This window comes from Azotobacter chroococcum (assembly GCF_004339665.1).
GTDB lineage: Bacteria > Pseudomonadota > Gammaproteobacteria > Pseudomonadales > Pseudomonadaceae > Azotobacter > Azotobacter chroococcum.
This window is the reverse complement of the sequence record NZ_SMMU01000023.1, coordinates 1-55359: the sequence shown is the minus strand read 5'-3', so window position 1 is coordinate 55359 and position 55359 is coordinate 1. Positions and strand designations below refer to the sequence as shown.

Sequence of the window (55359 nt, the reverse complement as noted above, 5' to 3'; positions counted from 1 at the left end):
CTCTTCCTGCGCATCGATGATAAGCAGGGTGGCATTCTTCAAGTGGGCCGGTGCAAAGCTGCGACCGGTGATCTGCATCAGGGTTTGTGGTTGGGGCATGGTGGCTCCTCCATGGAAAAACGGCGCAGATTGTCTCTTTCCTGCCGGCAGAAGTGAATCAATATCACCTTAAGTCTACGAGATGGGGATGAGGGCTGGGCTCCGGGTACCGATTGAGCCGGCATGGCATAGATGCTTCAGGCTCGTCGCAGCAAGCCTGGCTGAACCCCTGGAGTTTCGGTCTGCCGCAGCGGAGTCAATCAGCCAACCGCCACGGATCTCTATGCGAGCATGGCCTGATCCTGCCGTGGCAAGTCCTGCCGCCTGCTAACATGCCCGCTTTTGGGCTTGGAGATTCCCCATGTCAGCTATTCCGACCCGCCTGCGCACCCTGCGCGATTATATTCGCTGGGCGGTCAGCCGTTTTCATGCCGAAGAGCTGTATTTTGGCCATGGCACCGACAATGCCTGGGACGAGGCGCGCCAACTGGTGCTCGGTGCCCTGCATCTGCCGTGGGAAATGGCCGATGGCTATCTGGACTGTCGCCTCGAGGAGGATGAGTGCATGCATCTCGGCGCTCTGCTCCAGCGTCGCATCGAGGAACGTATCCCGGCTGCTTATCTGCTCGGCGAGGCCTGGTTCTGCGGTCTGCCGTTCCTGGTCGACGAGCGGGTGCTGGTACCGCGCTCGCCCATCGCCGAACTGATCGGCCAGCGCTTCGCGCCCTGGCTGCCGCACGAGCCGGCACGGATTCTCGACCTCTGTACAGGCTCAGGCTGCATCGGCATCGCCTGTGCCTACGAATTTCCCGAGGCCGAAGTGGTGCTGGCCGACCTGTCCTTCGATGCGCTCGAGGTGGCCAATCGGAACATTGAGCGCCATGGCCTCGACGAGCGTGTCTATACCGTGCAAGGCGATGGTTTCGCCGGTCTGCCGGGGCAGCGCTTCGACCTGATCGTCTCCAACCCCCCCTATGTGGATGCCGAGGACTTTGCCGACATGCCGAAGGAATACCATCACGAGCCGGCCATGGGGCTGGCCTGTGGCGAGGATGGCCTGGACCTGGTGCGGCGCATGCTGGCCGAGGCGGCCGACCACCTGACCGAGCGGGGTGTGCTGATCGTCGAGGTGGGCAACAGCCAGGTGCATGTGGAGGCGCTCTATCCGGAGGTGGATTTCACCTGGCTGGAGTTCAGCCAGGGTGGGCATGGCGTTTTCCTGCTGGCTGCCGCCCAGTGCCGCGAATATCAGGAGCTGTTCCGCGCACGGCTTCAGGCCTAGTTGTTTGATCCCTGGTGTCCGGGTGCACTCGGCTGAGGTTTACCTGGGCTGCTCGTCCCGCAGGATGAAGTCGCCGATTGCCTGGCCCAGGGCGCTGGCCAGCGGCAGTTCCGGCTTGTCGTAGGAGGGCAGCTGGCGTTGCGCATCCGCCGGGACGATGCGCAATACATGGTTCATGCCGTCGATCGCCAGCAACTCGGCGTCGGGCTTGGCGGTCTTGAGAGCCTCGGCATCCTTCATGCCGACCTGGATATCGTGGCGTCCCTGGACGATCAGCGCCGGGATGCGCAGCCGGGCGAAGGCCGCCGCCGGGTCCTGGCGAAACAGCGAGATCAGGTAGGGTTGCACGCTGGGGCGAAACAGCACTACGAGCGGCTCGGGAATCCGCTCATGGGTGCGTCCCGCCTTGAGCTCCTCGATCAGCGCCGCACTGAAGGCCAGCAGGGGCGGCGGCAGGCGTGTGCTCAGCTGTTCCATCAGCACCTGGTCGATCGGCCGGCCGCTGCCGGCGATGGAAACCAGCGCGGCGGCGCCGGCCTGTTCGGCAGCCAGGCTGGCGATCAGCGCGCCTTCGCTGTGACCGATCACTACCAGCCGGGAAAAGCGCGGGTCGGCGCCCAGCTTGCGCCCCCAGGCGGCAGCATCGGCAACATAGCCTTCCACGCTCAGCATCCGCTCGTCCGGTGCGGCGGGCAGGCTGGCGGCGACGCCGCGCTTGTCGTAGCGCACGCTGGCGATGCCGCGCTGGGCCAGGGCCTCGGCCAGGCGCTTGAGGCTGTCGTTGCGTCCGGCCGGATTGTTGCCGTTGCGGTCGGTGGGGCCGGAGCCGGCGATCAGCAGGGCCACCGGGACGGGCTTGTCGCTCTGCGGCAGTAGCAGCGAGCCGTACAATACGCCGCTCGGAGTCGCCAGCTCGATGGGCCGGTGCAGGATGGTCCGGGCGTGGGCGGAGCCCGTCGCAAGGAGCAGAAACAGCAGGAATACTCGCAGCATGCTGGACCGCTATGGCGGCGCGCCGGCTGGCGCGGGGTGCGGAGGATGAACTGGCAGGGCCCCCTAGGTATACTCGCACACCTTCGATCTGGCTGATTGTTCGCGGAGCCCTGCATGTCCGGCAATACCTACGGCAAGCTGTTCACTGTCACCACTGCCGGCGAGAGCCATGGCCCGGCCCTGGTCGCCATCGTCGACGGCTGCCCGCCCGGGTTCGAGCTTTCGGCTGCCGACCTGCAGCGCGACCTCGACCGGCGCAAGCCCGGCACCAGCCGCCACACCACCCAGCGCCAGGAAGACGACGCGGTGGAAATCCTCTCCGGCGTGTTCGAGGGCAAGACCACCGGCTGTCCGATCGGCCTGTTGATCCGTAACACCGACCAGAAGTCCAAGGACTACTCGGCGATCAAGGACCTGTTCCGTCCGGCCCACGCCGACTACACCTATCATCACAAGTACGGCATCCGCGACTATCGCGGCGGCGGACGCAGCTCGGCGCGCGAGACCGCCATGCGCGTGGCGGCCGGCGCCATCGCCAAGAAGTACCTGGCGACCCAGGGGATCGTGGTGCGCGGCTACATGAGCCAGCTCGGCCCGATCGAGATTCCCTTCAAGAGCTGGGAGTCGGTGGAGGAGAACGCCTTCTTCAGTCCCGATCCGGACAAGGTGCCGGGGCTAGAAGCCTACATGGATCAACTGCGCCGTGACGAGGATTCGGTCGGCGCCAAGATCACCGTGGTTGCTGAAGGCGTGCCGCCGGGTCTGGGCGAGCCGATTTTCGACCGTCTGGATGCCGAGCTGGCCCATGCGTTGATGAGCATCAACGCGGTCAAGGGTGTGGAGATCGGCGCCGGCTTCGCTTGTATCGCCCAGCGTGGCACCGAGCACCGCGACGAGCTGACCCCGGACGGCTTCCTGTCCAACAATGCCGGCGGCATCCTCGGCGGCATTTCCTCGGGCCAGCCGATCGTCGCCCACCTGGCGCTCAAGCCGACCTCCAGCATCACCACCCCTGGCCGTTCCATCGACATCCACGGCAATCCCGTGGAAGTGATCACCAAGGGCCGCCACGACCCCTGCGTCGGCATCCGCGCCACGCCGATCGCCGAGGCGATGATGGCCATGGTGCTGATGGACCACCTGCTGCGCCACCGTGCGCAGAATGCCGGGGTCAGCGTCAACACGCCGGTGCTGCCACAACTGTGAAGCGAACGGTCGGTTGGAGTGAGTACAGCGATAGCCAACGCTCGAGGCCCTGGGTATCGCTGCGCTCAACCCGGGCTACTGTCAGACCATGACCCCCGCATTGCCCTACTGGCGCCTCTCCGGCTTCTATTTCTTCTACTTCGCCCTGCTCGGCGCGACGGCGCCGTTCTTCTCGCTGTATTTCGACCACCTGGGCTTTTCTGCCGCGCGTATCGGCGAGTTGCTGGCGATTCCCATGCTGATGCGCTGCCTGGCGCCGAACCTGTGGGGCTGGCTGGGCGATGCGAGCGGCCGGCGGCTGGCCATCGTGCGCTTGGGCGCGGTCTGCACGCTGGGCTCCTTCGCGCTGATCTTCGTCGGCCAGAGCTACGCCTGGCTGGCGCTGGTGATGGCCCTGCACGCCTTCTTCTGGCATGCCGTGCTGCCGCAGTTCGAGGTGATCACCCTGGCCCATCTGCGCGAGCAGTCGGCGCGCTACAGCCAGCTGCGCCTGTGGGGCAGCATCGGCTTCATCGTCGCCGTGGTCGGACTTGGCCAGCTGTTCGAATGGATCGGCTTGGCCATCTTCCCCTGGGTGATCGTGCTGATCATGGGTGGCATCGTCCTCGGCAGCTTCTGGGTCCCCAATGCCCAGCCGGAACTACGGACCGAACTGCAGGAGCAGGGCGGCTTTCTCGCCCAGCTGCGCCGCCCGGGGTTGCTGGCCTTCTATGCCGGCGTGGCGCTGATGCAGCTGAGCCACGGTCCCTACTACACCTTTCTCAGCATCCATCTGGAGAACCTGGGCTACGGCCGCGGGCTGATCGGCCTGCTCTGGGCTCTCGGCGTGCTGGCCGAGATCCTGCTGTTCCTGGCGATGGCCGCGTTGCTGCAGCGCTTCTCCCTGCGCCAGCTGCTGCTGGCCAGCTTCCTGCTGGCCGCGCTGCGCTGGTTGCTGCTGGGCAATCTGGCCGAGCATCTGCCCATTCTGCTGCTCGCCCAGCTGATGCACGCGGCGACCTTCGGCTGTTTCCATGCCTCGGCCATCCACTTCGTGCAGCGCAGCTTCGGCGCCCGTCAGCAGGGACAGGGCCAGGCCCTGTATGCGACCCTGTCCGGGGTCGGCGGCGCCCTCGGAGCGCTGTATTCCGGCTACAGCTGGACGAGCCTCGGCCCGGCCTGGACCTTCGCCCTGGCCAGCCTGGCGGCGCTGGCCGCCGCCATCATCGTCGCCACCCGTTTGAGAGAGGAGGGGCCATGAGCCTGACCCGCGCACAACTTGCCCAGCAGATCATCGAGGCCGGGCGCTTCCTGTACGGCCGCGGCTGGTCGCCGGCCACCAGCAGCAACTATTCGGCGCGGCTGTCGCCCGGCGAGGCGCTGCTCACCGTTTCCGGCAAGCACAAGGGCCAGCTCGGCGAGGACGACGTGCTGGTCACCGACATGGCCGGCAACAGCCTGGAGCCGGGCAAGAAGCCTTCGGCCGAGACCCTGTTGCACACCCAGCTGTACACCTGGAAGGCAGAGATCGGCGCGGTGCTGCACACCCATTCGGCGAGCGCCACCGTGCTGTCGCGGCTGACCCTGAGCGACTCCCTGGTGTTCGCCGACTACGAGCTGCAGAAGGCCTTCGCCGGCATCACCACCCACGAGTGCCAGGTCTGCGTGCCGATCTTCGACAACGACCAAGACATCGCCCGCCTGGCCCGCCGGGTGCAGCCCTGGCTGGACGAGCATCCCGACTGCGTCGGCTACCTGATCCGCGGCCACGGTCTCTACACCTGGGGGGCCAGCATGAGTGACGCGCTTCGCCAGGTGGAGGCCTTCGAGTTCCTCTTCGACTGCGAACTGAAAATGCGCGCCCTGCAGCGCGTCTGAGCCGACTGGCCAGCGCCGCGATCCGCCCGGCCGGCCGCCACGAACAAGGAGATCTGCCCCATGAGTTCCCTGAGCGTCTACCGCGACGACCATCCCGCCCAGCCCTACAAGACCCTCAATCATGGCGAGGACATCGCCGCCACCCTGGCCAAGGTCGGCGTGCGTTTCGAGCGCTGGCAGGCCGAGGCGCCGATCGCCCCCGGCGCCAGCCAGGAGGAGGTGCTCGCCGCCTACCGCACGCAGATCGAGCGGCTGAAGGCCGAGGGCGGCTACGTCGCCGTCGACGTGGTCAGCCTGACCGACCGGCACCCAGAGAAGGACCAGTTGCGCGCCAAGTTCCTCGATGAGCACATCCACGGCGAAGACGAGGTGCGCTTCTTCGTCGCCGGGCGCGGGCTGTTCTCGCTGCATGTCGGCGACGAGGTGTATGCCATGCTCTGCGAGCGCAACGACCTGATTTCGGTGCCGGCCGGCACCCGTCATTGGTTCGACATGGGCGAGCATCCGCACTTCGTCTGCATCCGTCTGTTCAACAACCCGGAAGGCTGGGTTGCCCAGTTCACCGGCGACCCCATCGCCCACCGTTTTCCCGAGCTGGAAGACTGACATGCCGATCCGAGCCATCCTCACCGACATCGAAGGCACCACCAGTGCGGTCAGCTTCGTCTTCGACGTGCTGTTCCCCTATGCCCGGGAGCACCTGCCGGCGTTCGTCCGCGCGCATGCCGGCGAGGCGGAAGTCGCCGCCCAGCTCGAGGCCGTGCGTGCCGAGAGCGGCGAGACGGAGGCCGATGTCGAGCGGGTCATCGGGATCCTCCTCGGTTGGATCGCCGAGGACCGCAAGGCCACGCCGCTCAAGGCGCTGCAGGGCATGGTCTGGGAGCAGGGCTATCGCGCCGGCCAGCTCAAGGGGCATGTCTATCCTGATGCCGTGGCCGCGCTGCGTCGCTGGAAGAGCGGGGGGTACGACCTCTACGTGTACTCCTCCGGCTCGATCCAGGCGCAGCGTCTGATCTTCGGCTGTTCGGAGGCCGGCGACCTGTCGCCGCTGTTCTCCGGCTACTTCGACACCACTAGCGGGCCCAAGCGCGAGGCGGCGTCCTATGCGCGCATCGCCGAGGCCATCGGCCGCCCGGCGGGGGAGATCCTGTTTCTCTCCGACGTGGTGCAGGAGCTCGACGCCGCCCGTGCGGCCGGTATGTGCACCTGCGGCCTGGCGCGCGAGGGGGGCGAGCTGGCCGGGCACCCGGCCGTGGTCAGCTTTGCAGCGATCGAGCCGACGGCTTTTTGAAGCGGTGCTGAACCATCGCCAAGCCGCGCCATCCTAACTAGGTAACTGATCCTGGAAAGGAGTGCATCCGATGGATGTCCTTCGCGGCCTTTTGAGTCTGATTATCCTGGCGCTGGATATCTGGGCCATCGTCCACGTCGTGCGCAGCCGGACTGACACGACCAAGAAAGTGCTCTGGGTGCTGCTGATTGCCGTTCTGCCGGTCCTCGGTCTGATCATCTGGGTCTTTATGGGGCCGCGCAGCGCCAACTCCAGTGCAGGGTTGCGCTGAGGCAGCGGCAGGCCGCCGGTGCTTCCGTCCGAAGACTGCTCTCTGGCGCGGCAAGGTTCCAACTGTCATCCCGGCCAACGTAGAATGCGCCCCTTTGCGCAGACCCGGCCCGCAGAGCCGGAGGCTAGCGTTCCAGTCAGCCAGCTTCAGGGGAAGCCGAGCCATGAGCGACTATCAGGAAACCCTCTACGACGGATACGGTCAGCGTTTTCGCATGGACAAGCTGCTTCATGAGGTACGCACCGAACATCAGCACCTGGTGATCTTCGAGAATGCCCGCATGGGCCGGGTGATGGCCCTGGATGGGGTGATCCAGACCACCGAGGCCGATGAGTTCATCTACCACGAGATGCTCACCCATGTGCCGATCCTCGCCCACGGCGCGGCGCGGCGCGTGCTGATCGTCGGCGGCGGCGACGGCGGCATACTGCGCGAGGTGTGTCGGCACCGGAGTGTCGAGCACATCACCATGGTCGAGATCGATGCCACCGTGGTGGACATGTGCAGGGAATTCCTGCCCAACCACTCCAGGGGCGCCTTCGAGGATCCGCGCCTGAACCTGGTGATCGACGACGGTATGCGCTTCGTCGCCACCACCGAGGACAAGTTCGACGTCATCATTTCCGACTCCACCGATCCCATCGGTCCGGGCGAGGTGCTGTTCTCCGAGAACTTCTACCAGGCCTGCCGGCGCTGCCTGAACGACGGCGGCATCCTGGTCACCCAGAACGGCACGCCCTTCATGCAGCTGGGTGAAGTGCAGACCACCGCGCAGCGGATGAACGGCCTGTTCGCCGACTGGCATTTCTACCAGGCCGCGGTGCCGACCTACATCGGTGGCGCCATGACCTTCGCCTGGGGGGCCTGCGACGCCGCCTCGCGCCGGGTGCAGCTGGACATCCTGCGCCAGCGCTTCGCCGGCAGCGGCATCGTGACCCGCTACTACAACCCGGAAATCCACCAGGGCGCCTTCGCCCTGCCGCAGTACGTGCTGCAGGCCGTCGGCAAGCCCGGCAACTGCTGAGGCTGCCTCCTGTCGAATCGCCCGGCGGATCTGCCGATCCGCTAGGCCGCCAGCCGGGGATGGGGCTATCCTACGGAGGCGGCGGCGGATTTCCGCTGTCGCGTTTTTCCGAAACAGCTGCATATCAACCGATTCATCATTGAGAGGGGGTCGTTTTCATGAGCAACAACACCTTCCCGGATGATGTCAGCGGCGTCGTGTTGCGCCGCATGAAGGAGGGCGGATTCGACTTTGCCCGCGTCCACCCCATCGAGTTCTACGCCATCTTCCCCGACGAGGAGCGGGCCCGCATGGCGGCCAGAAATTTTCGCGGCGAATCCCTGAGGACAGAGGTGTCTGCCCGCGATGACGGTGCCTGGCACCTGCAGGTGAGCAAGGTGATGTATGCCACCTACTCCGGCATCGACAACTTCGAGCATGACCTCGAGTCCGTGGTGCTGCCCCTGGGCGGCGTGCTCGATGGCTGGGGCGTTACCCAGGAAGCCGCCTATTCCGGTCTTTAGGTCCTTCGCGCCGGCCAATCCCTGGCCGGCGTTCCACCCCCGCCCGACTTTCCCCGATCTCGCTCCGCCCGCTCAGCGGGACCCGGCCTTGCGCCCGGCCATGTGGCGCAGGTAGGCCAGCAGGCGATCCAGTTCATCCTCGGTGAGAACCTCCGCGGAAAAGCCCGGCATGCGTCCCAGCGACCACTGGCGCAAGCCCTGCGGGTCGCGGATGTAGCGGCGCAGGAAGGCCTCGTGAAAGTACTCGGTGGGATTGTACGGCAGGTTCAGGTCAGGCCCGAACCGGGCATCGCCCTGGCCGTTCAGTCGGTGGCAGGCCAGGCAGTGCTTCTGGAACAGCACGAAGCCGGCCTGGATGGAGGCATCGGCGTCGGCGGCCGGCAGCAGCGCCGGGAAGCGCTCAGCGAGCGGGGCGAGCAGGCGAATCCGGGCGATCTGGAAGGGCCACTGCTCGGGGCCTATGTCGCCCATCTGGGGATCGCTCCAGACCAGATAGAAGGGGCCGGCACTGGGTTTGCCTTCACCCAGTGCGGGCCAGGGGCTGGCTGGGTCCTCGATGGCCAGCCAGGCGCGGGCGCCCTCCTGGCGCAACAGGGGGGCGGCGGGCAGCTCGGCCGCGAAGCCGTCCAGCGCCTGAGCCTGCAGGTGATCGCCGGGTCCCACGCCGTCCAGGAGCACGGCCAGCGGCAGTGCACGATAATGCATCCCCCGCCGGTAGGTCGGGTCGGCGGGAATCGACAGGCTGCGTATCTGCGGATGGGCAAGCAGCTCGGCGCTGGACCAGCGATGTGTGCCGCCGGGCAATTCGAGGCTCAGCTCGGCGGCGGCCAGCGGCAGGCTGGCGATCAGCAGAAAGGCGAGGGTGGCGAGATGGCGCATGGGGCATCCTTGAAGTAGCAGCCGGCTCTGACAGACAAGGGGCGGTATGCTCGATTTTCATGAGCGGCAATCGGAGCCGCCAGCAGACTGGAGGCAGTGCCGCCGCCGAAAGGCGGCCGTGTTCGAGCGGCTCGAGCTGCTCCTGCCAAGGCTGGAGGGCTCTATCGAACAGGCGGTGGTCGGATAACTGAGCCGGCCGGAGGCACCCGTGCATTTGGCTCGACTATGCCGTGACTCATGGCCTGCCGGTAACGGTGTGCCCCTGTTCGCAGGGCGGAGGAGGGGCGGGCTAGGCGCTGCCGAAGCGCTGCAGCTGCATCTCCTGCAGGCGGCTCAGGGTGCGGCGGAACGGGAAGGACAGGTAGCCCTCGGTGTAGAGCGCTTCCAGGGCCACCTCGGCCTCCAGATAGAGCGGTACCCGGCGATCGTAGCATTCGTCCACCAGGGCGATGAAGCGCCGCACGCCATCGTCGTGGGCGGACAGTGCCGGCAGCTGGCGGTCGCCGGCCACCACCCGCTCGACGCCATCCTCGGTACCGCGGGCGATGCGGGCCTCGCGCTGGCGGCCGCTCAGGTTGGGTACCTGGCTCAGCAGGATGGCCGGGAAGCGGTCGCACAGGGCAATGAAGTCGAAGGCGGAGAAAGGCTGCTCGCAGAGGTCGGCATAGGTGCACCAGAGCGCCGCCGCGCCGTGGCGCACCACGGTCAGGCGGCGGTGCTCCAGCTGGACGGAAGTGCTGGCTATCGGCATGCCCCGGGTCAGCTGTGCAAAGACCTCGCCCAGAGCGCTCGCCTGGCCTGGATTGGCAACCCAGTAGCGTTGCTGGCGCGTGCCGGGATGCAGACGGTGATCCTGACCACCATCCACTGGGGCGACCTGCATGTGCCGCTCGATGGCGGTGATGGCCGGCAGGAAGCGCTGGCGATTGAATCCGTCGGCATACAGCTGCGATGGCGGCTGGTTTGAGGTGGCGACCACCACCACGCCCTGCTCGAACACTGCCTGCAGCAGCGGACCCAGCAGCATGGCATCGCCGATGTCGCTGACGAACAGCTCGTCGAAACACAGCACCCGCAGTTCCTTGGCCAACTCGCCGGCCAGCAGGCGCAGAGGGTCGGCCGAGCCGGTCAGCTGGAACAGCCTGCGGTGCACCCAGCGCATGAAGTGGTGGAAATGCTGGCGCCGGGCGGGCACGCGCAGGCTGCGATGGAAGCTGTCCATCAGCCAGGTCTTGCCGCGCCCGACCGGTCCCCAGAGGTAGACGCCGGCCACCGGCAGGTGGCGACCTGTCTGGTGCAGGGCCTGGTGACAATCCTCCAGCAGCAGGGCCGCCTGCTGCTGAGCCTCATCCGGCCGGAAGCCATCGCGCTCGACGGCCTGGCGGTAGGCGGTGAGGGGGGGCGGAGCGGGGAGCGGGGTATCGATGGCAGGGACTCCGGCGGATCAAGGCGTAGCGAAAACCAGCACGCTGGCTTGGTCTTCGGCAAGTAAACAGAGGGCTCGGAGGCATCCTTGCTCGAGTGGGGCGTTCCTGCCGGTGGCTCAACGAAGGTCTGCAGATTGCCGGGCGGGCTTTATGCTGCCACTGGGTCCATGGCGAGGGGCCGGCCGGCGCGTTCGAGGAAGTCGAGGGAGGCCCGCTTGGCCTTCTCCACCGCCTGGCGGTGTCGCTCCCCGGCATTCAGGCTCTGCCGCAAGGTGCGGCTGAACTCGGACTGCAGGTCGGCCAGCAGCCGGCGCTGCTCGCCGGTCAGAATGGCGGGCCGGCCGCTGGCAAAGCCCATCACTGAATCGATCGCCCTGGCGACATCGAGATGAAAGCTCCGCTCCGGGGCTCCGCAGATGCAGCTTTCGGCGCGCTGGGCAAGCAGTCTTACCTTCTCGCGCAGTTCCCGGTACAGCGGAATGTATTGCAGATCGGCGACAGCGGTATGCTCCATCGCGCCCCGCTTGTTCAGCAGTTCTGCCGCAAGATACGAGTCCATGCGGGACTCCTCTCTGGCCGAAACAACTCCCCAATCGTTCATGCTGCAGCCTCCTCTTCAAGGGCTGGCCGCCTGCCGGGCCGGGTCCTGAGCCGGCGGGCGGGGTTCGCCCGGATCGCTGATGCTCCGGCGGATCGGCGCCGGAGACGCTCTTCTCGAACCTTTCGCTGGACTGCTGCGGCCGTTCGCCGCAGTCTCCATGGCCAATGGATAACCGATTGTTAGGGTGATAATCAACTGTCACATTGCAGATAGCCACTCGCTAAAGGTTGTAGAGCCGCTCGTTTGCAGGGCGGCTGGCCGGGTTGGTCAAAGTCCTGGCGGAGCGGCTAGGATGTGCGCCTCCCCTTGATCTGTAAGGAAAAGGCCCATGCTGGCTGAGTTGTTCGCCGTGATGGCGCCCATTTTCATCGTGGCCGGAGTCGGTTATGGCTGGGTACGCTTCGGCCATGTCTATCCCACCGATTTCGTCACCCGGCTGATCCTCAACATCGGCACGCCTTGCCTGGTGCTGTCCACCTTGAGCAATTCGGAGATCGATCCGCAGGCCTTCGGCCAGATGGCTGCCGCCTGCGTGGCGGTGACCTTCTGCATGGGGCTGGTCGGCCTGCTGCTCAGCCGGCTGCTGCACTATGACTGGAAGGTGCTGGTGCCGGCCTACCTGTTCCCCAACTCGGGCAACATGGGATTGCCGATCAGCCTCTATGCCTTCGGCGAGGGGGGGCTGGCGCTGGCGGTGGCTTTTTTCCTGGTGCTTTCGGTAGGGCACTTCACCTTGGGCATGGTGCTTTCCGGTGCCGAGCAGTCCTTTAGAAAACTGTTGGTCAACCCGATCATCATCAGTCTCGGATTGGCTCTGCCGATCCTGCTGCTGGACCTCGAGTTGCCGCGCTGGCTGGACAATACCGTGGGACTGCTTGGTGGCATGACCATTCCGCTGATGCTGGTCACCCTCGGCGTGTCGCTGGCGAGCATCCGTACCCCCCTGCTTGGCCAGGGCATGCTGCTCGGTGCGCTTCGGCTGCTCTGCGGGGCCGGCGTGGCCTGGGCTGTCGGCCTGATGCTGGGGTTGTCGCCCTTGGCTCAGGGAGTACTGGTCATGCAGTCGGCCATGCCGGTGGCGGTATTCAACTATCTGTTCGCCGTGCGTGCCGGGCGCTCTCCGGAAAAAGTGGCGAGCCTGGTGCTGTGCTCGACCTTTCTGGCGTTCGGTTTCCTTCCGCTGCTGCTGGCATGGTGGCTGTCGGTCGTGCATTGACGTCTATGGGGCTGGCGCAACGACGTCAACCTGCTATCCCATCAAATGCTCCAGGTTGGGCAGGATCAGGAGCACCATGATGGCGAAAACGATAAGGCCGAATTGCCTGATTTTCTGGGGATGTTTGAACATGCTCTGCCTTTCTTATTGTTGATATGACATGAGGGGTCATTTTTACAAGGCATGTCTTGCGCCATGAGACGCCCACACGCTTCAGAAGGGAAGCGACTCACAGGAGAACTTTAAGGGATTCCCTCCTGGGACTTAGAAAATTTTTCGTGCGCTTTTCTTTTTTTATATCATTTGCCTGTAGTGGCTGGATTTCTACGCGACTGCACCCGTTGTATCAGAACATTTTCCGGGAAATTCCCGGCCATTGCCGTCTGTCCGAATGCCTGTGAAGTGGGCGGGAACGGGAGGGCAGGGTGATTCATTGCCCAAAAGAATTCGATCCCGGCCCATGAATGTGCGGTGCATTGAGTTTTTGGCAGAAGCGATTGGCTGTGCTGTCGCCCGCGCAGTACGGTGAAGCATTCTTGGGAGAAAGGAGGCATGCCGATGACTCGGCGCAAACTTTCCAGTGCGTCTACCGGGGCCTGCTTGGCCGGGCTGGCGCTTGTGGCTTTGATAGGCTTGGCGCTGGCTCCGCTGAGCCATAACCCTTGGGGCGTGGTGCAGCTGTTCTTCAGCAGCCTCTTCGTTTCCCTGGCCCTGGCCTGGCCCATGATGGCGCCATTTCGTCACGGCGGACGCGGATTGCGGATAGGCCTGACTGGCTAAACGCATGAATTTTTTGAAAAAAGCTTTGCTTTCTGGCCGTCGTTCGGATAAATTGCGCGCCGTCGACGGGCAAGAAGGTCCGTAGATGTCCGGTGGGGTGTCCGAGCGGTTGAAGGAGCACGCCTGGAAAGTGTGTATACGGGAAACCGTATCGTGGGTTCGAATCCCACCTCCACCGCCATATTGAACGAAAAAGCCCCGAAGATTCGGGGCTTTTTCGTTTCCTGCCTGAAAGTTTCACTCTCTCCGCGAGAGTTGTCTCCGTCTCCTGTCCTCTCCGTCGTGGTGTTCGTTGGGTCGCGAGCTGGCCTGTCTTTCAGGTGGACAGGCCGGAGAGGCTGCCGCTGCGCCGGGAGCGTCCATCCGGGCCGTAAAGGGAGTGTCCGGCCGCTTCGTGGAGAAAGTTCAGGATGCGTTGGTTGTGTCCCAGACGGGTGCGAATGGCATCGCCGTTGAGGCGGTTCAGCAGTTGGGCATGGCTGGCCAGTTCGAGCAATCGTTGCCAGGCGGGAAGGCAGCCGGCCTCCCTGGCGGCCTGTTCGGCTCCGCGACGTCCGGCTCCGTAGCCAAGCTTGATCTGGGCGTTGCTGCGCTGGCTTTCCAGGTGTTCGAGTTCGCCAAGCAGCGCCTGCTTGGCGGCGGCCAGATCGCTCAGGTGCCGGCCATCGACATTTGCTTCGGTCAGTGCTTGCCGTTCCTCCTCGATCAGCTCGACGAAGCGCTGCAGGGTTTGTTGCTGGGTGGCGAGATGCTTGCTCAGGCTCATGGAAATCCTTCCGTCCGAAAAGGCTCAGACTCCGTCGTCGAGTAGTTCGCGGACGCTTTCGAGCAATCCTTCGGCGATGCGTTCGGGGCGAATCTGCAGGCGGCCTTCGCTGATCGCTTGGCGAATTTCCATGACGCGAGCCATGTCGATGTCCTGGCTGGCATCCGTCTCCGCGGACTGGCCGAAATGGGCGATGGCGGCGGGCGATTCGGTCTGCGCCGGGGCTTCGCCGTGTCGGACGCGGAGGCTGGTCTCCCTGTTGTCGGTCGGTCGTGCGGCGCCTTGCGGAGTGGAGTTGTCGATTTTCACGGTGGATTTCTCTCGCGGTGTTCCCAAGGCGAAGTATCGGCCCTGGGCGGGCAAACTTGAACAGTCGCCGCGCCAAAATGCGAAGGCCGCGAGCGAGGCTCAGTGGCCGGCCTGCAGTCGATTGCGGCCGATGACCCTGCCGCGCAGTATTTCCCCTGCTTCGGTGCGTACCCGCACCAGGGCGTCCAGGCCGCCGCTGTCGAGTGCAGTGGCCTTGCGGCTGACGGTGAAGCCGGGACCCCGGGCTTCGAGGACGACCTGGGCGTTGCGCTCGATCAGCCCGGGGGCGCGCAGGGCGCTGCGCTGGAGGGTGCTGCCCTCGGCGATGGTTCGAGCGGCCTGCATGCCGAGGACCTCGTCGGCGGAAATGGCCGCGTTGCGCGGCAGGCGCTCCAGTTGGCCCTGGCGTACCGCAAGCATGCCGGGCTCGATGATTTCGCCGGGCTCGATGGCGCGCCGGGCAACCGCATATTCCCCCAGGATGCCGACGGCGGCCTGCAGATAGCGGGCCGGCTGGCCATTTCCGGCGCAGTGGATGCCTATTGCGACTCGTCCCGGCAGGCGCTGGTTGGGTTGCGGCAGAAACGGCTGCGGATCGTCGCAGTCCGGAAGGCTGACGGCCGGGCGCTCCAGCTCGATTCGCAGTTCCTGCCGGTCGCCGACCGGCAGGCGCTGCACGATCAGTTCCCTGATCTTGGTTTCCAGCGGGTCCGGCGCGGCCCCGGCCTGCCAGGCCAGCAGGCATGGCAGAACTCCCTTCAGAAGGAGGCGGAGCGGAGGGAGGCTCGACATGCGGTCGTTCCGTCGGCAGTGAGGCGGAAATTCTAGGAAGAATGCCGCCGGGACAAGGGCAGAATTGGTCGCTAAATGCGGGCCTGTTTCTGCCTTTGCCCTGAAGGGCGTGCCGCTATTCTGCCATCAACCAAATGATCCCTTAATGGAGGGAGTCGCGGGCATGCTCGACAAACTCGATGCCTCGCTGCGCTTTCAGCAGGAAGCCCTGAATCTGCGCACCCAGCGTCAACAGGTGTTGGCCGCCAACATCGCCAACGCCGATACGCCGGAGTTCCGGGCAAGGGACTTCGACTTTTCCCGCGAGCTGGCCAAGGCTATCGAGGACGGGAGAGGCGCCTCCTCCATGCGCCTGGCGACCACCTCGATGCGCCATTTGCAGGGCGCCTCGACAGCCGCGCTCGCCGTGCGCGAGCTGCTCTACCGGGTTCCGGACCAGCCCAGCCTGGACGGCAATACCGTGGACATGGACCGCGAGCGGGCCCAGTTCGTCGACAACACGGTGCGCTACCAGGCCAGTCTGTCCTTTTTGAACAGTCGCCTTCAGGGGCTCAAGACTGCCATGCAGTCGGAGTGAGCGGGAGTAGGACAGCATGTCGATGTTCAGCATCTTCGATATCGCCGGCTCGGCGCTGACCGCGCAGTCGCAGCGGATGAACGTGACCGCCAGCAACCTGGCCAACGTGGACAGCGTGGGGGGCGAGGACGGCCAGGCCTATCGCGCCAGGCAGGTGGTCTTCGAAAGCCGGGTCCGGGGGCGTTCGGATATCGGCGGCGTGCGCGTGACCCAGGTCGTGGAGGATCCTTCGCCGTTGCGGCGGGAGTATCGCCCCGAGCACCCGCTGGCCGATGGGGAGGGTTACGTGAGCCTGCCGAACGTCGAGCCGGTGCACGAAATGGTCAACATGATCGCCGCTTCGCGTTCCTATCAGGCCAGCGTCGAAGTGATGAACACCAGCAAGCAGCTGCTGCTGAAAACCCTGACGCTTGGCGAGGGCTGAATTCTTCCATGAGCACCATCGACACTTCGGTCGTCAACGCCCTCAACGGCAATGCCGGCACGACGCAGAGCAAGAACACCGCCGAAGAGCTGCGGGAAAACTTCATGACGCTGCTGGTGACGCAATTGCAGAACCAGGACCCGCTCAAGCCCATGGAGAACGCCGAGCTGACCTCGCAGCTGGCGCAGATCAACACCCTGAACGGCATCGAGGAACTGAACACGACGCTGGAAAGCATCACCGGGCAGATCGACGAGAGCCAGGCCCTGCAGGCCGCGGCGCTGGTCGGGCATGGCGTGCTGGTGCCGGGCAACCAGGTGCTGGTCGGTAACCAGACGGCGACGGCGTTCGGCATCGAGCTGGAGCAGCCGGCCGATCAGGTCAGTGTGACCATCACCAACAGCAGTGGCCAAGTGGTGCGCCAGTTCGATCTGGGCGGACTGGATGCCGGCGTGCAGTCCTTCACCTGGGACGCCACGCTGGACGACGGCAGCGCGGCCCCGGACGGCTCCTACACCGTGAGCATCGAGGCCAGCGCCGATGGCAAGGCCCTCTCGCCCACTACCCTGAACTACGCCGAAGTCTCGGGTGTCACCCGCAGCAGCGAGGGGCTGCGGCTGGACCTGGGCGCAGTGCAGGGAAGCGTCGCGCTCGCCGATATCCGCCAGATTCTCTAAAAGCATTTTTCGCCGATCCAGGACACCCGCTCTGCCGGGTGGCCGGCCGTCACAACCTTCACGGAGCAGAACATGGGTTTTTCGCAGGCACTGAGTGGTCTCAACGCCGCCTCCACCAACCTCAACGTGGTGAGCAACAACATCGCCAACTCGCAGACCGTTGGCTTCAAGAGTTCCACCACCCAGTTCGCCGACGTCTATGCCGGCGCCAAGGTCGGTCTGGGAACCCGGGTCTCTGATGTCGTGCAAAACTTCAACTCCGGCAACCTGGAAACCACCGACCGCGGTCTCGACCTGGCCATCAGCGGTTCGGGGTTCTTCCGTCTGGAGCAGGGCGGCCAGGTGGTCTACTCGCGCAACGGCCAGCTGACCCTGACCTCCGACGGCTATCTGGAGAATGCCCAGGGCGCGCGTCTGATGGGCGCCGACGGCGTCATCCAGATCCCCTCCGATGGCTTGCAGGCCAGCCCCACGGACGAGGTCGCGGCGACCCTGAACCTGGATGCCGGCGCCGAGGCGGTGACGGCGACCTTCGATGCGACCGACCCGGCCACCTATTCCTATGCCAACACCGCCACGGTCTACGACTCGCTGGGCAATGCCCATGAATTGAGCCTGTACTTCACCAAGACCGGCACCAATACCTGGGAAGTGCATGCCGCCCTTGACGGAGATGTATCGGCAGACTCACAGAGCGTCAATTTCACTTCCAGCGGCGTGCTCGATGCCTATGCGCCAGGCAATTTCGGCTTCACCCTGACCAACGGCGCTGCCGACATCAGCTTCGAGCTGGATCTGGCCGGCACTACCCAGTTCGGCAACGACTTCGAGGTGTCCAGCCTGACCCAGAACGGCTACACCGCCGGCAGTCTGGTGGGCTTCAGCGTGGACGAGAACGGCAACATCGTCGGCAACTATTCGAACGAGCAGACCCAGATTCTCGGCCAGATCCAGCTGGCCAGCTTCCGCAATCCGGAGGGCCTGCAGCCGGTGGGCGACAACGTCTGGATCGAAACGGCGGCCTCCGGGCAGGCCCTGGTGGGAGTGGCCGGCGCCGGTCAGCTCGGGACGCTCGAAAGCGGCGTGGTGGAAACCTCCAACGTCGACCTGACCAAGGAGCTGGTCAACCTGATCATCGCCCAGCGCAACTTCCAGGCCAACGCCCAGTCGGTCAAGACGCAGAGCGACGTGCTCGAACAGGCGGTCAACCTCGGCCGCTGACGGAGCCTGATCCATGGATCGCATGCTATTCACCGCCATGAGCGGCGCCAAGCAGAGCCTCGACCAGCAGGCGGTGGTCACGCACAACCTGGCCAACGCGGTGACGCCGGGCTTTCGCGCCCAGCTCATGGAACTGCAGGCCGTGACGGTCGACGGCGAGGGCCTGCCGACCCGCACCTCGGTGCGGATCGCCACCTCCGGCGCCGACCTCACCCAGGGACCGGTCACCCGCACCGGGCGCGGTCTGGATGTGGCGCTCGACGGCGATGCCTGGCTGGCGGTGCAGGCTTCCGACGGTAACGAAGCCTATACCCGGCGCGGCGATATCCAGATCGACGGCAACGGCATGATGACGGTGGCCGGCCATCCGGTGATCGGCGACGGCGGCCCCCTGATGGTGCCGCTGGGCAGCGAGGTGACGATCGGCGCCGACGGCACCGTCAGCGTGGTGGAGGAGGGGCAGGATCCCGACACCAGCGCCGCCGTGGGCCGTCTGAAGCTGGTGTCGGCCGGCGATGCCAGGCTCGAGCGCGGCGAGGACGGCCTGTTTCGCGCGCCCCCGGACGGCACCGGTGGCTCCCAGCCAGTGGCGGCCGACGATGCCGCGCGGCTGGTCAGCGGAGCCCTGGAGGGCAGCAACGTCAGCGCCACCGAAGCCATGGTGGCGATGATCGACAACGCGCGGCGCTACGAGATGCAGATGAAGGCCATCGACAGCGCCGACGACAACGCCCAGCGCGCCAACGCCCTGCTGTCCCTGCAGGGCTGACAGGCACGGTCGTCGCGACGGCCGTGAACGGAGGAAGATTCACCGATGATCAGATCGTTGTGGACGGCCAAGACCGGCCTCGAGTCCCAGCAGGTGCAGATGGACGTGATCGCCAACAACCTGGCGAACGTCGCGACCAACGGCTTCAAGCGCACGCGGGCGGTATTCGAGGACCTTTTGTACCAGAACCTGCGCCAGCCGGGCGCCGACAACACCACCCAGACCAAGCTGCCGTCCGGCCTGCAGATCGGCACCGGCGTGCGCCCGGTCGCCACCGAGCGCCTGCACAGCCAGGGCAACCTGCAGGGGACCGAGAACTCGAACGACCTGGCGATCAACGGCAAGGGCTTCTTCCAGGTCGAGATGCCCGACGGCACCACCGCCTACACCCGCGACGGCAGCTTCCAGCTCGACGAGAACGGCCAGATGGTCACCTCCAGCGGCTACCTGCTGATGGGCGGCGTCACCATTCCCGAGAACGCCCTGTCGGTGACCGTCAGCCAGGACGGCATCGTCTCGGTGACCCAGCCGGGCAACGCCCAGCCCAACCAGGTCGGCCAGCTCAACCTGGCGCTGTTCATCAATCCGGCCGGCCTGCAGAGCATCGGCGAGAACCTCTATCTGGAAACCGCCAGCTCGGGCGCGCCCAACGAGAACATCCCGGGCAGCAACGGCGCCGGCCGCCTCTACCAGGGCTACGTGGAGACCTCCAACGTCAACGTGGTGGAGGAGATGGTCAGCATGATCCAGACCCAGCGCGCCTACGAGATCAACAGCAAGGCCGTGGAAACCTCGGACGAGATGCTCGCGCGTCTGACCCAGCTGTAAGCGCATGGCGAGGAATAATCGAGTGCCGAGCTTCTGGGGATTCCGCCTGCGTCACGGGCTGCTGCTGGCCGTACTGCTGTCCGCGGCGGGCTGCGCGCAGCTGCCGCGGACCACGGTGGTCAGGGACGAGCCGCTGGAGGTGCCGCAGGTGGCGCCCCGGCAGGCCAACGGTTCCATCTTTCAGGGCGGGCAGATCTACCAGCCGCTGTTCGAGGACCGCCGGCCGCGGATGATCGGCGACATCCTGACCATCGTGCTCAACGAGCAGGTCAGCGCCAGCAAGAACTCGGCCTCCAATGCCAGCCGCTCCGCGGACATGGCGGTGGGCTTCTCGACGACCTCGGACAAGCCGGAAAAGGTGGGCGAGTTCGGCGCCGACGCCTCGGGCGACAACGACTTCGCCGGCAGCGGCGGATCGCGGGCCAACAACTCCTTCACCGGCACCATCACCGTGACGGTGCAGCAGGTGATGCCCAACGGCAACCTGCGCGTGGTCGGCGAAAAGCAGATCGCCATCAACCAGGGGACCGAGTACATCCGCTTCTCCGGTCTGGTCAACCCGCGCACCATCAGCGTGCAGAACACAGTGTCCTCGACCCTGGTGTCCATGGCCCGCATCGAGTACGTCGGCGACGGCTACATCAACGAGGCCCAGCACATGGGCTGGCTGCAGCGCTTCTTCCTCAACGTGTCCCCCTTCTGATGCCTCCTGCCATGGCCGATTCCGTTTCCCGAACCCGACCCGCGTCCTTCGCCCCGGCGGCATGCCGGGCGCTGTGCCTGCTGCTCTGTCTCGCCGGCCTGCTGCTTCCGGCCGTGGCGCCGGCCGAGCAGGTGCGCGACATCGCCGACTTCGCCGGGGTGCGCAACAACGTGCTGGTCGGCTACGGCCTGGTGGTCGGCCTGGACGGCACCGGCGACCAGACCACCCAGACGCCATTCACCGAACAGGGGCTGACCAACATGCTGTCGCAGCTCGGCATCACCGTGCCGGCCGGCAGCAACATGCAGATGCGCAACGTCGCGGCGGTGATGGTGACCGCCAACCTGCCGCCGTTCGCCCGCCCCGGGCAGCAGGTCGACGTCGTCGTGTCCTCCATCGGCAACGCCCGCAGCCTGCGCGGCGGCACCCTGCTGATGACGCCACTCAAGGGCATGGACGGCGAAACCTACGGCCTGGCCCAGGGCAACCTGCTGGTGGGCGGGGTCGGCGCCCAGGCCAACGGCAGCAGCGTGCAGATCAACCAGCAGGCCGGCGGGCGGATCGCCCGCGGCGCGCTGGTGGAGCGCGAGGTGCCGCTCGAGCTCGGCGGTCCGAGGGGCGAGCTCGATCTCTATCTGCGCAATCCCGATTTCGCCACCGCCCGGCGGCTGGTGCTCGCCATCAACAACGAGTTCGGCCGTACCGTGGCCGCCGCCCAGGATGGCGGCCTGATCCGTCTGCAGGGCCCCTCGTCGCCGAACGAGCGGGTCAACTTCATGGCGCGGGTGGAGGGCGTCCAGGTCACGCCGATGTCGGAGCGGCCCAAGGTGATCGTCAACTCGCGCACCGGCGCCGTGGTCCTCAACGGTGCGGTCAAGCTGCACCGGGCCGCGGTGGCGCACGGCAACCTGTCGATCGTCATCGACACCGACAACCGGGTGTCCCAGCCGGAGCCCTTCAGCGAGGGGAGGACGGTGGTGGCGCCGAACAGCGATATCTCCATCGAGCAGCAGGGCGGCGCCCTGCACCTGGTCGAGGGCAGCGCCGATCTGATGGACGTGGTCAAGGCGCTCAACGCCCTGGGCGCCACGCCCCAGGACCTGATGTCGATCCTCGAGGCGCTGAAGGCCGCCGGCTCCCTGCGCGCCGAACTGGAGATCATCTGATGGCCGTTGCCGCGCTCGGCGAGCGTTTCGCCCTCGACCTGCAGGGGCTGCAGCGCCTCAAGCACACGGCCCGCGAGGATTCGCCAGCCGCACTGCGCGAGGCGAGCAAGCAGTTCGAGGCGCTGTTCCTGCAGTCGATGCTGAAAAGCATGCGCGAGGCCAGCCCGAAGTCGGGCCTGTTCGACAGCTCGCAGACACGCCTGTACACCGAGCTGCTCGACCAGCAGTGGGCGCAGCATCTGGCCGGACATGGCCTGGGGCTGGCCGAGCAACTGGCCGGCCAGCTGCGCGGCGCCGCCCCGGCAACGGACCCTGCGCAAAGCGCCAGGGAGGAGAACCTGCTGGCCGGGATTCCGCGCGCCACGCCACGGCCCCTGTACGGCAGCGTGGCGCTGCCGTCCGCTGCGCCGGGCGCAGCCGAACGGACGACGGAGGCGCCGGCCTCGCTGGGCAGCGTGGTGGAGCGCCCGGCCCATGTCACGGACTTCCTCGACCGCCTGCAGGCGCCGGCACGCCGGGCCAGCCGCGCCAGCGGCGTGCCCGCCGAACTGATCCTCGCCCAGGCGGCCCTGGAAACCGGCTGGGGGCGGCGGCAGATCGCCACGGCCGGCGGTGGCGACAGCCACAACCTGTTCGGCATCAAGGCCGGCAGCCAGTGGCGCGGGGCGACGGCCGACGTGCCGACCACCGAATACGTCGACGGCCAGGCGCAGAAGCGGGTGGAGCGCTTCCGCGCCTATCCGTCACTGGAGGCCGGCCTGGCCGACTACGCCCGGCTGATCGGCGGCAATCCGCGCTATGCCGGGGTGGTCGCCGCGCCGGACGCCGCCCAGGCGGCGCGCGAGCTGCAGCAGGCCGGCTACGCCACCGACCCGGCCTATGCCGACAAGCTGATCGCGGTGATGGCCAGTCTCGGCCAGACGCAGGCCGTCGCCCGTCTGGATGCGGCGGACACGCGGGAATGAGCGCGGTTGGCTCCGGGAGCCGCCCGTGCATGGGCGGATACAACCGCCTCAAGTCTTGGCCGGCGCTGCCGATAACCTGAGGCAAGCTGCGAAAGGGAAGGTTTGATGAGCATTTTCTCCATTGGCGTCAGCGGTCTGAATGCCGCCCAGGTGGCCTTGAGCACCACCTCCAACAACATCACCAACGTCTACACGGACGGCTACAACCGCCAGACCACCCTGCTCGGCGAGAGTGGCGTGGGCAACGGCGTGCAGGTCGAAGGCGTGCAGCGCCAGTTCAACCAGTTCGTCGCCACCCAGCTCAACCAGGCCACCAGCAACTCCAGCGCGCTGGACACCTACGAAACCCAGATCGCCCAGATCGACAACCTGCTGGCGGACAGCGAGGCGGGGCTGGCCCCTCTGCTGCAGAGCTTCTTTTCCTCCCTGCAGGATCTCGCCTCGGCGCCTTCCGACCCGGCCGCCCGCCAGGGGCTGATCGGCACCGCCGATACCCTGAGCGCGCAGTTCCGTGCCTTCGACGGCTATCTCGAAGACATGCAGCAGGGCGTCAACGGGCAGATCGAGGACGTGGTCTTCCAGATCAACAACACCGCCGAGCAGATCGCCATGCTCAACCGCGAGATCAGCCTGGCCAAGGCCAAGACCGGCGAGGCGCCCAACAGCCTGCTGGACCAGCGCGACCAGCTGGTGGCCGAGCTGAGCACGATGGTCGACGTGGAGCTGACCATCCAGGACGGCGGCACCTACAACATCAGCATCGGCAACGGCCAGTCCCTGGTTTCCGGCACCCGGAGCTTCGCCCTGGAGGCCATGGCATCTTCCGCCGATCCGTCGCGGACCGTGGTCGGCTATCGCGACGGCGCCGGCAACCTGCGCGAGTTCAGCGAGTCCACCTTCACCGGCGGCGAACTGGGCGGCCTGATGACCTTCCGCAGCGAAACCCTGGACAAGACCCAGAACCAGCTCGGCCAGCTCGCCGTGTCCCTGGCGCAGGGCTTCAACGCCCAGCACGCCGAGGGCGTCGATCTCAATGGCGACGCCGGAGGGGATTTCTTCTCCATCGGCGCGCCGACCGTCTACAGCAACGCCAACAACGACAGCGCCGCCTACCTGGAGGCGAGCTTCTCCGACGACCTGAGCGGGCTGACCGCCAGCGACTACGACGTGAAGTTCTCGGCGACCGACGGCTACAGCGTGACCCGCCGCGACACCGGCGAAACCACTACCTTCGCGGCCGACGCCACGACCCTCGAATTCGGCGGCATGGTCGTGACGGTCAGCGGCACGCCGGCCGACGGAGACCGCTTCCTCATCCAGCCGACCCGCCATGCCGCCGGCCAGCTGGAGAACCTGATCCAGGACACCGCGCTGATCGCCGCCGGCCAGGCCGAGGGCGGCACCGGCAGCGGCGACAACCGCAACGCCCTGGCGCTGCAGGCGCTGCAGGACGAGGCGCTGGTCGGCGGCGTGGCCAGCCTGAGCCAGGCCTATGCCTCGATGGTCGGCGACGTCGGCAACCGCACCAACGTGGTCCAGGTCAACCGCCAGGCCCAGGCGGGCCTGACCCAGCAGTTGCGTGCGCTGCAGCTGTCGGAGTCCGGCGTCAACCTGGACGAGGAGGCGGCCAACCTGATCCGCTTCCAGCAGTACTACCAGGCCAGCGCCAAGGTCATCGAGGTCGGCGCGACCGTGCTCGACACCCTGCTCGGCCTCGACGCCTGATCCCGGAGGACAAGCAAGCATGCGCATCAGCACCGTCACCATGTTCGAGCAGGGCCTGAACTCGCTGGTCCGCCAGCAGGGCGAGTACCTCAAGGTCGGCCAGCAGATCGCCAGCGGCAAGCGGGTGGTCAATCCTTCCGACGATCCCCAGGCCGCCTCGCAGGCGGTCGGCGTCGCCCAGTCGGCGGCGGTCAACCAGCAGTATGCGGACGCGCGGATCAGCACCCGCAATGCCCTCTCCCAGGAGGAGAGCGTGCTGGACAGCGTCGCCGACGCCATCGCCAGCGCCAAGACCCTGCTGGTCCAGGCCGGCAACGGCACGCTCAGCGACGCCGACCGCTCCTCCCTGGCCAGCGAACTCAGCGGCATCTACGAAGCCCTGCTCGGCCAGGCCAATGCCACCGACGGCAACGGGCGCTACCTGTTCGGCGGCTACCAGGACAAGAGCCCGCCGTTCGTCAAGGATGCGCTCACCGGCATCGTCAGCTATCAGGGCGACGCGGGCGTAGTGGCCCAGCAGGTGGACGCCTCGCGGCAGATGGCGAGCGGCGACAACGGGCTGCAGATTTTCCAGACCGTGCACGGTTCTGCCAGCTACCTGGCCCGGGCCGATGCCGCCAACGCGGGCAGCGTCACCTTCACCGGGCCCAGCGTGACGGACAGCAGCGATGCCGGCTTCGGCACGAGCTTCACGCTCGTCTTCGCGGTCGCGGCCGACGGTACGACCACCTACAGCACCGACGGCGGAACCACCCCGGTGCCCTATGTGGACGGGCAGAGCATCAGCGTCAACGGGCTGAGCCTGACCCTGGAAGGCACTCCGGCGGACGGCGACTCGATCGCCGTGAGCGCCGCCGACGAGGCCGATCCCGATCTGTTCCGCACCCTCAAGAACATGCTCGATGCGCTGAACACGCCACTGCAGAGCGACGCCGACCGGGCCCGTCTGCAGAACACCCTGTCCACCTCCAGCCGCGAGCTGGACAACGCGCTGGACAACGTGCTGACCACCCGCGCCTCGGTGGGCGCCCGCCTGAACGAGCTGGACGTGCTCGACACGGTGGGCGGCAACCGCGCGCTGAACTACGAGCAGACCCTCTCCGATCTGGTCGACCTCGACTACAACGCGGCGATCTCCGAATACAGCCTGCGCCAGGTCGGGCTGCAGGCGGCGCAGAAGACCTTCGTCGACATCCACCAGCTGTCGCTGTTCAAGCTGCTCTGACGCGGCGGCGCGGGAGCGTGGCGCCTTCGCGCCGCGCTTCAGCCTGCCGGCACCGCCAGACCGGCGATCAGTTGCGCCAGGAATTCCAGGCCGCTGCGGAACAGCCCGCCGAGAAAGCCCCCCAGATCGCCCATCAGCACGGTCAGCAGCGCCAGGCCGACGCTCAGCGACAGCGGGAAGCCCACCGAGAACACCGTCAGCTGCGGCGCCGAGCGATTGAGGATGCCCATCGCCAGGTTGATGATCAGCAGCGCGGCCACCAGCGGCATGGCCAGCAGCAGGCCCGAGGCGAAGACGGTGCTGCCGTAGCGGGCGAGCATCTCCCAGGCCGACGGATCGAGGCGCAGCAGGCCGACCGGCAGGCTGGCGAAGGTGCCGGCGAGCAGTTCGAGTTCCAGCAGATGGCCGTCGAAGGCCAGGAACATCAGCAGCGCGATCATGTACAGCAGGCGCGAGAGCACCATGCTGTTGGTGCCGGTGTCCGGCGAGAAGAAGGTGGCGAAGCCCAGGCCCATCTGCAGGCCGATGATGTCGCCGGCCGTCTGTGTCGCGGCGAGGGTGACGCGCATGACCATGCCGATGGCCAGGCCGATCAGCATCTGTTCGACCATGATGCCGAGGCCTGGCCAGGAGAACAGCGGCACCGCCGGCAGCGGCGGCAGGTTCGGGCCCAGCAGCACGCTCAGCAGGACCGCCAGGGCGATCTTCACGCGCGCGGGGACGCTGGTGTGGCCGAGCAGCGGGGCGGCCAGCAGGAAGGCGCCGATCCGGCAGAACGGCCAGAAGAAGCTGACCAGCCAGCCCTGCAGTTGCGCGTAGTCGACCTCGACCACGGTCAGCCGAGCATACCGGGAATATTCGCGAACAGTTCCCGGGTGAAGTCGACGATCGACTGGATCATCAGCGGGCCGGCCAGTACCAGCACGGCGAACACCGCGAGGATCTTCGGAATGAACGACAGGGTCATCTCGTTGATCTGGGTGGCCGCCTGGAACAGGCTGACCAGCAGGCCGACCAGCAGCGCGGTGAGCAGCAGCGGTGCGGCGAGGAACAGGGTGACACGCATGCCCTGGTGGGCCAGGTCCATGACCATTTCCGGCGTCATCGGGTTATCTCTCTATGGATGGAAGCTCTGCGCCAGCGAGCCGAGCAGCAGCTGCCAGCCGTCGACCAGCACGAAGAGCATCAGCTTGAAGGGCAGGGAAATGGTTGCCGGCGGGACCATCATCATGCCCAGCGCCATCAGCACGCTAGCCACCACCAGGTCGATGATCAGGAAGGGGATGAAGATGGTGAAGCCGATCTGGAAGGCGGTCTTCAGTTCGCTGGTGACGAAGGCCGGCATCAGCACGCGCAGCGGCACCTGCTCGGGGCCTTCCAGCTCGCCGAGCCTGGCCAGGCGGGCGAACAGCGCCAGGTCGCCGTCGCGGGTCTGCGCCAGCATGAACTCGCGGAATGGCTGGCTGCCGGTCTCGAGGAACTGCTCGAAGCCGATCTCGTCGCGGGAGAAGGGCTGCCAGGCGCTCTGGTAGGCGCGGTCGAACACCGGCGCCATGACGAAGAAGGTGAGGAACAGCGCCAGGCCGAGCAGGACCTGGTTGGGCGGCGCGGCCGGGGTGCCGATGGCGGTGCGCAGCAGGCCGAGGACGATGATGATCCGGGTGAAGCCGGTCATCATCAGCAGCAGGGCCGGCAGGAAGGCCATCGAACTGAGCAGCAGCAGGGTCTGCAGGCTCAGCGACCACTGCTGGCCGCCGCCGGCCAGCGGCTGGCTGGTGAGGGCGGGCAGGGCGGCTTCGACAGTGGCCGGCAGGCAGAGTGCGAGGCACAGGCCGAAGGCGCCGGCGGCCGGGCGCAGGCCGCGGCGCGGGACGGTCGGATTCATGGCCGCTCCGGGTTGGCGGCCTTGTGGCCGGACAGCTGCTGCTTGAGTTGGCCGGACAGGGCGCCGGCGAAGCGTTCGGCAAAGCCGCCGGTCGGCCGGGCGTCGTTCGCTTCGGCGGGCGGCGCCGGCAGTTCGTGGAGCTTGCTGATCTGCTGGCCGGTCACGCCGAGCACCAGCCAGGTGCCCTGCACCTCGACGATCACCACGCGCTCGCGGGGGCCGACCAGGCTGCTGCCGATCACCCGCAGGTGCTGGCCGGGCCACTGGCGGCCGGGGCCGAGGCGGCGCAGCAGCCAGCTGCAGAGGAATATCAGGCCGATCACCAGGGCCAGGGCCAGGGCGGTCTTGCCCAGCGCGGCGAGGCCCAGCAGGCTGTCGGCGCCGGCGTTCTCCAGGCCGGCGGCGGTCGTCGCGGCGGCACTCATCGGTTGAGCTTCTGCACCCGTTCGGAGGGCGTGATGATCTCGGTGATGCGGATGCCGTACTTGTCGTCGACCACCACCACCTCGCCCTGGGCGATCAGGTAGCCGTTGATGAGGATGTCCATCGGCTCGCCGGCCAGGCCTTCCAGCTCGACCACCGAGCCCTGCGCCAGCTCCAGCAGCTGCTTGATGGTGATCCGCGTGCGGCCGAGCTCGACGCTGAGCTTGACCGGAATGTCCATGATCATGTCCAGGTCGCGCATGCCATCCGCCGTGGCGCTCTTGCCGAGCGGCTTGAACACGCTCTTGCCGACGTTCTGCACGGCCGGTGCCGGGACCGTGGCAGCCTGTTCGGCGAAGGCGGCCGCCCAGGGATCGTCCTCGACCGGCGCGACGGCCTGTTCGGCCATGGCGCTGGCCCAGTCGTCCTCCAGGGTGTTCAGGTCGGTTTTGTTCGAATCAGTCATTGTGGAGTTCCTTGGCGGCGGGCAGGTTGCCCTTGACGAACCGGTCGGTCGTCGCGCCGGAGTTGGCGGATGAGTGGTCGATCAGTTCCCTTACCTGCAGGGCGCGCTGGCCGTTCTGGCTGCCGTACTCGCAGCGCATCACCGGCACGCCGTCGACCCGGGCGACGACCGTCTCCGGCAGCTCGATGGGCAGCACGTCGCCGACCTTGAGCGCCATGACCTGGCCGATGCACAGGTCGATGCCGGTGAAATCGGCGATCAGCTCGATCTGCGACTGTTTGATCTCGCTGGCCATGCGCTGGCCCCACTGACGCTCCTCTTCCGGGTGGCTGTCGTTGAGGGGGCCGTTGAGCAGGCTGCGCAGCGGCTCGATCATCAGGTAGGGCATGACGATGTTGAAGTCACTGGCCAGGTTGCCGACTTCCAGATGGAAGGTGCTGTTGATGACGATCTCGTTGGGCGAGCCGGTGATGTTGGCGAACTTGGCCTGCATCTCCGAGCGCAGGTAGTCGATCTCCAGCGGATACACCGACTTCCAGGCGCTCTGGTAGGCCTCCAGGGCCAGCCCCAGCAGGCGGCGGATGATGCGCTGCTCGGTGTGGGTGAACTCGCGCCCCTCGGATTTGGTGAGAAAGCGGCCATCACCGCCGAACAGGTTGTCCACCACCATGAACACCAGGTTCGGCGGGAAGACCACCAGCGCCGTGCCGCGCAGCGGCTTCATGGCCAGCAGGTTGATGTTGGTCGGCACCGGCACGTTGCGCGCGAAGTCGCTGTAGCTCTGATAGCGCACGCTGTCGACGGTGATGTCGGCGCTGCGGCGGATCAGGTTGAACAGGCTCATGCGGAAATAGCGCGCGAAGCGCTCGTTGATGATGTCCAGCGCGTGCAGGCGCTCGCGGATCACCCGGTGCTGGGTGGCCGGATTGTAGGGGCGGATGCGCTGCTTGTCGGCGGGTTCGCTGGGCGAGGTGTCCTCCTCGCCGCTGACCCCCTTGAGCAGCGCATCGATCTCTTCCTGCGAGAGCAGATCGTCTTGGGCCATGGGCGGCTACTGCACGATGAAGTCGGTGTAGAGGACGTCGGTCACCCGCAGGGTCGGCTGCGGCGTGGCCATCGGCTGCTGGAGCATTTCGAGGATCTTCGCCGAGAGCTGGTCCTTGCCGCCGGGGGTCATCAGCTCGGCGGCGGTCTGTGCGGCGAACAGCTTGAGCAGGCGGCTGCGCAGCTGCGGCATGTACTGCTTGAGGAATTCCTCGCTGGCCTTGTCCGTCACCTGCAGGGACAGGCCGACGTAGAGCAGGCGCTCCTCGCGCTCCGCGCTGCGCAGGTTGATGGTGAAGGGGGTGATCGGCACGAAGATCGGCGCCGGCATGGGCTCGGCGGCGGCCTCGGCGCGGTCGGTGGCGGCATGCGCGCCCTTGCCCATGAGGAAGTACACGCCCGCGGCGCTGCCGCCGGCGGCGATCAGCACCAGAAGGATCACCAGCAGCCAGATGGCCTTGCCGTTGCCGCGTGCGGGAGGGGTTTTGCTCATTGCGTGTGCCCTTGGGGGAGGTCGACTCGTTCGAGGGAAAAAGTATGCCGACAGGCGCACAACCCCGATGGGGCGATAAGACCCTGCTATCGCGCGTATCTTGTTGTTTTGCCGCCGTGTGGCGCCGGTCGGTTATAGCGCGGAGCGGCCGTCCGGCCGCTCTCCTCAGGCGTACAGATCGACACCCTCGAGACGCACCGCGGGCGGTGCGGCGCTTTCCGCCAGTCCGGGCACGGACTCCTCGCCGGCGCCGCCCGCCAGGGCTGCGCCGCGCCCCGAGGTTCCTGGGCGCTCGTCCCGGGGCTGTTGCTGGCGCTCGCCCACCGAGGTTTCGCCGAGGGCGATGCCCTGTTCGGCAAGGGCTTCGCGCAGCTGCGGGATGGCCTGCTCGACCGCCGCACGGACCTGCGGGTGGGCGGAGAGGAACTGTGCCTGGGCCCCCGACTCGCCCAGCTTGAGGCTGATCGACAGGGGACCGAGCTCGGCCGGATGCAGGTGCAGTTCGATCTCCTGCTCGCCGCGCTGCTGCAGGCCGAGCAGGTGCTGGCCGAGGCCGCGCTGCCAGTCGGGGCTGGCCAGTGGCGCTGTCAGGTTGGCGCCGGCAGGGCTGCCCGTCGTCGCCGGGCCGCTGGCAGACGGGCCGCTGCCGGCGAGCGGGTAGGCGCTGCTGCTGCCGGAGGTGCTTTCCAAGCCGGGCGGAAGGTTGTCGCCCACCCGGATGTTTTCGGCGAGCGATGCCGCATGGCTTGTCCGGGCGCCTTCCGTGAGCGGTTCCACACGGCTTGCTTGGACGCCTTCCATGAGCGCTTCCGGGCGGCTCGCTTGGGCGCCATCCGGGATGGCTTCCGTATGGACCGCCCGGGCGCCTTCTGCGAACGCGGGTGCTTGGCCCGCCTGGCCGCTGCCGGCGAGTCCTGCCTGTCCGGCAGCGACTGGCGGAGTGGGAAGCGCCGGCCGGCTTTGCTCGGCGCCGGCGAAAATCGTCCGGCTGGGAGACGGCATGGCGCCCGCCGGTGCGGCCGTGGCTGCAGCTACGGCTGTGGCGCTAGCGATGGTCGCCGGCGAAGAGGGCGCGAGCTGTGTCGGCAGGCTCGCCAGGGCTGCTTCGGCAGGGCCGGAGAAGGACAGTTGTCCGGCGCGCTCGATCGCCTGCAGGCGCGAGCGGATGCGCTGCAGCTCGTCGGGGATGTCGGCTTCCGCAGGGCCGGTGGCGCCAGCGGTCGCCGCGGGTGGCGTCGGCAGGAGCGGAGCCTGCAGGAGCATGGCCGCCAGATCGGCTGGCGCCTCCTCCGGGCGTTCGTCAGCAGACGACGCGGCGTCTTTCTGGGTGCCCGCCCCGCTCGCCGGAGGCGTCACGGACAGGCCCGGCAGGCCGGTCGCCTGTGTGATGCCGGCTGCAGCGGCCGGCGTTTCCGTACGGGTCTGTGGGGCGGCGGCCGCGTCGGCCGTCTGGCGGCTGGCCGCCTGCTCGAGGCTGCGGGCGAAGCCGCCGCCGGTGCCGGCGGCTGCGGGCGAGGGGCCTGGCGCCGCGGGTGCTGCAGCGCCGGACGGGGGGCTGGCCGGCAGGGCGATGATATCCATGGGAGTCTCCTACAGGCTGCTGTCGGTCGGGAGGCCGGAAGTGTCGCGGCGCAGGCGCAGCTGGGCGCTGGTCTCGTCGCTGTGGCGCTGTTCGGCGCGGTTCTCGCGCAGTTGGCCGAGCAGGGCGCGACGCTCGACCAGGGTGTCGTAGGAGTTCAGCTTGCGGCGCTGCTCCTGCCAGTGCCGCTGGCTGTGGTCGACCTGCCGGCGCTGCGCCTCGAGGGTCTGCACGGCGCGCTGGATGGCGCTGTCCAGGGAGGCCAGGAAGGCCCGGTAGTTGTGCAGGCTGGCCGGCGCGATACCCTCCTGCATGGCCTGCTGCAGACGCTGGCGGTACTCCTGGCGATAGTGTTCGAGGGTATTCATCTGCGTCTGCGCCTGCTGCTGGGTGCGGCGCTGGTCGGCCAGGGTGCGGCCGGCGGTTTCCAGGGCTTCCCGGGTCAGGTCGATGAGGGTGTCAAGCGCGCTGGTCGTGGACATGCCGGGTTACCTGTCTTGCTCGCATGGCGTCATGGGTTGGGAATCAATGTGGTGAGCGTCTTCAGGGTTTCCTCGACGCCGGACCGCTCGTCGATGCGCTGCTGGAGGAAGCGCTCGAGCTGCGGGTAGAGGTTCACCGCGCGGTCCAGTTGCGGGTCGTGCCCCGGCGCATAGGCGCCGACGCTGATCAGGTCGCGGTTGCGCTGGTATCTGGAGAGCAGCTGCTTGAAGTGCTGGGCCTTGCGCTGCTGCGCGGGATCGACGATGGCGGTCATCGCCCGGCTGATCGAGGCCTCGATGTCGATGGCCGGGTAGTGGCCGCTTTCCGCCAGGTCCCGGGACAGCACGATGTGGCCGTCGAGGATCGCCCGCGCCGAGTCGGCGATCGGATCCTGCTGGTCGTCGCCCTCGCTGAGCACGGTGTAGAAAGCAGTGATCGAGCCGCCGCCGCGCGGTCCGTTGCCGGTGCGCTCGACCAGCCTGGGCAGCTTGGCGAACACCGACGGCGGATAGCCCTTGGTAGCCGGCGGTTCGCCGATGGCCAGGGCGATCTCGCGCTGGGCCATGGCGTAGCGGGTCAGCGAGTCCATGATCAGCAGCACGTCGCGGCCGGCGTCGCGAAAATCCTCGGCCAGCCGGGTGGCATAGGCGGCGCCCTGCAGGCGCGAGAGCGGCGAGGTGTCGGCCGGGGCGGCGACCACCACCGAGCGGCGCAGGCCTTCCTCGCCCAGGATGTTGTCGATGAAATCCTGCACCTCGCGGCCGCGCTCGCCGATCAGTCCGACCACGATGATGTCGGCGCGGGTGTAGCGCGCCATCATGCCGAGCAGCACCGACTTGCCGACCCCCGAGCCGGCGAACAGGCCCATGCGCTGGCCGCGGCCGACGCTGAGCAGGCCGTTGATGGCACGGATGCCGACGTCGATCTGGCGGTCGATGGGGGCCCGGTGCAGCGGGTTTAGCGGCGGGGTGTGCAGGCTGGCGTGGCGCACGTCCTCCAGTGGCCCCTGGCCGTCGAGCGGCTGGCCGCTGCTGTCGACGACCCGGCCGAGCAGATGCTCGCCGAGCGGGAAGCGCCGCGCGCTGAGCGCATCGCCGCCTTCGCCGAGGGGGAATACCCGGGCGCCGGGCTGCAGGCCGGCGATCTCCTCCAGCGGCATGAGGAACAGGCGCTCCCCGGCGAAGCCGACCACTTCGGCTTCGGCCAGCCGTGCGGCGCCGCCGGGCTGGGCGGCCAGCTCGATACGGCACACCCCGCCGAGGGGGATGCCCAGGCCGACGGCCTCGAGGACCATGCCGGTGGCCCGCACGATGCGCCCGCTGCGCCGGTACGGCGGCAATTCGCCGATGCGCCGGCGCAGGCCGTCGAGGGCCTGCGACCAGCGCTGCTGGTGGGGATTTCCGGTCACGTCGCGGGAGCCTCGTCGACCGGCAGTGCTGCCGGGCGCTTGCGTACCTGGCGGGCGATCGCCGCCCAGCGGCTTTCCCAGCTGGCGTCGAGGTCGCCGCCCTGGCTGGTCGCCCGGCAGCCGCCGCGGGTGATCAGGGCGTCCGGCTGGAGCTGCCAGCCGGCCGCGTGCAGTTCCGCGCCGAGCTGCTCGCGGACCAGTTGCAGGTCGGCCGGATGCAGCCACAGGCGCGGCTTGCCGCCGAGCGGCGGTTCGCTGTGCAGCAGGGCGCGGACGATCGGCAGGATGTGCTCCGGGTCGATCTTCAAGGCCTCACCGGCCAGTTGGCGGGCGCCGGCCAGGGCCAGTTCGACCAGTTGCTCGGCGATCTGCCCGTCGAGCTGGGCGAGCGCCTGCTCGAAGGTCAGCGCCAGGGCGCGCAGCGGCTCCACGGCTTCGCGGATCTGCTCCTGAAGGATCTGCTCGCCGGCCTGGCGGCCTTCCTCCAGGCCCTGCGCGTGGCCGTCCGCCCTGCCGGCGGCGAAGCCTTCCTCGTAGCCCTGGCGACGGGCCTCCTCGCGGGCCTGTTCGCGCAGCGCCTTGAGTTCCGCGTCGCGCTTGAAGGCCTGCTGGCGCTGGGCCTCGCGGCGCAGGCTGTCGGGGTCGGGGCGGGCGTCCCGCGGGCGCCCCAGCTCGTCCATCTGCCAGGGGCGCCAGGGGGCGTCGTCGCGCGACCAGGACGGCCGGTCAGACATAGGCGTCGTCCCCGCCGCCGAGCACTATCTCGCCGCTGTCGGCCAGGCGGCGGACGATCTGCAGGATGGTCTTCTGCTCGGCCTCGACCTGGGAGATGCGGATCGGCCCGCGCGCCTCCATGTCCTCGCGCAGCAGCTGGGCGGCGCGGCTCGACATGTTCGCCAGGAACTTCTCGACCAGTGCCGGCGGGGCGCCCTTGAGGGCGATGACCAGGGAGTTGCTTTCCACCTGGTTGAGGATCAGCTGGATGCTGCGGTCGTCCAGCTCCAGCAGGTTCTCGAAGAGGAACATCTCGTCGAGGATCTTCTGCGCCAGGTCCTCGCTGTGGGCGCGCACGGTCTGGATGGCGACTTCCTCGAGGGTCGAGTTCATCAGGTTGAGGATTTCCGCCGCGGTCCTCACGCCGCCCATCTTGCTGCGCTTGAGGTTCTGGCCGTCGAGCATGCCGCCGAGCACTTCGGTCAGCTCGTGCAGGGCGATCGGCTGCACGCCGCTGAAGGTGGCGATGCGCAGGATGATGTCGTTGCGCAGGCGCTCGTCGAACAGTTCCAGCACGTCGGCGGCCTGGTGGCGATCCAGGTGGACCAGGATGGTGGCGATGATCTGCGGATGCTCGTCGCGGATCATCTCGGCGACCGTCGAGGCCTCCATCAGGTTCAGCTTGTCGATGCCGGTGCCGGTATCGCTGGTCTCGAGGATGTCGTCGATCAGGCTGGCCGCCCGTTCGCTGCCGAGCGCCTTGGTCAGCACGGCGCGGATGTGCTCGCTGGACTGGATGTTGATCGCCGCGTACTGCTCGGTCTCGTCCATGAAGTCTTCGAGCACCAGGCGCATTTCCTCGTGGGAAACCTGGCTCAGGCGGGCCATTTCCGTGCCGACCGCCTGCACGTCCTGATTGGACAGGAACTTGAAGACCTCGGCCGCGCTGTCCTCGTCGAGGGACAGCAGGAGAATCGCGCTGCGCCGCGCACCACTCATCTCAGTCATTTTTCTTCATCCAGCCGCGAATGATCATGGCTACCAGGCGGGGGTCTTCCTGGGCCATTTCGCGCAGGCTCTGCAGGTTGTGTTCGTAGACCGGCGACTTGCGCCGCGGGTCGCGCTTCTGGTGCTCCTCGGCGGCGATGGCCGGCACCCTGGAGGCCTCGAGGGTGGCCTGCGCGGCTTCGACGGCCTCGGTACGGGCGGCGGCTTCCACGGCCAGCCTTTCCCTGTAGCGGCGCTTCAGCGGGCGCAGCACCATCAGCCAGAGCAGCAGGGCGATGAAGGCCACCAGCAGGTAGCGGGACAGGCCGGCTGCCAGGTTGTAGAACTCCGGCGTCTTCCACCACTCCTGCTGCTCGGCGACCTCGATGTCGGCGAAGGGGCTGTTCATGATTTCCAACTGGTCGCCACGCCCTTCCGTGAAGCCCATGGCCTGGCGGACCAGGCGGTCGATCCGGGCCAGCTCCTCCTGGCTCAGCGGCTCGCGGGCGCGGGCGCCGTCCTTGACCAGGTCGCGGTAGTTGACCACCACCGCGGCGGACAGGCGCTGCACGCTGCCGCGCCGGTGCTGCACATGCTCGACGCTGCGGTCGATCTCGTAGTTGATCGTGTTGTCGCGGCTCAGCGCGGTGGGCGGCGCCTTCTCCTCGGCGGCCGCCGCCTTGTCGGCCTTGCCGGCGGCGGCCGTGTCGCCGGCCGGCGCCGTCTCGGGCGCGGCGGCTGCTGGCGATGCATTCGGCGGGCTGTTGGTCAGTGCGCCGGGCACCCCGCGGGCTGGCTCGTTGCCGCCGGACAGGTTCTCGGAGAGCTGCTGGCTGCGCACCGCCGCTTCGCCGGGCTGCTGGTTGGGGGCGTAGCGCTCGGCGGTCTGTTCGCGACTGGAGAAGTCGATCTGCGCTACGACCTGGGCGCGGACGTTCTGCGCGCCGAGGATCGGAGCGAGGATGTTCTCGATGCGCCGCTGGTAGGAGCGCTCCACCTCGTCGATGTAGTTCAGCTGGGTACCGTCGAGGTCGCGGGCCCCGCCCGGCTGGGAGAGCAGGCGGCCGTTCTGGTCGACCACGGTCACCGCGTCGACGGCCAGGCCCGGCACGCTGGAGGACACCAGGTGGGCGATGGCGCTGACCTGGCGCTCGCCCAGTTCGCGGCCCGGTTGCAGATTGAGCACCACCGAGGCGCGGGCCGGTTCGCGCTCGCGGACGAACACCGACTGCCTGGCCATGGCCAGGTGCACGCGGGCCTTAGCTACCGGGCCGAGCGATTCGATGGAGCGTGCCAGCTCGCCCTCCAGGCCGCGCTGGAAGTTGACCTGTTCGGCGAACTGGCTGACCCCGAAGGCCTGCTTGTCGAGCAGCTCGAAGCCGACGTTGCCGCCCTGCGGCAGGCCCTGTTCGGCCAGTTGCAGGCGCAGGGTGTGCAGTTGCTCGGCCGGCACCAGCAGGGCCTGGCCGCCCTCGCTCAGGCGATAGGGCACGGCGCGCTTTTCCAGCTCGCCGATGATCCGCCCACCCTCGGCCTCGTCGAGGTTGGCGAACAATACCCGGTACTCGGGCTCGCGGGCCCAGAGCAGCAGGGCGACGATCACCGCCAGCACCGCCGCGCCGGCCAGCAGCAGCGGCAGCAGTGGTTGGCTGCGCATCGGTGCGAGCAGGCGGCTGGCAAGGGGCGGGGCCGGGCTGGCGAGCGCGCTGCCTTGCCCCAGGGCCGCGTTACTCACGGGTGTCTCCGGCAGAGGGCTTGGGCGATAGGGCAAGCATGGAAAATCCGGTTCTGGAGATGGGTTGCACGCACCCGGGCCGTTGGTCGCGCAAGCACGGGCCAGGAAAGCGGGGCGATTCTGGACGAGCGTCATTATCCGGGGAGCGCCGGCGCGTAAAGGTTCAAAAAGCCGGTGCTTTTAGGGTCAATTGGCCGCTTCCCCGGCAGGGCGGGGTTGTTAGGCTTGCAACTACTTTTCCGCCGTCCATCGTCCAGGCCCCGTCCATGAGTTCGCCCGTCATCCAGTCCGCCCTGCAGCAGATGCAGACTCTCGCCACCCAGGCCGCTGGTGCCCAGGCCTCGGGTCCGCAGGCCGCCGGGGTGGTGTCGGGAAGCTTTGCCGGCGAACTCCAGGCGGCGATCCATCGGGTCAACCAGTTGCAGCAGACCGCCAGCGCCAGGTCCGATGCCTTCCAGGCCGGCGAGCCGGGCGTGGCCCTGAACGACGTGATGGTGGATATGCAGAAGGCCAGTGTGGCCTTCCAGATGGGCGTGCAGGTACGCAACCGCCTGGTCAGCGCCTACAAGGAAGTGATGAGCATGCAGGTCTGAGGACGTTCGGCGGATGGTCGCTAAAGTCTGTCGTGGCGTGGTCGATATCCTGAAGCGACAACGAAATCGGCTATCGCGCAGCCGTCCGCGCCGCGGACCGCCGCGCCGCTTCACAAGGACTGACATGGCTACTATCTCGTCACTGGGCGTTGGCTCGGGTCTCGATCTCACCGGTCTTCTGGATCAGCTCGAATCCGCCGAGCGCCTGAAGCTCACCCCCATCACCAGCCAGCAGAGCGTCATCGAGAGCAGGATTTCCGCCTTCGGCCGCCTGCAGGGCTACCTGACCAGCCTGCAGGGCACGGTCGAGAAGCTCGCCACGGCCTCCACCTACCAGGGCCAGACCAGCCGCATCAGCGGCAGCGGCGTGGGCGTGGCGGTGACCTCCAGCGCGGTGCCGGGCAGCTACCAGGTGCAGGCGACCCAGCTTGCCCAGGCGCACAGCCTGGCCAGCGCCGGGGTGGCCGACAAGACGGCGGCCCTGGGCACCGGCACCCTGACCATCCAGAGCGGCGAGGAAACCCTGACCATCGAGGTTTCTGCCGGCGGCAACTCCCTGGAAGGCATCCGCGACGCTATCAACGCCGAGAAGGGCGGGGTCACCGCGTCGATCGTCAACGACGGCAGCGGCACGCCCTGGCGCCTGGCGCTGAGCAGCAAGGCGACCGGCACCGAGGCGGCCATGACGGTGAGCTTCGACGACGGGGGGAGCGGCGGCGATCAGTTGAACGCATTGCTCAATCCCTACGATGCCGCTACCAATTCGAACGGCTACAAGGAAACCGCGGCGGCCAAGGATGCCCAGCTGACCGTCAACGGCCTGGCCATCACCAGCCAGAGCAATACGATCGAAGGCGCCCTGCAGGGGGTGACCCTGACCGTCTCCGCCACCGGCGATGCGCAGACCCTGACCGTCGAGCGCGACACCGCATCGATCAAGTCGGCCATTGACAGCTTCGTCACTGCCTTCAACGCCCTGGACAGCACCACCGACAGCCTCACCTCCTACGATGCCGACAGCGGCAAGGCCGGCACCCTGCTCGGCGACTCGACGCTGCGCGGCGTGCAGAGCCGGCTGCGCCAGGCGATTACCGGCGGCCTCGACGAGGGCACCTATCGCTACCTGTCGGACCTGGGGATCTCGCTGCAGCTCGACGGCACCCTGAAGGTCGACGACGGCAAGCTGACCGAGGCGCTCGAGGGCGATCTTGCGGATGTCCAGGCGCTGTTCGTCGGCACCACCGACAAGCCGGGCCTGGCCGCCACGCTGAGCGATACGCTGGACGACATCCTCGATGACGAGGGGGCGATCAGCAATGCCATCGAGGGGCTCGAATCGCGCAGCGAGGCGCTGGACGAGCGTTATTCGCGTATGGAAAGCAGCATCGCCGTGACCATCGAGCGTTACCGCGTGCAGTTCTCGACGCTCGATTCGCTGATCGCCCAGATGAACTCGACCAGTACCTATCTGACCCAGCAGTTCGATGCCTTGAGCGCGATGCTGGGCGACTCGTAAGCGAAACAAGGGGGATTTGACGTGACTGTCATGCGCGGCGCTGGCGCCTATGCCAGGGTGGGGGTTGAGAGCGGAGTCATGTCGGCCTCTCCCCACCAGTTGATCGTGATGCTGTTCGATGGGGCTCAGGCGGCGATCCGGACGGCCCGGCTGCACATGCAGGCAGGTAACGTCGCCGAGAAGGGCAAGGCCATTTCCAAGGCGATCGATATCGTCAACCGGGGACTGCTGGCCGCTCTGGACCACGAACGCGGCGGTGAGCTGGCCGGGCGGCTGGAGCAGCTCTACGACTATGTGGCACGGCTGCTGCTGCGGGCCAACCTGCACAACGACGAGCGCAGCCTGGACGAGGCTGCTTCCCTGCTGGAGCAGATCGGCTCGGCCTGGCGACAGATCGTTCCCCAGTCAGGGGGAGATTGACCATGGACGGGGGGCAGCAACTCATCGCGTCCTACGAGCTGCTTCTGCAGCAGTCGAAAAGCATGCTGGAACTGGCTCGCCGTGGCGACTGGGTGGCCCTGCTGCAGGAAAAGTCCTGTGGGTTGGTCGATGCCGAAAGGCTGCGGCAGCTGGAGGCCCGGGCCTCTCTCGGGCAGCAGGAGCAACTGCGCAAGGTCGAGTTGCTGGAGCAGATCCTGGCGCTGGATGCGGAGATCCGCACGCATCTGCTGGCGCGCCGCGATGAGCTCGGCCGGCTGATCATGAATTCGAGCCGCCAGCGCGAGCTGAATCGCACCTATCGTCCCGTCGTGGGCGCGGCGCTGGTGTACCAGGCGGCCGACCGCTTCGACAAAGGCTTGCCGTGAGCGGGATCACGCCGCTGCTCGACAGCCTGTTGCATCAGGTGTTGGGCAAGCGGGTCGATCTGCCGGCGGCCAGGCAGGGCGATCGGCCGGTGGAGCCGATCGTCCCGGGCGGGGCGGTGCGTGCGCTGCACGGCGATTCCCGTACGGATGCGCGCGGCCCGCAGCTTCTGGCGCCGCTGCCGCAGACTGCGCCGCGCGGCGATGGGGAGGCCTCCCGCCCTGCATCTTCGGGGGAGTCGGCGGGCCCGGCTTCCGACTCGACCCGGCTCAGTCCGGCGGCGCGCACCATTGCCGACCTGCTCGTCGGGCATCCGGGGCGTCCTTCAGCGATAACGCCTGCCGCGCCGCTGTTGTCCTCCGTCGGCACGCCGCCTGTTGCCAGCCTGCTCGCCGGCCTGCTCGGGCAGAGCATCGGCGAAAGCGGGCTCTTCTACGAGGCGCATCTGGCTCGCTGGTATCGCGGCGAGCTGCCGCTGCAGGCGCTGGCTCGCGAGCCGCAGATGGGCGGCTGGCTGGCTTTGGCCGAGGAGGCGGCATCCTCGCCGCGTGCCGGCGGAGGGGGAGGGGCGACCTCCTCTGTGCAGATGCCGCTCCTGCCGGAGAGCGCTGATGGCGAGTCGCTGCCTGTCGAGTCCTCCTTCCACGGCGAGGAGGCTCTGCAGGGCGGGCCGGCGCTTTCCCGGGAACAGCTGCAGGGGCTCGTCCGTCATCAGCTGGAGCTGCTGGTCAGTCCGCTCCTGCGCTGGGAGGGCGAAGCCTGGCCGGGCTTGTTCATGTCCCTGCTCGTGCAGGCGCCGGAGGCGGAGCGGAAGGGCTTGGCCCGGCCGGGTGGGGGCGGGGAGGAGTCCGTGCAGGAGGAGGCGCAGTGGTGTTTGCGCCTGGATCTGGAGTTGCCCGTGCATGGCGCGCTGCACGTGGAGGCCTGGCTGGGCGCGCGATCCCTGTCGCTGAGCATGGCCACCGCTTCGCCAACGCTGCTCGATTATTTTTCGCGTACCCAGGGGCTCTTGCGGGAGCGTATCGGGCAATGCTGTCCGGGGGAGCTGGCCTTGCGTTGCCTTGATGCGCGGCAGGTCGCGGAGAGTTCCGATGAGTGAGGATCAACGCGGCCGGGACGCTTTGGGGGGGCGCTGCCAGGCGCTTGCGCTGGCCTATGGCGAGGGCGATGGCGCGCCGCGGGTGGTGGCCAAGGGCTATGGGCTGCTGGCCGAGCGCATCGTTGCCGAGGCGCAGCGTCAGGGCGTTCCCGTGCATGCCGCGCCGGAGCTGGTCGGCCTGCTCATGCAGGTGGAGCTGGATGCGCAGATTCCGCCGCAGCTCTATCAGGTCGTGGCTGAGCTGCTGGTCTGGGCCTATGGCCTCGAGGCGGATCGCGGCGAGCCTGTCGAGTGAGGGGCAGGGATGCCTGCCTCGCATATGCGACTTTTGTGCAGGTTGGTAGGGTCGATACATCATTTGAATGCTAAAGTTCAAAAAATGGCGTTCCGCTCGTCGGTTTTTTTGACGCTGTTCACACTTGCTTCGCCAAACATTTCTAGATCGGAGATTTTTTCGGGAATCTTGATGGGCGGGCGTTCCAGGTTCGGGAGTGCGCATCGTTTAGGAGTTTCAAGGGTGTCAATGGTTGCCGATAGCCTCATCGACGAGATTCAGGATTTGAATCTTTCCTATCTGCTGCTGGTGCAGCGGCTGTTACGCAAGGATCGCGCTACTGCCATTTTTCGTCTGAAGCTGAGCGACGAGATGGCCAACTTGCTGGCAGGGTTATCGGGCAAGCAGCTGATGCAGCTGGCGCGTACCAATCAACTGATCTGTCGGCCGGGCTTCGAAGATGCCGGGCAGTTGACCAGGGTCCTGAACAATTCCCGCGAGCCAGGGCTGGCACGGCTTCATGCGTCCCTGCTCATGGTTTCCGCCGATCAGTCGGGGGGATGGGCAGGGAATGCCGAACGATGACGGAAAAAAGTCTGGTCAATGAAATGCTTCAGGTGCAGCTGGCCATCGAGCTGATCGAGCTGGGGGCCCGCCTGCAGGTGCTGGAGACCGAAACCGATCTCAGTCGGGGGCGGCTGATCCGTTTGTACAAGGAGTTGCGCGGCGTGTCGCCGCCGAAGGGCATGCTGCCCTTTTCCACCGACTGGTTCATTACCTGGCTGCCGAACATTCATTCATCGCTGTTCTACGGGATCTATCGCCAGCTGTTGGACAATTGCGGCTGCGAGCGGATGGAGGCATTCGTCAAGGCGTTTCGTCTCTATCTCGAGCAGGTCCGGCTGGACGAAACCGAGTTCGTGCTCGGTCTGACCCGGGCCTGGACGCTGGTGCGCTTCTTCGAAAGCGAAATGCTGGAGATGATCCAGTGCACCTGTTGTGGCGGCTCGTTCGTGGCGCATGCCCATGCGCCGGCCAAGGATTTCGTCTGCGGCATCTGCCAGCCGCCCTCGCGTGCCGGCAAGACGCGCAAGCGCCGCGAAAGCGAGTTGCAGATGGCCGCCGGCGAGCCGGTATTGCCGGAGCTCTGCGCCAAGAGCTGAGTTCGGCCGGCTCTCTTTCAAACCTGGCGGGTTCTGCCGGCCCCCTTTCGTCAGGGGGGGCGGCAAAGTTTTCCGAAAGGTTCTCAAGCATCGCACTGTCGTGCCGATATTCCCGGTATCGCTGCTCTCTGGAAGGACGCGCCTGTGCTGATCGCTCTAGGACTCATCGTTGTCATGCTCTCGGTATTCGGCGGCTATGCGCTGTCCGGTGGCAGCCTGGGGCCGCTGTTCCAGCCCTTCGAGCTGCTCATCATCGGCGGGGCTGGTCTGGGGGCCTTCATCGCTGCCAACAACGGCAAGACCATCAAGGCCACGCTGGGAAGCTTTTCGCGTCTCAAGCGTGCCAGCGGCTACGACAAGGCGCTCTACATGGAGCTGATGGCATTGCTGTTCAACCTGCTGAGCAAGACCCGGCGCGAGGGCATGATGGCCATCGAGAAGGACATCGACAGCCCGGGCGACAGCGCGCTGTTCGCTCCCTATCCCAAGGTTGTGCAGGATCCGATGATCATCGGTTTTCTCACCGATTACCTGCGGCTGATGGTCAGCGGCAACACCTCGCCCCATGAGCTCGATGAATTGATGGTCCACGAAATCGAGGAGTTCGAGCACGAGGCGCATCTGCCGGTCGATGCCATGAACAAGGTCAGCGACGCGTTGCCGGCCTTCGGCATCGTGGCCGCCGTCATGGGGGTGGTCAAGGCGCTGAGCATGGCGGATGCCGGTCCGGACGAGATGGGGCAGATGATTGCCCATGCCCTGGTGGGCACCTTCCTGGGCATCCTGCTGGCATACGGGATGGTCGCTCCAGTGGCCAGCCGCGTCGACCGCCAGGTGGGCGAGGCGGTGAAGATGCTGCAGTGCATGCGCGTCACCCTGCTCGCCAGCCTCAACGGCTACGCCCCGCAGCTGGCCGTGGAGTTCGGTCGCAAGGCGCTGCATAGCGCCGAGCGTCCCAGCGCCGCCGAACTCGAGGAGCATGTGCGCAACAGCAAGAGCTCCGGAGCCGACGCGGCATGAATGACCGCCCCGTCATCATCATCCGGCGCAAGAAGAAGGCCGCCCATGGTCATCATGGCGGTGCCTGGAAGATCGCCTTCGCCGATTTCATGACGGCGCTGATGGCCCTGTTTCTGGTGCTCTGGACGCTCGCCAACGCCGGTCAGGCCCAGAAGGCCGCGGTCGCCGAGTATTTCCGTACCCCGCTCGTGGTGGCGCTGATGGGCGGCGATCGCGAGGGAGCCAGCAGGAACGTCATCCCCGGCGGCGGTCCCGATCCGAACTTCGCCGAGGGCGAGCACTTTCGCATCGACCCGCAACTGGAGTCGCGACGGATCGACGAGCAGGAGCGCGCACGCCTGCAGCAGCTGGAAAGGCGCATCAAGTCGGCATTGACGGTCGACCCGATCCTCAAGGAACTCAAGGAGCAGATCCTGATCGACCTCACGCCCGAAGGGCTGCGCATCCAGCTCGTGGATACCGAGCAGCGGCCCATGTTCGAGATCGGCAGTGCCCGGGTCGCCCCCTACATGAGCACCCTGTTGCGCACCCTTGCGCCGATGCTCAACGAGCTGCCCAACCGCATCCAGATCACCGGGCATACCGACAGCCGTCCCTACGCCGGCGGCGAGGCGGGATACAGCAACTGGGAGCTGTCCGCCGAGCGTGCCAATGCTTCCCGGCGCGAGCTGGTCAACGGCGGACTGGCCTCCGAAAAGCTGCTGCGCGCCTCGGGGATGTCCGACCGCATTCCTTTCCAGGGGGCCGGACCGAACGATGCCGCCAACCGGCGCATCGCCGTGATCGTCCTCGACAGCCGCATCGCCGATGCGATTTTCGACCAGCGGGAGTACGGCCCTCTGCCGACGGCGCCCGCAACCGAAAAGCCCGCCGATGTCGTGGCGCCGGATGCCGCCCACGGCTCCGACGGGCGAGAGGCCCGGCCTTAGGGTCTGTTGACGTTTTGGCGTAGGGCCCGTCTGGCGCAGAACAAGGAACGAGGAGAGAAGTTTGGTCATTCCAAATGAACGACGAGAGACGCCGTGCTGCGCCAGACGGGCCCCGTCCCTTCGGGTTGCGCGGCAAATGCTGCCATGCGGCGTCCCGCGCCTTGCCTGGCGGCATTTGGCGCGGCAACGCGGCTCACGCCAGAACCTCAACAGACCCTAACCAACCACTGCCACGGTGCTTGCATGGATATCACCGATTTCTACGACACCTTCTTCGAGGAGGCCGCAGAACTGCTGGAAGATATGGAGCGTCATCTGCTCGAGCTGGACATCGAGTCCCCCGATCCCGAGCAGCTCAACGCCATCTTCCGCGCCGCCCACTCCATCAAGGGCGGCGCCGGCACCTTCGGCTTCGACGTCCTGCAACGGACCACCCACATCTTCGAGAACATCCTCGACCACCTGCGCCGCGGCGAGCTGAGGCTGCGGCGCGATATCGTCGACACCTTCCTGGAAACCAAGGACATGCTGCAAGACCAGCTAGCCGCCTACCGCAACGGCAGCGAACCTGACCCCGAGGCATTCGCGCGTATCTGTCAAACCCTGCAGCAGATGGCCCTGGAGGAACTCGGCGGGCAGGGCGCGGAGGTGGCCGTGCAGGCCCCGGCTCCGATCCCTGCCGTCGAACCGGCGCCGTCGCCCGAGCCCGAGGCGGCTGGGGCGCCGGCGGGCGGGGAGGGGGCGGAGCGCCTGCGCGTGGTGCTGCTCGGCGTCGCCGAGAAGGACCGCGAGCTGTTGATCGGGGAGCTCGGGCATTTCGGCGGCATCCTCGCCCAAGGCGGCGACGTCCAGCGCTACGAGGTGGAGCTGGCCACCGGCGAGAGTGCCGACGACATCGAGGCCGTGCTCTGCTTCGTGGTCGAGCCCGAACAGCTGGAGATCCAGGTGCTCGCCACGGTTCCGCAGGCGCTGCAGGCGAAGGAGGCTGGCGAATCCACCGAGGCCGGTTCTTCGCAGGTCGAGCCCGCGGCGGGCGAGCTTTCCCCGCCTGTCGAGGCGAAAAAGACCCCGGCTGCAGCGGTCCAGGCTTCTGCTGCCGCGGCCCCGCAGCCGGGCCCGGCGGCCTCCGGCAAACCGCCGGCCAATGGCAATGGCGAATCCACCAGCCTGCGCGTGCCGGTGGCCAAGGTCGACCAGATCATCAACCTGGTGGGCGAGCTGGTAATCACCCAGTCGATGCTCGACCAGATGCTCGGCCGGCTGGACGGCGCCACGCACAGCGAGCTGGTCAACGGCATCGCCCTCCTGCAGCGCAATGCCCGCGACCTGCAGGAAGCGGTGATGTCCATCCGCATGGTGCCGATGGATTTCGTGTTCAGCCGTTTCCCGCGCCAGGTGCACGACCTGGCGGCCAAGCTGGGCAAGGAGGTCGAGCTGGTCACCGTGGGCAAGTCCACCGAGCTGGACAAGAGCCTGGTGGAGCGCATCGTCGATCCGCTGAACCACTTGGTGCGCAACAGCCTCGACCACGGCATCGAGTCGCCCGAGGTGCGCGAGGCCGCCGGCAAGCCGCGCACCGGGCGGCTGACCCTGTCGGCGCAGCATCAGGGCGGCAATATCCTGATCGACGTCATCGACGACGGCGCCGGGCTCAACCGCGACAGGCTGCTGGCCAAGGCGCGCAGCAACGGCCTGGCGGTTTCCGACAGCATGAGCGATGACGAGGTCTGGCAGTTGATCTTCGCTCCCGGTTTCTCTACCGCCGAGGTGGTCAGCGACGTTTCCGGGCGCGGCGTCGGCATGGATGTGGTCAAGCGCAACATCCAGTCGCTCGGCGGACACGTGCAGATCCTCTCGCGTCAGGGCCAGGGCACCACCACCCGCATCGTGCTGCCGCTGACCCTGGCGATCCTCGACGGCATGTCGATCCGCGCCGGCGAGGAGATCTTTATCCTGCCGCTGAATGCCGTGATCGAGTCGCTGCAGCCGCGCAGCGAGGACATTTATGCGATGGCCGGCACCGACCAGCTGCTCAAGGTGCGCGACGAGTACCTGCCGCTGCTGCCGCTGCACCAGGTCTTCGGCATTCCCGGCGCGCGCACCCGGCCGAGCGAATGCATCGCCGTGATCGTCCAGGGCGAGGGCACCCGCTGCGCCCTGCTGGTGGACGAACTGGTCGGCCAGCAGCAGGTGGTGGTGAAGAACCTGGAAACCAATTACCGCAAGGTGCCGGGCGTCTCCGCCGCGACCATTCTCGGCGATGGCAGCGTGTCGCTGATTCTCGACATCGCCGATTTGCAACGCCTCAACCGCAGACAGAGCGCCGCCCGTCAGGAACGTGCGGCCGCCATCGAACAGGAGCTGATGCTGTCATGACTTCCCTCAAGCACGCCGATCTGGCGGCGGTCATCGCCGACACCCATACCCGCGAATTCCTGGTCTTCTCGCTGGGCAGCGAGGAATACGCCATCGACATCCTCAAGGCCCAGGAAATCCGCAGCTACGAGAACGTCACGCGGATCGCCAACACCCCGGACTTCATCAAGGGGGTGACCAACCTGCGCGGGGTGATCGTGCCCATCGTCGACCTGCGCATCAAGTTCCACCTCGAGCGCGTCGAGTACGGCGGGCAGACGGTGGTCATCGTGGTCAACGTCGAAGGGCGCGTCGTCGGCGTGGTGGTCGACGGGGTCTCGGATGTGATCAGCCTGCCGCCCGAGCAGATCAAGCCGGCGCCCGAGTTCAGCCTGTCGCTGTCCTCCGACTATCTCAGCGGGCTGGCGAGCATCGGCGAGCGCATGCTGGTGCTGGTCGACATCGACAAGCTGCTGACCAGCGAGGAAATGGCCCTGGTGGAGAAGACCATGGCCTGACGTGCGGCCTCCCCAGGTTCGCAGCGCCACCCGCGCGGCTCGATGCCGGCCTCGTCTCAAGTCCGGCTGCCGCTTGCCGATAGAGTGGAAAAGGCCCCCTGGCGGTGGGGCCGGCGGCAGCATCTCGGAACTCGATAATCATAAGAAAACAGCACAAGGAGAGATGAATGGGCAATCCGACGACGAGTCAGAAGCTCTGGGGCACCCTGGCCGCGGCCTGGCTGGCGATGTTGGCGCTGATGTTCCTGGCGGTCTGGATCATGCGCGGCATGATGTTCGACGAGCGCAGCGCCAAGGTCGAGAGCCAGGTCGAGATCGCGCTTTCGGTGCTGGGGGATGTCGCCGCGCAGGTCGAGCGCGGCGTCATGAGCCGCGAGGAGGGCCAGGCCCGTGCGGCCGGGCTGGTCAAGAGCATGCGCTATGACGATGGGCGCGGATATTTCTTCGTGTTCGATGGCGACTCGCGCAACATCACCCATCCGACCCTCGAGACGGGCAGCTCGCTGGCGGAGTTCAAGGATGCCGACGGGCGCAACCTGTTCGTCGAGTTCGCCGGGGCGGCAGACCGAGGGCAGGGCCATGCGTTTTTCGACTACCGCTGGCGTCACGGCGGCACCGGCGAGTTGGAGAGCAAGCGCTCGCTGATCCGTAGCTTCGAGCCCTGGGGCTGGTACGTGGGAAGCGGTATCTACATCGCCGACATCAACCAGATGTTCATCCAGCGCCTGACCCAGTCGGTGTTCGGCCTGCTGCTCGCCGGCGCTGCGGTCTCGCTGCTGATGGGCTGGGTCATCCGCGATCTGATGCGCAGTCTCGGCGGCGATCCGCGCTATGCCGTCCAGGTCGTGAGCCATATCGCCGACGGCGATCTCAGCAGGATGCCGGTATTGCGAGGCGGCGACAGCGACAGCGTGCTGGCCAGCATGAACCGCATGCGCGAGGCGCTCGCCAGGATCATCGGCGACATCGGCGACAGCGCCCGCCAGATCGAGGCCGAGGCCGAGGCGATCGGCGCCGGCAATGCCGAGCTGGCCGCGCGGACCGAGCAGCAGGCGGCGGCCCTGGCCGAAACGGCCTCGACCATGGAACAACTGACCGCCACCGTTCGCCAGAACGCCGAGCATGCCGGCCGGGCCAGCAGTCTGGCGGGGAACTGCGCGCAGAGCGCGCACAAGGGCGGTGTGGCCATGGACTCGGTGGTGGAGATCATGGCGGCCATCCAGGTCAGTGCCAACCGCATGTCCGGGATCGTCGACACCATCGACTCGATCGCCTTCCAGACCAACATCCTGGCGCTGAACGCCTCGGTGGAGGCGGCGCGCGCCGGCGAGCAGGGCCGCGGCTTCGCGGTGGTGGCCGGCGAGGTGCGCAATCTCGCCAGCCGCAGCGCCGAAGCGGCGCGCGAGATCAAGGGGCTGATCGACGGGGCCGGCACCCAGGTACAGGCAGGCAACCGGCAGGTGCGCCAGACCGGCGAACTCATCCGCAACATGGTCACCGACATCACCCAGCTCGACACGCTCATCGGCGAGATTTCCTCGGCTTCCGCCGAGCAGAGCAACGGTATCGAGCAGGTCAATCTGGCCGTGGCGCAGATGGACCAGATGACCCAGCGCAATGCCGGCATGGTCCAAGACAGTGCCCAGGCCGCACAGCGCCTGACCCGCCAGAGCGTCCAGCTCAACCGGCACGTGGTGCGCTTCGTCATCGACGGCCGGCAGGGCGAGGCCCGCGGCAAGGCGCCGGCCGGCGACAGGCGTCATCGCCACGATGAGACGATGCAGGCCTGGGGCTGAGCGGGAAGCGTCGGGATCAAACACTTGCAGCGGGCAGACCGCGAAGGAAGAACGAGTTGAAACTACTGGACAACATGACGGTACGCCTCAGCTGGATGCTGGTTCTGACGTTTTTCAGCGCGGTGGTGGCGGGCCTGGGCGCGCTGGGTCTCTACGCGGTCCACCATGCCGAGCACAATCAGCGCCAGCTGGTCGAGTTCAACCGTCAGCAGCAGGAGGATCTCCGGCAGATCGTCGCCTTGCAGGGCATCGCCCTCCGCCTGCAGGAGCTGCTCCAGCGGCTGGCCGACGAGCAGAGCCGGCTGGGTCAGGCCGTGCAGCGCGAGCAGGCGAGCGCCGCCGTGCCGCCCGGCAATGACGCGGCCATGGCGACGCCGACCTATCGGGTGGACAAGGCAGCTCTGGAAGAGGGGCTGAACGGCCTGCAGACCGAGCTGGAGCGTTTTGTCGCCCTGCCGCAGGTCGCCGGGCATGCCGGGCAGGTACAGGCGCTGCGCAAGCGCTTCGCCAGTCTGCTCGACAACGGTCTGCGCCCGCAGGTGCAGGAGCTGGTCAAGCGCAATCCGGCGCTCGCGGCCCATCACGGCAACGCCGTCAGGATGGACGGCATGCCTTTCCTGCACGATCTGGAGAAGCTGGGCCAGGCGCTGGCCGGCGACCGGCCCATCCCGCAGAGCGAGTTCGTCTGGGTCGAGACGGCGATCGAATGGACCATCTACGCGGCCCTGTTCGTCTCCGTGCTGACCGTCGTCGTCGTGCTGTGGGGCGTCACCGTCAACGTGCTCCGTCCGCTGCAGCGGGTGGTGGAGCACTGCGAGCAGATCGCCGCCGGCGATCTGGCTGGCCGCATCGCAGTGCACAGCACCAACGAGATCGGCAAGCTGTTCGCCGGCCTGGCCAATATCCAGGGGCGTCTGGCGCAGACCGTCGGTACCGTGCGCCAGAGCAGCCGCCTGATCCACGAAGGAGCCCAGGCGATCGCCGAGGGCAGCCGCAGCCTCTCGACCCGCACGGTGCAGCAGTCCGCCTCGCTGGAGGACACCGCCTCGAGCATGGAGCAGCTGACCTCCACGGTCAGCCAGAACGCCGACAACGCCCAGCAGGCCAACGCCCTGGCCGACAGTGCCGCCGAGGTGGCCAGGCGCGGCGGCGCCCTGGTCGCCGAGGTGGTCAGCACCATGGGCGGGATCAGCGACAGCTCGCACAAGGTGGCGGAGATCATCAGGCTGATCGACTCGATCGCCTTCCAGACCAACATCCTGGCGCTGAACGCCTCGGTGGAGGCGGCGCGTGCCGGCGAGCAGGGCCGCGGATTCGCGGTGGTGGCCGGCGAGGTGCGCAACCTGGCCAGCCGCAGCGCACAGGCCTCGAAGGAAATCCGCGACCTGATCACCGCCTCGGTCGATCAGGTCGATGCCGGCAGCAAGCTGGTCGCCCAGGCCGGCGGCGCCATGCAGGAGATCGTCGAGTCGGTGCAGAAGGTCGCCGACATCATGGACGAGATCTCGGCCGCGTCCCGCGAGCAGAGCAATGGCATCGCCCTGGTCGACAAGGCGGTGCTGGAGATGGATGCCGTGACCCAGCAGAACGCCAATCTGGTCAAGGAAACCAACCAGGCGGCGGACGAACTGGTCGGCGAGGCCCGTCGCCTGCGCGAGGCAGTGGACGGATTTCTCATCGACACGGCCTGTGAGACGGACCTTTCCCCAGCCCGGGAATTCGATGCCTCCTGGGCGCAACGCCAATACGAGAATGCCGCGCGTGAATTGACGCAGCGGGAGCTGCCGGTCGCCTTGCGGCACGGCCGGACCTCTTCGGAGGCCGGTGATGACTGGCAGACGTTCTGAACGCAACCGATGAGTGGGCGGCAACGGACCGTCCACCACTTCGTGATACGAAGGAACATTCCATGCGCAACAATCGGCCCGTTACCCAGCGCGAGTACGAACTGCAGGAGGACGACTTCCTGATTTCGCGGACGGACCTCGAGGGGCGGATCACCTATGCCAATCCCGCATTCATCAAGGTCAGCGGGTTCACCTATGAGGAGCTGATGGGGGCTCCGCACAATCTCGTCCGGCATCCGGACATGCCACCCGTGGCCTTTGCCAACCTGTGGGAAACCGTCCGCAAGGGCATGGGCTGGAACGGCATCGTCAAGAATCGCCGCAAGAACGGCGACCATTACTGGGTGCGCGCCAATGCCACGCCCTATTACGAGGGCGAGCAGCTGGTCGGCTATACCTCGGTGCGTACCAGAGCTTCGCGCAAGGAAATCGAAACCGCCGAGCGGGCCTACCGGAGCATCCGCGAAGGACGCGGCAAGCATCTCGGGCTGATACGCGGGACCGTGGTGCGGCGTGGCTGGCGTGGTTTTCTCGAGCGCCTGCAGCTGGGCTCCCTGTCCATGCAGCTGGAGCTGATCGTCTCGACCGGCGGGATGCTGCTGCTGACCAGTGGCATGCTCGGCTATTTCGGCCTGCAGAGCGGGGACAAGGCGCTGGCCGAGCTGCTGCTGCAGATTCAGCTGGGACTGGTCGCCCTGGGGATGATCTGGCTGATCGTGCTGGCGCGCTCGACCGTCCGCACCCTGGATCGCCCGCTGCAGTCCTCCATCGCCTTCATCGCCCAGCTGGCTGCCGGCAATCTCATGGTGCGCATGCCCGACTACGGCAGCGGCGAGATGGGCCAGATGACCCGGATGCTGGAAACCATGCGCAAGAGTCTGGTGAGCATCTCGGCAGATGTGAACGGCAGCATCGACACCTTCACCAGTTCCGCCCAGACGATCGCCAGGGACAACCTGGAGCTGCATGCCCGTACCGAACAGCAGGCGGCCTCCCTGCAGCAGACCGCCGCCGGCATGGAGCAGCTCACCGCTACCGTGGAGCAGAATTCCGCCAACGCCCGCCAGGCCAGCCTGCTGGCCCAGGAGGCCACGGGGGCCGTGCGCGAGAGCGGCCAGGTGATGGGGCAGATGGTGAATACCATGGGAACGATCACCACCACCTCGCAGAAGATGACCGAAATCATCAACGTGATCGACTCGATCGCCTTCCAGACCAACATCCTGGCGCTGAACGCCTCGGTGGAGGCGGCGCGCGCCGGCGAGCAGGGCCGCGGCTTCGCGGTGGTGGCCGGCGAGGTGCGCAACCTCGCCAGCCGCTCGGCGGCAGCCGCCAGGGAAATCCGCAGCCTGATCGACAATTCGTCGCGGCAGATCACCGAGGGCGAGCATCTGGTGCGGCATGCCGAACAGACCATCGAGGGCGTGGTGGCCGCGGTCGCCCGGGTTAACGACATCATGGAGGAGATCGCCTCCGCCTCCGCCGAGCAGAACAGCGGCATCGGCCAGGCCAGCCAGGCTGTCGCGCAGATGGACGAGGTGACCCAGCACAACGTTCGCCTGGTGGAGTCGGTGGCGCAGCAGGCCGCCTACCTGGAGCTCCAGGCGACCGAGGTGCAGCGTGCGATTTCCGTGTTTCGGGTAGCCGGGAGCGATTCGCTCTCCAGTGGCGGAGTGCTTTCCCTGCGGCCGTCGGCAGGCGGCGGGCGGGACGGCGCAGAGCATCAGGGCACGCGATGGGATGCCAGGAACCGGGAGCGGGAAAGATCTTGAGCCTTCCACAAAACCCCGACTTGCTCTCCCTGGGCGATCCGCTGGGGCGCGATCTGCTGCTGACCGATGCCGATTTCGAGCGCATCTGCCAGTTGATCTATCAGCGTGCCGGCATCGTGCTGGCCGCCAACAAGCGCGAGATGGTCTACGGCCGCCTGGCCAAGCGCCTGCGGCTGCATGGCATCAGTCACTTCTCGGAGTATCTGGAGCGCCTGGCCCGGCAGCCTGCGGCACGGGAGTGGGAAGCCTTCACCAATGCGCTGACCACCAACCTGACGGCCTTCTTCCGCGAGTCGCACCATTTCCCGCTGCTCGCCGAGCATGTGGCCGGCCGCCGCGAGCCGGTGCGGATCTGGTGCGCCGCGGCCTCCACCGGCGAGGAGCCGTACTCGATCGCCATGACCCTGATGGAGGCGCTGGGTCCACAGCAGGCCAGCCAGGCGCGGATCGTCGCCAGCGACATCGACAGCGACGCGCTGGCCAAGGCGCGGACCGGGGTGTATCCGCTCAAGCAGGTCCTCGAGCTCGACGAGCAGCGCGTCAAGCGCTTCTTCCTCAAGGGCAGCGGCGGGCGGGAGGGGCTGGCCCGGGTACGCCCGGAACTGATGAACATGATCGACTTCCGGCAACTCAACCTGCACGCGCCGCGCTGGGACCTGAACGGTCCGTTCGATGCGATCTTCTGCCGGAACATCATGATCTACTTCGACAAGCCGAGTCAGACGCGCATCCTCAAGCGCTTCGTTTCCTACCTCAAGGACGATGGCCTGCTGTTCACCGGCCATTCGGAAAACTTCACCTACCTCTGCGACGACTTCAAGCTGCGCGGGCACACCGTCTACACCCTCGCGCACAAGCCTAAAGTTTGACGCCAATCAACCGATATACCGAAAACATGCAGGCCGAACGGCCGGCCCAGTCCGTTGCCGGGCTGGCCGGCGACGGGCTGGGCCTTTGAAAAGGAGATCCGTCATGGGCAGTCCCAAGATCCGCGTATTGTGCGTCGACGATTCGGCGCTGATACGCGACCTCTTGAGCGAAATCATCAATTCGCAACCGGACATGGAAGTGGTGGCCGTCGCTGCCGACCCCCTGGTCGCCCGCGACCTGATCAAGCTGCACACCCCCGATGTACTGACCCTCGACGTCGAGATGCCGCGCATGGACGGTCTCGATTTTCTCGAGCGGCTGATGCGCCTGCGGCCCATGCCGGTGCTGATGGTTTCGTCCCTGACCCAGGCCGGGTCGGAAGTCACCCTGCGTGCCCTGGAGCTGGGCGCCCTGGACTTCATCGCCAAGCCGCAGATGGGCATCCGCCACGGCATGCTCGACTACAGCGAGCTGATCGCCGAGAAGATCCGCGCCGCCGCCCGCTCACGCCCGCGCCAGGCACCCTCGAGTACGGCCCCGCGGCCGAAGGCGTTGCAGGCGCCGCTCATCTCCAGTGAAAAGCTGGTGATCATCGGCGCCTCCACCGGCGGCACCGAGGCCATCCGCGCCGTGCTCGAGCCGCTGCCGGCCAACAGTCCGGCCGTTCTCATCGCCCAGCACATGCCGGGCGGCTTCACCCGCTCCTTCGCCGAGCGTTTGGACCGCCTGTGCAACATCGCCGTCAAGGAGGCCGAGGACGGCGAGCGCATTCTGCCCGGGCACGCCTACATCGCGCCGGGAACCGCCCACCTCAAGCTGGCGCGCAGCGGCGCCAACTACGTCGCGCGGCTGGACGACGGCGAGCCGGTCAACCGCCATCGCCCGTCGGTGGATGTGCTGTTCCGCTCCGCGGCGGAAAACGCCGGACGCAACGCCATCGGCGTGCTGCTCACCGGGATGGGCAAGGACGGTGCGCGCGGGCTCCTGGAGATGCGCCAGGCCGGCGCCTTCACCTTTGCCCAGGACGAGGCCAGTTGCGTCGTGTTCGGCATGCCGCGCGAGGGTATCGCCCTCGGCGGGGCATGCGACGTGGTAGCGCTCGAGCACATGGCCGAGCGGATTCTCAAGCAGGTGGCTGCCTCCGGACGGGCGCAGCGAGTCTGACCTTCGGGTTGTTCCGGTAGTTTTCGAGGAGAGTTGCATGCTGGGTTTCTTGCGCAATCTGAGCATCAGGGTGGTCGTTACCACCACCCTTGGCTGTTTCGCGTTGTTGTTGGCCATCGTTGCCGGTTTGGGCTACGGGGGCACCCATATAGGCGATCAGGCGCTCGAAGACCGGACCCAGACCGCCAACCGAGTCGATCTTCTGCAACAGGCCGACATGCTGCGTCTGAAAGCCTTCGCGCGCCTGGAGGCCTACGGCAGGATGAGCCTTGTCGGGCTGGTCGGTGCCATGGATCAGCAGAAGCAGCAGGCCGAACTCCAGGAGCTGATCACCGAAGCCGGCAAGATTCTGGCGGACTTCCAGGCCATGCCTCCGCTCGCCAAGGAGGACGGGCGCAAGCTGCTTGAAAAGGCAGCGGCGAGTCTGGCCGAGGCGCTGGATGCTCTCGATCAGCAGTTGCAGGCCTGGGCGAAGAGCGACGCCATAACCTACAACCGGCTCGAAGAGGACATGATGTTCAAGCGCGGGCCGCAGATCAGCAAGGACCTGGCCGCCGGCACGACCTACCTCGAAGCCCATGGCGCGCAGCAGCTAGCCGACTATCGCGCCAACCTCACTGCTTTCGCCATCATCGGAGGCGTTTCCCTGGCCGTTGCCCTGCTGCTGCTGCTGGGCCTGCGGGCGATGCTGATGGGCTTGGTGGTCCGCCCGGTGGGCGAGGCGGCGGAACATGTGCAGCGCCTGGCGCGGGCGGACCTGTCGCAGCCGATCCCGGTGACCTCGGGCAACGAGATCGGCCAGTTGCTGGGTGCGCTGCGCGAGATGCAGGACAGCCTGGTGCGGATCGTCGGCAGCGTGCGCGCCGGCAGCGGCTCGATCCTGGTCGGCGCGCAACAGATCGCCGG

At 67.0% G+C, this 55359-nt stretch carries 60 protein-coding genes and 1 tRNA gene (1 of these 61 only partly in view); 40 read left to right on the top strand and 21 right to left on the bottom strand.

Annotated features, from left to right (window positions below):
* Positions 1-99, bottom strand: partial view of a cysteine hydrolase family protein gene (locus EV691_RS16810; RefSeq protein ID WP_039804433.1) — the start only. 495 nt of this gene lie to the left of the window's left edge; only the first 99 of its 594 coding nucleotides appear in the window; its start codon is at positions 97-99; its stop codon lies beyond the left edge, outside the window.
* A 301-nt stretch (positions 100-400) separates the two neighbouring features.
* Here EV691_RS16810 and prmB point away from each other — a divergent pair, with 301 nt between their 5' ends.
* Positions 401-1321 (top strand): 50S ribosomal protein L3 N(5)-glutamine methyltransferase, encoded by a 921-nt coding sequence (gene prmB, locus EV691_RS16805; RefSeq protein ID WP_131298528.1) that lies wholly within the window; start codon positions 401-403, stop codon positions 1319-1321.
* Positions 1322-1360: 39 nt separating this feature from the next.
* Here the strand turns inward: prmB and EV691_RS16800 are convergent, their stop codons facing one another.
* A complete protein-coding gene (locus tag EV691_RS16800; protein ID WP_131298527.1) occupies positions 1361-2314 on the bottom strand; it encodes an alpha/beta hydrolase in 954 nt (317 codons plus the stop codon).
* Between the two features lie 114 nt (positions 2315-2428).
* Between EV691_RS16800 and aroC the strand changes: the two genes are divergently transcribed.
* The 8 genes from aroC to EV691_RS16760 all read left to right on the top strand — a co-directional run bounded on the left by aroC (position 2429) and on the right by EV691_RS16760 (position 8466).
* Positions 2429-3520, top strand: a complete 1092-nt coding sequence (gene aroC, locus EV691_RS16795; protein ID WP_131298526.1) for a chorismate synthase — start codon at positions 2429-2431, stop codon at positions 3518-3520.
* An 88-nt stretch (positions 3521-3608) separates the two neighbouring features.
* Entirely contained in the window at positions 3609-4760 is a 1152-nt protein-coding gene (locus EV691_RS16790) for an MFS transporter (protein ID WP_131298525.1), read from the top strand.
* On the top strand, positions 4757-5377 hold the full coding sequence (locus EV691_RS16785) for a methylthioribulose 1-phosphate dehydratase (RefSeq protein WP_131298524.1): 621 nt from the start codon (positions 4757-4759) through the stop codon (positions 5375-5377). The genes EV691_RS16790 and EV691_RS16785 overlap by 4 nt, the downstream gene beginning before the upstream one ends.
* A 60-nt stretch (positions 5378-5437) precedes the next feature.
* Positions 5438-5983 (top strand): 1,2-dihydroxy-3-keto-5-methylthiopentene dioxygenase, encoded by a 546-nt coding sequence (locus EV691_RS16780; RefSeq protein ID WP_131298523.1) that lies wholly within the window; start codon positions 5438-5440, stop codon positions 5981-5983.
* A gap of 1 nt (position 5984) precedes the next feature.
* Positions 5985-6668, top strand: a complete 684-nt coding sequence (gene mtnC, locus EV691_RS16775; RefSeq protein ID WP_131298522.1) for an acireductone synthase — start codon at positions 5985-5987, stop codon at positions 6666-6668.
* A gap of 70 nt (positions 6669-6738) precedes the next feature.
* Positions 6739-6939 carry a PLD nuclease N-terminal domain-containing protein gene (locus EV691_RS16770; protein WP_039804417.1) on the top strand — a complete coding sequence of 67 codons (201 nt, stop codon included), beginning with the start codon at positions 6739-6741 and terminating at the stop codon, positions 6937-6939.
* A gap of 163 nt (positions 6940-7102) precedes the next feature.
* The gene (gene speE, locus EV691_RS16765; RefSeq protein ID WP_131298521.1) at positions 7103-7963 is read left to right on the top strand and encodes a polyamine aminopropyltransferase; all 861 of its coding nucleotides are present in this window, start codon (positions 7103-7105) and stop codon (positions 7961-7963) included.
* Positions 7964-8121: 158 nt separating this feature from the next.
* Complete coding sequence (locus EV691_RS16760; protein ID WP_039804413.1) at positions 8122-8466, top strand: ribonuclease E inhibitor RraB; 345 nt, start codon at positions 8122-8124, stop codon at positions 8464-8466.
* Between the two features lie 72 nt (positions 8467-8538).
* Here EV691_RS16760 and EV691_RS16755 read toward each other — a convergent pair whose 3' ends face one another.
* The 3 genes from EV691_RS16755 to EV691_RS16745 all read right to left on the bottom strand — a co-directional run bounded on the left by EV691_RS16755 (position 8539) and on the right by EV691_RS16745 (position 11331).
* Positions 8539-9345 carry a cytochrome c gene (locus EV691_RS16755; protein ID WP_131298520.1) on the bottom strand — a complete coding sequence of 269 codons (807 nt, stop codon included), beginning with the start codon at positions 9343-9345 and terminating at the stop codon, positions 8539-8541.
* A 289-nt stretch (positions 9346-9634) separates the two neighbouring features.
* Positions 9635-10771: a cell division protein ZapE gene (gene zapE, locus EV691_RS16750; protein ID WP_131298519.1), complete on the bottom strand. Its 1137-nt coding sequence runs from the start codon at positions 10769-10771 to the stop codon at positions 9635-9637.
* A gap of 149 nt (positions 10772-10920) precedes the next feature.
* Positions 10921-11331, bottom strand: a complete 411-nt coding sequence (locus EV691_RS16745; protein ID WP_242672532.1) for a hypothetical protein — start codon at positions 11329-11331, stop codon at positions 10921-10923.
* A gap of 370 nt (positions 11332-11701) precedes the next feature.
* On the opposite strand from EV691_RS16745, the gene EV691_RS16740 reads away from it, so the two are divergent.
* Together EV691_RS16740 and EV691_RS16735 are read left to right on the top strand one after the other, a co-directional pair.
* Positions 11702-12589: an AEC family transporter gene (locus EV691_RS16740; protein WP_131298518.1), complete on the top strand. Its 888-nt coding sequence runs from the start codon at positions 11702-11704 to the stop codon at positions 12587-12589.
* An 871-nt stretch (positions 12590-13460) separates the two neighbouring features.
* A tRNA-Ser gene (locus EV691_RS16735) sits at positions 13461-13550 on the top strand.
* A 135-nt stretch (positions 13551-13685) separates the two neighbouring features.
* On the opposite strand, the gene EV691_RS16730 is transcribed toward EV691_RS16735, so the two are convergent.
* The 3 genes from EV691_RS16730 to flgA all read right to left on the bottom strand — a co-directional run bounded on the left by EV691_RS16730 (position 13686) and on the right by flgA (position 15236).
* Positions 13686-14135, bottom strand: a complete 450-nt coding sequence (locus EV691_RS16730) for a flagella synthesis protein FlgN (RefSeq protein ID WP_039804403.1) — start codon at positions 14133-14135, stop codon at positions 13686-13688.
* Positions 14136-14159: 24 nt separating this feature from the next.
* Positions 14160-14444: a flagellar biosynthesis anti-sigma factor FlgM gene (gene flgM / locus EV691_RS16725; RefSeq protein WP_131298517.1), complete on the bottom strand. Its 285-nt coding sequence runs from the start codon at positions 14442-14444 to the stop codon at positions 14160-14162.
* A 99-nt stretch (positions 14445-14543) separates the two neighbouring features.
* On the bottom strand, positions 14544-15236 hold the full coding sequence (gene flgA, locus EV691_RS16720) for a flagellar basal body P-ring formation chaperone FlgA (protein WP_131298516.1): 693 nt from the start codon (positions 15234-15236) through the stop codon (positions 14544-14546).
* Between the two features lie 163 nt (positions 15237-15399).
* Here flgA and flgB point away from each other — a divergent pair, with 163 nt between their 5' ends.
* The 11 genes from flgB to flgL all read left to right on the top strand — a co-directional run bounded on the left by flgB (position 15400) and on the right by flgL (position 25516).
* On the top strand, positions 15400-15813 hold the full coding sequence (gene flgB / locus EV691_RS16715; RefSeq protein WP_131298515.1) for a flagellar basal body rod protein FlgB: 414 nt from the start codon (positions 15400-15402) through the stop codon (positions 15811-15813).
* Positions 15814-15829: 16 nt separating this feature from the next.
* Positions 15830-16237: a flagellar basal body rod protein FlgC gene (gene flgC, locus EV691_RS16710; RefSeq protein ID WP_131254538.1), complete on the top strand. Its 408-nt coding sequence runs from the start codon at positions 15830-15832 to the stop codon at positions 16235-16237.
* Positions 16238-16245: 8 nt separating this feature from the next.
* The gene (gene flgD / locus EV691_RS16705; protein WP_131298514.1) at positions 16246-16914 is read left to right on the top strand and encodes a flagellar hook assembly protein FlgD; all 669 of its coding nucleotides are present in this window, start codon (positions 16246-16248) and stop codon (positions 16912-16914) included.
* Between the two features lie 72 nt (positions 16915-16986).
* The gene (gene flgE, locus EV691_RS16700; RefSeq protein ID WP_131298513.1) at positions 16987-18135 is read left to right on the top strand and encodes a flagellar hook protein FlgE; all 1149 of its coding nucleotides are present in this window, start codon (positions 16987-16989) and stop codon (positions 18133-18135) included.
* Positions 18136-18148: 13 nt separating this feature from the next.
* Positions 18149-18904 carry a flagellar basal body rod protein FlgF gene (locus EV691_RS16695; protein WP_131298512.1) on the top strand — a complete coding sequence of 252 codons (756 nt, stop codon included), beginning with the start codon at positions 18149-18151 and terminating at the stop codon, positions 18902-18904.
* Positions 18905-18949: 45 nt separating this feature from the next.
* Entirely contained in the window at positions 18950-19732 is a 783-nt protein-coding gene (gene flgG, locus EV691_RS16690) for a flagellar basal-body rod protein FlgG (protein WP_089167993.1), read from the top strand.
* Between the two features lie 22 nt (positions 19733-19754).
* Positions 19755-20435: a flagellar basal body L-ring protein FlgH gene (locus EV691_RS16685; protein ID WP_242672531.1), complete on the top strand. Its 681-nt coding sequence runs from the start codon at positions 19755-19757 to the stop codon at positions 20433-20435.
* Between the two features lie 11 nt (positions 20436-20446).
* Positions 20447-21601 (top strand): flagellar basal body P-ring protein FlgI, encoded by a 1155-nt coding sequence (locus EV691_RS16680; protein WP_377802317.1) that lies wholly within the window; start codon positions 20447-20449, stop codon positions 21599-21601.
* Entirely contained in the window at positions 21601-22566 is a 966-nt protein-coding gene (gene flgJ / locus EV691_RS16675) for a flagellar assembly peptidoglycan hydrolase FlgJ (RefSeq protein ID WP_131298510.1), read from the top strand. Before EV691_RS16680 ends, flgJ begins: the two co-directional genes overlap by 1 nt.
* A gap of 105 nt (positions 22567-22671) precedes the next feature.
* Positions 22672-24291 (top strand): flagellar hook-associated protein FlgK, encoded by a 1620-nt coding sequence (gene flgK, locus EV691_RS16670; protein WP_131298509.1) that lies wholly within the window; start codon positions 22672-22674, stop codon positions 24289-24291.
* Positions 24292-24310: 19 nt separating this feature from the next.
* Positions 24311-25516, top strand: coding sequence for a flagellar hook-associated protein FlgL (gene flgL / locus EV691_RS16665; protein WP_131298508.1), 1206 nt, complete (start codon positions 24311-24313; stop codon positions 25514-25516).
* A gap of 38 nt (positions 25517-25554) precedes the next feature.
* On the opposite strand, the gene fliR is transcribed toward flgL, so the two are convergent.
* From fliR to fliF, 13 genes are all read right to left on the bottom strand, one after another.
* Positions 25555-26349 carry a flagellar biosynthetic protein FliR gene (fliR, locus tag EV691_RS16660; RefSeq protein ID WP_131298507.1) on the bottom strand — a complete coding sequence of 265 codons (795 nt, stop codon included), beginning with the start codon at positions 26347-26349 and terminating at the stop codon, positions 25555-25557.
* A 2-nt stretch (positions 26350-26351) separates the two neighbouring features.
* Positions 26352-26621 (bottom strand): flagellar biosynthesis protein FliQ, encoded by a 270-nt coding sequence (gene fliQ, locus EV691_RS16655; RefSeq protein WP_131298506.1) that lies wholly within the window; start codon positions 26619-26621, stop codon positions 26352-26354.
* 12 nt (positions 26622-26633) lie between these two features.
* Positions 26634-27401, bottom strand: coding sequence for a flagellar type III secretion system pore protein FliP (gene fliP, locus EV691_RS16650; RefSeq protein WP_131298505.1), 768 nt, complete (start codon positions 27399-27401; stop codon positions 26634-26636).
* A complete protein-coding gene (gene fliO, locus EV691_RS16645) occupies positions 27398-27826 on the bottom strand; it encodes a flagellar biosynthetic protein FliO (RefSeq protein WP_131298504.1) in 429 nt (142 codons plus the stop codon). The genes fliP and fliO overlap by 4 nt, the downstream gene beginning before the upstream one ends.
* Positions 27823-28290, bottom strand: a complete 468-nt coding sequence (gene fliN / locus EV691_RS16640) for a flagellar motor switch protein FliN (RefSeq protein ID WP_131298503.1) — start codon at positions 28288-28290, stop codon at positions 27823-27825. Before fliN ends, fliO begins: the two co-directional genes overlap by 4 nt.
* On the bottom strand, positions 28283-29335 hold the full coding sequence (gene fliM, locus EV691_RS16635; RefSeq protein ID WP_131298502.1) for a flagellar motor switch protein FliM: 1053 nt from the start codon (positions 29333-29335) through the stop codon (positions 28283-28285). The genes fliN and fliM overlap by 8 nt, the downstream gene beginning before the upstream one ends.
* Before the next feature lie 6 nt (positions 29336-29341).
* Complete coding sequence (gene fliL / locus EV691_RS16630; protein WP_131298501.1) at positions 29342-29827, bottom strand: flagellar basal body-associated protein FliL; 486 nt, start codon at positions 29825-29827, stop codon at positions 29342-29344.
* A 165-nt stretch (positions 29828-29992) separates the two neighbouring features.
* Positions 29993-31408: a flagellar hook-length control protein FliK gene (locus EV691_RS16625; RefSeq protein WP_131298500.1), complete on the bottom strand. Its 1416-nt coding sequence runs from the start codon at positions 31406-31408 to the stop codon at positions 29993-29995.
* Positions 31409-31417: 9 nt separating this feature from the next.
* Positions 31418-31888 carry a flagellar export protein FliJ gene (gene fliJ / locus EV691_RS16620; RefSeq protein ID WP_131298499.1) on the bottom strand — a complete coding sequence of 157 codons (471 nt, stop codon included), beginning with the start codon at positions 31886-31888 and terminating at the stop codon, positions 31418-31420.
* A gap of 29 nt (positions 31889-31917) precedes the next feature.
* Positions 31918-33297 (bottom strand): flagellar protein export ATPase FliI, encoded by a 1380-nt coding sequence (fliI, locus tag EV691_RS16615; RefSeq protein WP_131298498.1) that lies wholly within the window; start codon positions 33295-33297, stop codon positions 31918-31920.
* The gene (gene fliH, locus EV691_RS16610) at positions 33294-34031 is read right to left on the bottom strand and encodes a flagellar assembly protein FliH (protein WP_131298497.1); all 738 of its coding nucleotides are present in this window, start codon (positions 34029-34031) and stop codon (positions 33294-33296) included. The genes fliI and fliH overlap by 4 nt, the downstream gene beginning before the upstream one ends.
* A complete protein-coding gene (gene fliG / locus EV691_RS16605) occupies positions 34024-35019 on the bottom strand; it encodes a flagellar motor switch protein FliG (RefSeq protein WP_131298496.1) in 996 nt (331 codons plus the stop codon). The genes fliH and fliG overlap by 8 nt, the downstream gene beginning before the upstream one ends.
* Positions 35012-36733, bottom strand: a complete 1722-nt coding sequence (fliF, locus tag EV691_RS16600) for a flagellar basal-body MS-ring/collar protein FliF (protein WP_131298495.1) — start codon at positions 36731-36733, stop codon at positions 35012-35014. The genes fliG and fliF overlap by 8 nt, the downstream gene beginning before the upstream one ends.
* Positions 36734-36999: 266 nt before the next feature.
* Between fliF and fliE the strand changes: the two genes are divergently transcribed.
* The 18 genes from fliE to EV691_RS16510 form a co-directional block, all read left to right on the top strand.
* Positions 37000-37326: a flagellar hook-basal body complex protein FliE gene (gene fliE / locus EV691_RS16595; RefSeq protein ID WP_131298494.1), complete on the top strand. Its 327-nt coding sequence runs from the start codon at positions 37000-37002 to the stop codon at positions 37324-37326.
* Positions 37327-37450: 124 nt separating this feature from the next.
* Complete coding sequence (gene fliD / locus EV691_RS16590) at positions 37451-38842, top strand: flagellar filament capping protein FliD (RefSeq protein ID WP_131298493.1); 1392 nt, start codon at positions 37451-37453, stop codon at positions 38840-38842.
* Positions 38843-38872: 30 nt separating this feature from the next.
* Complete coding sequence (gene fliS, locus EV691_RS16585) at positions 38873-39262, top strand: flagellar export chaperone FliS (protein ID WP_131298535.1); 390 nt, start codon at positions 38873-38875, stop codon at positions 39260-39262.
* Positions 39263-39264: 2 nt separating this feature from the next.
* Entirely contained in the window at positions 39265-39648 is a 384-nt protein-coding gene (fliT, locus tag EV691_RS16580; protein WP_131298492.1) for a flagellar protein FliT, read from the top strand.
* Positions 39645-40745 carry a hypothetical protein gene (locus EV691_RS16575; RefSeq protein ID WP_131298491.1) on the top strand — a complete coding sequence of 367 codons (1101 nt, stop codon included), beginning with the start codon at positions 39645-39647 and terminating at the stop codon, positions 40743-40745. The genes fliT and EV691_RS16575 overlap by 4 nt, the downstream gene beginning before the upstream one ends.
* A complete protein-coding gene (locus tag EV691_RS16570; RefSeq protein WP_131298490.1) occupies positions 40738-41040 on the top strand; it encodes an EscU/YscU/HrcU family type III secretion system export apparatus switch protein in 303 nt (100 codons plus the stop codon). The genes EV691_RS16575 and EV691_RS16570 overlap by 8 nt, the downstream gene beginning before the upstream one ends.
* Before the next feature lie 63 nt (positions 41041-41103).
* Positions 41104-41604, top strand: coding sequence for a flagellar transcriptional regulator FlhD (gene flhD, locus EV691_RS16565; protein ID WP_242672529.1), 501 nt, complete (start codon positions 41104-41106; stop codon positions 41602-41604).
* On the top strand, positions 41601-42182 hold the full coding sequence (flhC, locus tag EV691_RS16560; RefSeq protein ID WP_131298489.1) for a flagellar transcriptional regulator FlhC: 582 nt from the start codon (positions 41601-41603) through the stop codon (positions 42180-42182). Before flhD ends, flhC begins: the two co-directional genes overlap by 4 nt.
* A gap of 144 nt (positions 42183-42326) precedes the next feature.
* Positions 42327-43202, top strand: a complete 876-nt coding sequence (gene motA, locus EV691_RS16555; RefSeq protein WP_131298488.1) for a flagellar motor stator protein MotA — start codon at positions 42327-42329, stop codon at positions 43200-43202.
* Entirely contained in the window at positions 43199-44131 is a 933-nt protein-coding gene (motB, locus tag EV691_RS16550; protein ID WP_131298487.1) for a flagellar motor protein MotB, read from the top strand. Before motA ends, motB begins: the two co-directional genes overlap by 4 nt.
* Positions 44132-44374: 243 nt before the next feature.
* On the top strand, positions 44375-46507 hold the full coding sequence (gene cheA, locus EV691_RS16545; RefSeq protein ID WP_131298486.1) for a chemotaxis protein CheA: 2133 nt from the start codon (positions 44375-44377) through the stop codon (positions 46505-46507).
* Complete coding sequence (locus EV691_RS16540) at positions 46504-47004, top strand: chemotaxis protein CheW (RefSeq protein WP_131298485.1); 501 nt, start codon at positions 46504-46506, stop codon at positions 47002-47004. The genes cheA and EV691_RS16540 overlap by 4 nt, the downstream gene beginning before the upstream one ends.
* A gap of 167 nt (positions 47005-47171) precedes the next feature.
* Positions 47172-48800 carry a methyl-accepting chemotaxis protein gene (locus tag EV691_RS16535; RefSeq protein WP_131298484.1) on the top strand — a complete coding sequence of 543 codons (1629 nt, stop codon included), beginning with the start codon at positions 47172-47174 and terminating at the stop codon, positions 48798-48800.
* 56 nt (positions 48801-48856) lie between these two features.
* On the top strand, positions 48857-50647 hold the full coding sequence (locus EV691_RS16530; protein WP_278250231.1) for a methyl-accepting chemotaxis protein: 1791 nt from the start codon (positions 48857-48859) through the stop codon (positions 50645-50647).
* Positions 50648-50709: 62 nt separating this feature from the next.
* Positions 50710-52419, top strand: coding sequence for a methyl-accepting chemotaxis protein (locus EV691_RS16525; protein WP_131298483.1), 1710 nt, complete (start codon positions 50710-50712; stop codon positions 52417-52419).
* Between the two features lie 20 nt (positions 52420-52439).
* On the top strand, positions 52440-53288 hold the full coding sequence (locus EV691_RS16520; protein ID WP_131298532.1) for a CheR family methyltransferase: 849 nt from the start codon (positions 52440-52442) through the stop codon (positions 53286-53288).
* 103 nt (positions 53289-53391) lie between these two features.
* Positions 53392-54453, top strand: coding sequence for a protein-glutamate methylesterase/protein-glutamine glutaminase (locus EV691_RS16515; protein WP_131298482.1), 1062 nt, complete (start codon positions 53392-53394; stop codon positions 54451-54453).
* A gap of 37 nt (positions 54454-54490) precedes the next feature.
* The coding region (locus EV691_RS16510; protein ID WP_131837556.1) for a HAMP domain-containing protein at positions 54491-55359 on the top strand (869 nt) is incomplete at its 3' end.

Bases quoted from the DNA above. Each gene is read 5' to 3' on its own strand.
- EV691_RS16780 (WP_131298523.1), top strand. From the start codon at position 5,438: ATGAGTTCCCTGAGCGTCTACCGCGACGACCATCCCGCCCAGCCCTAC.
- EV691_RS16785 (WP_131298524.1), top strand. From the start codon at position 4,757: ATGAGCCTGACCCGCGCACAACTTGCCCAGCAGATCATCGAGGCCGGG.
- EV691_RS16570 (WP_131298490.1), top strand. From the start codon at position 40,738: ATGAGTGAGGATCAACGCGGCCGGGACGCTTTGGGGGGGCGCTGCCAG.
- fliJ (WP_131298499.1), bottom strand. From the start codon at position 31,888: ATGTCCACGACCAGCGCGCTTGACACCCTCATCGACCTGACCCGGGAA.
- EV691_RS16800 (WP_131298527.1), bottom strand. From the start codon at position 2,314: ATGCTGCGAGTATTCCTGCTGTTTCTGCTCCTTGCGACGGGCTCCGCC.
- flhC (WP_131298489.1), top strand. From the start codon at position 41,601: ATGACGGAAAAAAGTCTGGTCAATGAAATGCTTCAGGTGCAGCTGGCC.
- fliL (WP_131298501.1), bottom strand. From the start codon at position 29,827: ATGAGCAAAACCCCTCCCGCACGCGGCAACGGCAAGGCCATCTGGCTG.
- fliG (WP_131298496.1), bottom strand. From the start codon at position 35,019: ATGACTGAGATGAGTGGTGCGCGGCGCAGCGCGATTCTCCTGCTGTCC.
- fliM (WP_131298502.1), bottom strand. From the start codon at position 29,335: ATGGCCCAAGACGATCTGCTCTCGCAGGAAGAGATCGATGCGCTGCTC.
- fliT (WP_131298492.1), top strand. From the start codon at position 39,265: ATGGACGGGGGGCAGCAACTCATCGCGTCCTACGAGCTGCTTCTGCAG.
- aroC (WP_131298526.1), top strand. From the start codon at position 2,429: ATGTCCGGCAATACCTACGGCAAGCTGTTCACTGTCACCACTGCCGGC.
- EV691_RS16760 (WP_039804413.1), top strand. From the start codon at position 8,122: ATGAGCAACAACACCTTCCCGGATGATGTCAGCGGCGTCGTGTTGCGC.
- flgA (WP_131298516.1), bottom strand. From the start codon at position 15,236: ATGTCGAGCCTCCCTCCGCTCCGCCTCCTTCTGAAGGGAGTTCTGCCA.
- EV691_RS16535 (WP_131298484.1), top strand. From the start codon at position 47,172: ATGGGCAATCCGACGACGAGTCAGAAGCTCTGGGGCACCCTGGCCGCG.
- fliQ (WP_131298506.1), bottom strand. From the start codon at position 26,621: ATGACGCCGGAAATGGTCATGGACCTGGCCCACCAGGGCATGCGTGTC.
- flgE (WP_131298513.1), top strand. From the start codon at position 16,987: ATGGGTTTTTCGCAGGCACTGAGTGGTCTCAACGCCGCCTCCACCAAC.
- fliE (WP_131298494.1), top strand. From the start codon at position 37,000: ATGAGTTCGCCCGTCATCCAGTCCGCCCTGCAGCAGATGCAGACTCTC.
- EV691_RS16695 (WP_131298512.1), top strand. From the start codon at position 18,149: ATGGATCGCATGCTATTCACCGCCATGAGCGGCGCCAAGCAGAGCCTC.
- fliO (WP_131298504.1), bottom strand. From the start codon at position 27,826: ATGAGTGCCGCCGCGACGACCGCCGCCGGCCTGGAGAACGCCGGCGCC.
- EV691_RS16770 (WP_039804417.1), top strand. From the start codon at position 6,739: ATGGATGTCCTTCGCGGCCTTTTGAGTCTGATTATCCTGGCGCTGGAT.
- fliN (WP_131298503.1), bottom strand. From the start codon at position 28,290: ATGACTGATTCGAACAAAACCGACCTGAACACCCTGGAGGACGACTGG.
- flgB (WP_131298515.1), top strand. From the start codon at position 15,400: ATGCTCGACAAACTCGATGCCTCGCTGCGCTTTCAGCAGGAAGCCCTG.
- EV691_RS16740 (WP_131298518.1), top strand. From the start codon at position 11,702: ATGCTGGCTGAGTTGTTCGCCGTGATGGCGCCCATTTTCATCGTGGCC.
- motB (WP_131298487.1), top strand. From the start codon at position 43,199: ATGAATGACCGCCCCGTCATCATCATCCGGCGCAAGAAGAAGGCCGCC.
- EV691_RS16540 (WP_131298485.1), top strand. From the start codon at position 46,504: ATGACTTCCCTCAAGCACGCCGATCTGGCGGCGGTCATCGCCGACACC.
- EV691_RS16625 (WP_131298500.1), bottom strand. From the start codon at position 31,408: ATGGATATCATCGCCCTGCCGGCCAGCCCCCCGTCCGGCGCTGCAGCA.
- fliP (WP_131298505.1), bottom strand. From the start codon at position 27,401: ATGAATCCGACCGTCCCGCGCCGCGGCCTGCGCCCGGCCGCCGGCGCC.
- mtnC (WP_131298522.1), top strand. From the start codon at position 5,985: ATGCCGATCCGAGCCATCCTCACCGACATCGAAGGCACCACCAGTGCG.
- EV691_RS16680 (WP_377802317.1), top strand. From the start codon at position 20,447: ATGGCCGATTCCGTTTCCCGAACCCGACCCGCGTCCTTCGCCCCGGCG.
- cheA (WP_131298486.1), top strand. From the start codon at position 44,375: ATGGATATCACCGATTTCTACGACACCTTCTTCGAGGAGGCCGCAGAA.
- flgD (WP_131298514.1), top strand. From the start codon at position 16,246: ATGAGCACCATCGACACTTCGGTCGTCAACGCCCTCAACGGCAATGCC.
- flgJ (WP_131298510.1), top strand. From the start codon at position 21,601: ATGGCCGTTGCCGCGCTCGGCGAGCGTTTCGCCCTCGACCTGCAGGGG.
- speE (WP_131298521.1), top strand. From the start codon at position 7,103: ATGAGCGACTATCAGGAAACCCTCTACGACGGATACGGTCAGCGTTTT.
- EV691_RS16730 (WP_039804403.1), bottom strand. From the start codon at position 14,135: ATGAGCCTGAGCAAGCATCTCGCCACCCAGCAACAAACCCTGCAGCGC.
- EV691_RS16515 (WP_131298482.1), top strand. From the start codon at position 53,392: ATGGGCAGTCCCAAGATCCGCGTATTGTGCGTCGACGATTCGGCGCTG.
- flgC (WP_131254538.1), top strand. From the start codon at position 15,830: ATGTCGATGTTCAGCATCTTCGATATCGCCGGCTCGGCGCTGACCGCG.
- fliS (WP_131298535.1), top strand. From the start codon at position 38,873: ATGCGCGGCGCTGGCGCCTATGCCAGGGTGGGGGTTGAGAGCGGAGTC.
- fliH (WP_131298497.1), bottom strand. From the start codon at position 34,031: ATGTCTGACCGGCCGTCCTGGTCGCGCGACGACGCCCCCTGGCGCCCC.
- EV691_RS16790 (WP_131298525.1), top strand. From the start codon at position 3,609: ATGACCCCCGCATTGCCCTACTGGCGCCTCTCCGGCTTCTATTTCTTC.
- EV691_RS16745 (WP_242672532.1), bottom strand. From the start codon at position 11,331: ATGGACTCGTATCTTGCGGCAGAACTGCTGAACAAGCGGGGCGCGATG.
- flgL (WP_131298508.1), top strand. From the start codon at position 24,311: ATGCGCATCAGCACCGTCACCATGTTCGAGCAGGGCCTGAACTCGCTG.
- EV691_RS16755 (WP_131298520.1), bottom strand. From the start codon at position 9,345: ATGCGCCATCTCGCCACCCTCGCCTTTCTGCTGATCGCCAGCCTGCCG.
- EV691_RS16525 (WP_131298483.1), top strand. From the start codon at position 50,710: ATGCGCAACAATCGGCCCGTTACCCAGCGCGAGTACGAACTGCAGGAG.
- fliD (WP_131298493.1), top strand. From the start codon at position 37,451: ATGGCTACTATCTCGTCACTGGGCGTTGGCTCGGGTCTCGATCTCACC.
- prmB (WP_131298528.1), top strand. From the start codon at position 401: ATGTCAGCTATTCCGACCCGCCTGCGCACCCTGCGCGATTATATTCGC.
- flgG (WP_089167993.1), top strand. From the start codon at position 18,950: ATGATCAGATCGTTGTGGACGGCCAAGACCGGCCTCGAGTCCCAGCAG.
- flgK (WP_131298509.1), top strand. From the start codon at position 22,672: ATGAGCATTTTCTCCATTGGCGTCAGCGGTCTGAATGCCGCCCAGGTG.